56 protein-coding genes and 1 pseudogene (2 of these 57 only partly in view) are annotated in these 55,931 nt (G+C 69.9%); 24 read left to right on the top strand and 33 right to left on the bottom strand.

Annotated features, from left to right (window positions below):
• The 14 genes and pseudogenes from ASC98_RS00515 to tauA form a co-directional block, all read right to left on the bottom strand.
• A protein-coding gene (locus ASC98_RS00515; protein WP_056802932.1) for a sulfate ABC transporter substrate-binding protein crosses the window boundary here: on the bottom strand, positions 1–128 show its start. It extends 895 nt beyond the left edge of the window; 128 of the gene's 1,023 nt are visible here — the first part of the coding sequence; it begins with the start codon at positions 126–128; its stop codon lies off the left edge, out of view.
• Positions 129–236: 108 nt separating this feature from the next.
• A complete protein-coding gene (locus ASC98_RS00510) occupies positions 237–593 on the bottom strand; it encodes a thioredoxin family protein (protein ID WP_056802929.1) in 357 nt (118 codons plus the stop codon).
• A gap of 87 nt (positions 594–680) precedes the next feature.
• Positions 681–1,547 carry an ATP-binding cassette domain-containing protein gene (locus ASC98_RS00505; protein ID WP_082541772.1) on the bottom strand — a complete coding sequence of 289 codons (867 nt, stop codon included), beginning with the start codon at positions 1,545–1,547 and terminating at the stop codon, positions 681–683.
• Positions 1,548–1,571: 24 nt separating this feature from the next.
• A complete protein-coding gene (ssuC, locus tag ASC98_RS00500; protein ID WP_056802927.1) occupies positions 1,572–2,378 on the bottom strand; it encodes an aliphatic sulfonate ABC transporter permease SsuC in 807 nt (268 codons plus the stop codon).
• Positions 2,379–2,383: 5 nt separating this feature from the next.
• Complete coding sequence (gene ssuD, locus ASC98_RS00495; RefSeq protein WP_056802924.1) at positions 2,384–3,553, bottom strand: FMNH2-dependent alkanesulfonate monooxygenase; 1,170 nt, start codon at positions 3,551–3,553, stop codon at positions 2,384–2,386.
• Positions 3,550–4,515 carry a sulfonate ABC transporter substrate-binding protein gene (locus ASC98_RS00490; protein WP_056802921.1) on the bottom strand — a complete coding sequence of 322 codons (966 nt, stop codon included), beginning with the start codon at positions 4,513–4,515 and terminating at the stop codon, positions 3,550–3,552. Before ASC98_RS00490 ends, ssuD begins: the two co-directional genes overlap by 4 nt.
• Positions 4,512–5,489: pseudogene (locus ASC98_RS00485) on the bottom strand (sulfonate ABC transporter substrate-binding protein). Before ASC98_RS00485 ends, ASC98_RS00490 begins: the two are co-directional and overlap by 4 nt.
• A 73-nt stretch (positions 5,490–5,562) precedes the next feature.
• Positions 5,563–6,102 (bottom strand): NADPH-dependent FMN reductase, encoded by a 540-nt coding sequence (gene ssuE / locus ASC98_RS00480; RefSeq protein WP_056802915.1) that lies wholly within the window; start codon positions 6,100–6,102, stop codon positions 5,563–5,565.
• A gap of 281 nt (positions 6,103–6,383) precedes the next feature.
• Complete coding sequence (locus ASC98_RS00475) at positions 6,384–7,379, bottom strand: isopenicillin N synthase family oxygenase (protein WP_056802912.1); 996 nt, start codon at positions 7,377–7,379, stop codon at positions 6,384–6,386.
• A gap of 7 nt (positions 7,380–7,386) precedes the next feature.
• The gene (locus ASC98_RS00470) at positions 7,387–7,833 is read right to left on the bottom strand and encodes a TauD/TfdA family dioxygenase (RefSeq protein ID WP_369820436.1); all 447 of its coding nucleotides are present in this window, start codon (positions 7,831–7,833) and stop codon (positions 7,387–7,389) included.
• Complete coding sequence (locus tag ASC98_RS32220; RefSeq protein ID WP_369820432.1) at positions 7,779–8,051, bottom strand: TauD/TfdA family dioxygenase; 273 nt, start codon at positions 8,049–8,051, stop codon at positions 7,779–7,781. The genes ASC98_RS00470 and ASC98_RS32220 overlap by 55 nt, the downstream gene beginning before the upstream one ends.
• On the bottom strand, positions 8,051–8,923 hold the full coding sequence (gene tauC / locus ASC98_RS00465) for a taurine ABC transporter permease TauC (RefSeq protein WP_369820435.1): 873 nt from the start codon (positions 8,921–8,923) through the stop codon (positions 8,051–8,053). Before tauC ends, ASC98_RS32220 begins: the two co-directional genes overlap by 1 nt.
• Position 8,924: 1 nt before the next feature.
• The gene (locus ASC98_RS00460) at positions 8,925–9,719 is read right to left on the bottom strand and encodes a taurine ABC transporter ATP-binding protein (RefSeq protein ID WP_056802907.1); all 795 of its coding nucleotides are present in this window, start codon (positions 9,717–9,719) and stop codon (positions 8,925–8,927) included.
• 34 nt (positions 9,720–9,753) lie between these two features.
• Entirely contained in the window at positions 9,754–10,785 is a 1,032-nt protein-coding gene (gene tauA / locus ASC98_RS00455) for a taurine ABC transporter substrate-binding protein (protein WP_056802904.1), read from the bottom strand.
• A 188-nt stretch (positions 10,786–10,973) separates the two neighbouring features.
• Between tauA and ASC98_RS00450 the strand changes: the two genes are divergently transcribed.
• The 9 genes from ASC98_RS00450 to ASC98_RS00410 all read left to right on the top strand — a co-directional run bounded on the left by ASC98_RS00450 (position 10,974) and on the right by ASC98_RS00410 (position 20,176).
• Positions 10,974–11,441 carry a rhodanese-like domain-containing protein gene (locus ASC98_RS00450; protein ID WP_056802902.1) on the top strand — a complete coding sequence of 156 codons (468 nt, stop codon included), beginning with the start codon at positions 10,974–10,976 and terminating at the stop codon, positions 11,439–11,441.
• Positions 11,442–11,443: 2 nt separating this feature from the next.
• Complete coding sequence (gene epsC / locus ASC98_RS00445) at positions 11,444–12,331, top strand: serine O-acetyltransferase EpsC (protein ID WP_056802900.1); 888 nt, start codon at positions 11,444–11,446, stop codon at positions 12,329–12,331.
• Between the two features lie 164 nt (positions 12,332–12,495).
• Positions 12,496–13,425, top strand: a complete 930-nt coding sequence (locus ASC98_RS00440; protein ID WP_056802897.1) for a family 2A encapsulin nanocompartment shell protein — start codon at positions 12,496–12,498, stop codon at positions 13,423–13,425.
• A complete protein-coding gene (locus tag ASC98_RS00435) occupies positions 13,425–15,092 on the top strand; it encodes a family 2A encapsulin nanocompartment cargo protein cysteine desulfurase (RefSeq protein ID WP_056802894.1) in 1,668 nt (555 codons plus the stop codon). Before ASC98_RS00440 ends, ASC98_RS00435 begins: the two co-directional genes overlap by 1 nt.
• Positions 15,093–15,207: 115 nt before the next feature.
• Complete coding sequence (locus ASC98_RS00430) at positions 15,208–16,581, top strand: pyridoxal-phosphate dependent enzyme (protein ID WP_056802888.1); 1,374 nt, start codon at positions 15,208–15,210, stop codon at positions 16,579–16,581.
• On the top strand, positions 16,578–17,753 hold the full coding sequence (locus ASC98_RS00425) for a PLP-dependent aspartate aminotransferase family protein (RefSeq protein WP_056802885.1): 1,176 nt from the start codon (positions 16,578–16,580) through the stop codon (positions 17,751–17,753). The genes ASC98_RS00430 and ASC98_RS00425 overlap by 4 nt, the downstream gene beginning before the upstream one ends.
• Before the next feature lie 114 nt (positions 17,754–17,867).
• Positions 17,868–18,701: an ABC transporter substrate-binding protein gene (locus ASC98_RS00420; RefSeq protein WP_056802882.1), complete on the top strand. Its 834-nt coding sequence runs from the start codon at positions 17,868–17,870 to the stop codon at positions 18,699–18,701.
• A 73-nt stretch (positions 18,702–18,774) separates the two neighbouring features.
• On the top strand, positions 18,775–19,470 hold the full coding sequence (locus ASC98_RS00415) for an amino acid ABC transporter permease (RefSeq protein ID WP_056804666.1): 696 nt from the start codon (positions 18,775–18,777) through the stop codon (positions 19,468–19,470).
• Between the two features lie 7 nt (positions 19,471–19,477).
• Positions 19,478–20,176 (top strand): amino acid ABC transporter permease, encoded by a 699-nt coding sequence (locus ASC98_RS00410; protein ID WP_056802879.1) that lies wholly within the window; start codon positions 19,478–19,480, stop codon positions 20,174–20,176.
• Here the strand turns inward: ASC98_RS00410 and ASC98_RS00405 are convergent.
• Positions 20,122–21,024, bottom strand: coding sequence for an AraC family transcriptional regulator (locus ASC98_RS00405; RefSeq protein ID WP_056802876.1), 903 nt, complete (start codon positions 21,022–21,024; stop codon positions 20,122–20,124). The genes ASC98_RS00410 and ASC98_RS00405 overlap by 55 nt on opposite strands.
• 118 nt (positions 21,025–21,142) lie before the next feature.
• On the opposite strand from ASC98_RS00405, the gene ASC98_RS00400 reads away from it, so the two are divergent.
• From ASC98_RS00400 to ASC98_RS00340, 13 genes are all read left to right on the top strand, one after another.
• Positions 21,143–23,230 carry a glycoside hydrolase family 52 protein gene (locus ASC98_RS00400; RefSeq protein WP_056802873.1) on the top strand — a complete coding sequence of 696 codons (2,088 nt, stop codon included), beginning with the start codon at positions 21,143–21,145 and terminating at the stop codon, positions 23,228–23,230.
• Between the two features lie 266 nt (positions 23,231–23,496).
• Positions 23,497–25,272 (top strand): carbohydrate-binding protein, encoded by a 1,776-nt coding sequence (locus tag ASC98_RS00395; RefSeq protein WP_157597822.1) that lies wholly within the window; start codon positions 23,497–23,499, stop codon positions 25,270–25,272.
• Between the two features lie 162 nt (positions 25,273–25,434).
• Complete coding sequence (locus ASC98_RS00390) at positions 25,435–25,653, top strand: molybdopterin-binding protein (protein WP_056802866.1); 219 nt, start codon at positions 25,435–25,437, stop codon at positions 25,651–25,653.
• Positions 25,654–25,675: 22 nt separating this feature from the next.
• Positions 25,676–26,287, top strand: coding sequence for an alpha/beta hydrolase (locus tag ASC98_RS00385; RefSeq protein ID WP_056802863.1), 612 nt, complete (start codon positions 25,676–25,678; stop codon positions 26,285–26,287).
• Positions 26,288–26,311: 24 nt separating this feature from the next.
• Positions 26,312–26,953: a peroxiredoxin gene (locus tag ASC98_RS00380; RefSeq protein WP_056802860.1), complete on the top strand. Its 642-nt coding sequence runs from the start codon at positions 26,312–26,314 to the stop codon at positions 26,951–26,953.
• A gap of 161 nt (positions 26,954–27,114) precedes the next feature.
• A complete protein-coding gene (locus ASC98_RS00375) occupies positions 27,115–28,638 on the top strand; it encodes an acyl--CoA ligase (RefSeq protein ID WP_056802859.1) in 1,524 nt (507 codons plus the stop codon).
• 141 nt (positions 28,639–28,779) lie between these two features.
• Positions 28,780–29,784, top strand: coding sequence for a Bug family tripartite tricarboxylate transporter substrate binding protein (locus ASC98_RS00370; RefSeq protein ID WP_369820431.1), 1,005 nt, complete (start codon positions 28,780–28,782; stop codon positions 29,782–29,784).
• A 111-nt stretch (positions 29,785–29,895) separates the two neighbouring features.
• Positions 29,896–30,393 carry a tripartite tricarboxylate transporter TctB family protein gene (locus ASC98_RS00365; RefSeq protein ID WP_056802856.1) on the top strand — a complete coding sequence of 166 codons (498 nt, stop codon included), beginning with the start codon at positions 29,896–29,898 and terminating at the stop codon, positions 30,391–30,393.
• Positions 30,394–30,439: 46 nt separating this feature from the next.
• Positions 30,440–31,960, top strand: coding sequence for a tripartite tricarboxylate transporter permease (locus tag ASC98_RS00360; protein ID WP_056802854.1), 1,521 nt, complete (start codon positions 30,440–30,442; stop codon positions 31,958–31,960).
• A gap of 10 nt (positions 31,961–31,970) precedes the next feature.
• Positions 31,971–32,978, top strand: a complete 1,008-nt coding sequence (locus ASC98_RS00355; RefSeq protein ID WP_056802852.1) for a 2-dehydropantoate 2-reductase — start codon at positions 31,971–31,973, stop codon at positions 32,976–32,978.
• A gap of 36 nt (positions 32,979–33,014) precedes the next feature.
• Positions 33,015–33,569, top strand: coding sequence for a DUF1697 domain-containing protein (locus tag ASC98_RS00350; protein WP_056802849.1), 555 nt, complete (start codon positions 33,015–33,017; stop codon positions 33,567–33,569).
• Positions 33,570–33,584: 15 nt separating this feature from the next.
• Entirely contained in the window at positions 33,585–34,046 is a 462-nt protein-coding gene (locus ASC98_RS00345) for a GNAT family N-acetyltransferase (protein WP_056802846.1), read from the top strand.
• Between the two features lie 13 nt (positions 34,047–34,059).
• Entirely contained in the window at positions 34,060–34,500 is a 441-nt protein-coding gene (locus ASC98_RS00340; protein WP_056804662.1) for a GNAT family N-acetyltransferase, read from the top strand.
• Here the strand turns inward: ASC98_RS00340 and ASC98_RS00335 are convergent.
• The 10 genes from ASC98_RS00335 to ASC98_RS00290 form a co-directional block, all read right to left on the bottom strand.
• Positions 34,485–35,255 (bottom strand): fumarylacetoacetate hydrolase family protein, encoded by a 771-nt coding sequence (locus tag ASC98_RS00335; protein WP_056802844.1) that lies wholly within the window; start codon positions 35,253–35,255, stop codon positions 34,485–34,487. The two genes, ASC98_RS00340 and ASC98_RS00335, sit on opposite strands and share 16 nt — an antisense overlap.
• Complete coding sequence (locus ASC98_RS00330) at positions 35,252–35,773, bottom strand: GrpB family protein (RefSeq protein WP_056802841.1); 522 nt, start codon at positions 35,771–35,773, stop codon at positions 35,252–35,254. Before ASC98_RS00330 ends, ASC98_RS00335 begins: the two co-directional genes overlap by 4 nt.
• Positions 35,774–35,845: 72 nt before the next feature.
• Complete coding sequence (locus ASC98_RS00325; RefSeq protein WP_056804659.1) at positions 35,846–36,637, bottom strand: MetQ/NlpA family ABC transporter substrate-binding protein; 792 nt, start codon at positions 36,635–36,637, stop codon at positions 35,846–35,848.
• Between the two features lie 25 nt (positions 36,638–36,662).
• Entirely contained in the window at positions 36,663–37,490 is an 828-nt protein-coding gene (locus tag ASC98_RS00320; protein WP_082541769.1) for an ABC transporter permease, read from the bottom strand.
• On the bottom strand, positions 37,480–38,448 hold the full coding sequence (locus tag ASC98_RS00315; protein ID WP_056802838.1) for an aliphatic sulfonate ABC transporter substrate-binding protein: 969 nt from the start codon (positions 38,446–38,448) through the stop codon (positions 37,480–37,482). The genes ASC98_RS00320 and ASC98_RS00315 overlap by 11 nt, the downstream gene beginning before the upstream one ends.
• Before the next feature lie 36 nt (positions 38,449–38,484).
• Complete coding sequence (locus ASC98_RS00310; RefSeq protein WP_255358636.1) at positions 38,485–39,858, bottom strand: LLM class flavin-dependent oxidoreductase; 1,374 nt, start codon at positions 39,856–39,858, stop codon at positions 38,485–38,487.
• The gene (locus ASC98_RS00305) at positions 39,855–40,685 is read right to left on the bottom strand and encodes a MetQ/NlpA family ABC transporter substrate-binding protein (RefSeq protein WP_056802836.1); all 831 of its coding nucleotides are present in this window, start codon (positions 40,683–40,685) and stop codon (positions 39,855–39,857) included. The genes ASC98_RS00310 and ASC98_RS00305 overlap by 4 nt, the downstream gene beginning before the upstream one ends.
• 33 nt (positions 40,686–40,718) lie before the next feature.
• Complete coding sequence (locus ASC98_RS00300; RefSeq protein ID WP_056802833.1) at positions 40,719–41,381, bottom strand: methionine ABC transporter permease; 663 nt, start codon at positions 41,379–41,381, stop codon at positions 40,719–40,721.
• Positions 41,374–42,192, bottom strand: a complete 819-nt coding sequence (locus tag ASC98_RS00295) for a methionine ABC transporter ATP-binding protein (RefSeq protein ID WP_056802830.1) — start codon at positions 42,190–42,192, stop codon at positions 41,374–41,376. Before ASC98_RS00295 ends, ASC98_RS00300 begins: the two co-directional genes overlap by 8 nt.
• 10 nt (positions 42,193–42,202) lie before the next feature.
• Positions 42,203–43,402, bottom strand: coding sequence for an acyl-CoA dehydrogenase family protein (locus ASC98_RS00290; RefSeq protein ID WP_056802827.1), 1,200 nt, complete (start codon positions 43,400–43,402; stop codon positions 42,203–42,205).
• A 591-nt stretch (positions 43,403–43,993) separates the two neighbouring features.
• Between ASC98_RS00290 and ASC98_RS00285 the strand changes: the two genes are divergently transcribed.
• On the top strand, positions 43,994–46,129 hold the full coding sequence (locus ASC98_RS00285; RefSeq protein ID WP_056802823.1) for a TonB-dependent siderophore receptor: 2,136 nt from the start codon (positions 43,994–43,996) through the stop codon (positions 46,127–46,129).
• A gap of 26 nt (positions 46,130–46,155) precedes the next feature.
• On the opposite strand, the gene ASC98_RS00280 is transcribed toward ASC98_RS00285, so the two are convergent.
• The 6 genes from ASC98_RS00280 to ASC98_RS00255 form a co-directional block, all read right to left on the bottom strand.
• The gene (locus ASC98_RS00280; RefSeq protein ID WP_056802820.1) at positions 46,156–48,447 is read right to left on the bottom strand and encodes a bifunctional diguanylate cyclase/phosphodiesterase; all 2,292 of its coding nucleotides are present in this window, start codon (positions 48,445–48,447) and stop codon (positions 46,156–46,158) included.
• On the bottom strand, positions 48,444–50,123 hold the full coding sequence (locus ASC98_RS00275; RefSeq protein ID WP_056802817.1) for a GMC family oxidoreductase: 1,680 nt from the start codon (positions 50,121–50,123) through the stop codon (positions 48,444–48,446). Before ASC98_RS00275 ends, ASC98_RS00280 begins: the two co-directional genes overlap by 4 nt.
• A 13-nt stretch (positions 50,124–50,136) precedes the next feature.
• Positions 50,137–51,096, bottom strand: a complete 960-nt coding sequence (locus ASC98_RS00270; protein ID WP_056802814.1) for a quinone oxidoreductase — start codon at positions 51,094–51,096, stop codon at positions 50,137–50,139.
• 129 nt (positions 51,097–51,225) lie between these two features.
• Entirely contained in the window at positions 51,226–52,596 is a 1,371-nt protein-coding gene (gene creD / locus ASC98_RS00265) for a cell envelope integrity protein CreD (RefSeq protein WP_056802811.1), read from the bottom strand.
• Between the two features lie 88 nt (positions 52,597–52,684).
• Complete coding sequence (locus ASC98_RS00260) at positions 52,685–53,323, bottom strand: MarC family protein (RefSeq protein WP_056802809.1); 639 nt, start codon at positions 53,321–53,323, stop codon at positions 52,685–52,687.
• Positions 53,302–54,099, bottom strand: coding sequence for a helical backbone metal receptor (locus ASC98_RS00255; protein ID WP_235581121.1), 798 nt, complete (start codon positions 54,097–54,099; stop codon positions 53,302–53,304). The genes ASC98_RS00260 and ASC98_RS00255 overlap by 22 nt, the downstream gene beginning before the upstream one ends.
• Positions 54,100–54,297: 198 nt before the next feature.
• On the opposite strand from ASC98_RS00255, the gene ASC98_RS00250 reads away from it, so the two are divergent.
• A complete protein-coding gene (locus ASC98_RS00250) occupies positions 54,298–54,786 on the top strand; it encodes an RNA-binding protein (protein WP_056802802.1) in 489 nt (162 codons plus the stop codon).
• Between the two features lie 77 nt (positions 54,787–54,863).
• Here the strand turns inward: ASC98_RS00250 and ASC98_RS00245 are convergent, their stop codons facing one another.
• Positions 54,864–55,727, bottom strand: a complete 864-nt coding sequence (locus ASC98_RS00245; protein ID WP_235581120.1) for a DUF4349 domain-containing protein — start codon at positions 55,725–55,727, stop codon at positions 54,864–54,866.
• A gap of 104 nt (positions 55,728–55,831) precedes the next feature.
• Positions 55,832–55,931: the end of an SDR family oxidoreductase gene (locus ASC98_RS00240; protein WP_056802795.1), read on the bottom strand. It continues 677 nt past the right edge of the window; only the last 100 of its 777 coding nucleotides appear in the window; its start codon lies off the right edge, out of view; its stop codon occupies positions 55,832–55,834.

Genomic DNA, 55,931 nt, shown 5'->3' with positions numbered 1-55,931 from the left:
CGGGTCGGGTCGTAGGACACGTTGAGCAGCGTGATGTCCTTCGCGAGCGCGACGCCCGCGGTGGCGGCAAGCGCGAGGGAGAGCAGCGCGTGGCGAACCACGTGGCGAAGAGAGCGGGCCGTCGTCATGAAATCGTCCTGGTGGGCGGCACGAAGCCGCGGGGAGGATGCGAATGGTAGGCAGCCGGCCTGACACGAGAAACGAATCAAAACTTCCGTTCTTATGCGTTTTCTGATTCAAACGTCATGAGACCGGAGGGCGCGGATCCGGGCCGGCATGCCTTCGAGGCCCATTTCGCGCACGCCCGGGAGGTTGCCCTCGGCGGCACTCTGGACCAGGCGGGCCAGCGTCTGCACATGCGGCAGCACGGTGCCGAAGAACAGCGGCGTGTCGCCGCGGGCGATCAGCAGGGTCGGGAAGTTCTCGACATCGATCGGGCCGAGCACCTCGTCGTTGTCCTCGATGTCGACCCAGGCGAATTGCGCATCGGGGTGCTCGACGCGCAGGCTGTCGAACAGCGGCTCGTACTCGCGGCAGGTGCCGCACCAGGCGGCGCAGAGGCAGGCGATGAGAAGGGGCTCGGAGGCGGACATGGCCGCCAGTGTGCCAAGAGTCGGATCGGCTTGTGGCCTGGATGCCCATCCCGGACGTGCCGGCCCCTTTCCCGCCCGGCAAGCGGGCTACACGGAGAAGCGCCAGTCGGTGATGGGCGGCAGCGGCTCGGGCGCTTCGCTGCCCGGCGCCTGCAGCACCCGTTGCAGCACCCGCTCCTCGAGCGCCGCGAACGCCGCATTGCCGCGCGAGCGGGGCCGCGGCAGCGCGATGCGCTCGTCCAGCGCCACCTGGTGGTCCTCGATCAGCAGCACCCGGTCGGCCAGCGCGACCGCTTCGGACACATCGTGCGTCACCAGCAGCGCGGTGAAGCCGTGCCGCTTCCACAGCGATTCGATCAGCGACTGCATCTCGATGCGCGTCAACGCATCGAGCGCCCCGAGTGGTTCGTCGAGCAGCAGCAGCCGTGGCGCATGCACCAGCGCGCGCGCCAGCGCGACCCGCTGCCGCTGCCCGCCCGACAGCACCGCCGGCCAGTCGTTCGCGCGATCGGCCAGCCCGACTTGGGCCAGCGCCGCCAGCGCGCGCTCGCGCGCATCGGCCGCGTCGAGGCCGAGTGCGATGTTGTCGATGACGCGCTTCCACGGCAGCAGCCGCGCATCCTGGAACATGAAGCGCAGGTCGCGCTTCGACTGCGCGAGCGGTTCGCCATCGAGCGTCAGGCGGCCGCCGCTGGCCTGCTCCAGCCCGGCGATCAGGCGCAGCAGCGTGCTCTTGCCGCAGCCGCTGCGGCCGACGATCGCGACGAACTCGCCGGGCTCGATGCGCAGGTCGATCGCGCCCAGCACCTCGCGCTCGCCGAAGCGCTTCGACAGCCCGTCGGCCTGCAGCGCGATGCCCGCCGGCAGGCTGCGCCGCGGCGTCGCCACGGCCGGCGGCGGCGCCGCATCGCCCGCAAACGCGAGCCCCTGCAATTCGATCTGCGTCGGCAGCATGGAAGACATCCTCCTGAACATCGATCAGCCCGCCGCCTGGTACGACGGGTGCCACCGGAGCCACCAGCGCTCCAGTGCCTTGGCCAGCAGGTCGGCCAGCTTGCCGAGCAGCGCATACAACAGGATGCCGACCAGCACCACGTCGGTCTGCAGGAACTCGCGGGCATTCATCGTCATGTAGCCGATGCCGGCCTGCGCCGAGATGGTTTCGGCGACGATCAGGATCACCCACATGAAGCCGAGCGAGAAGCGCACGCCGACCAGGATCGACGGCAGCGCGCCCGGCAGGATCACGTGCCGGTACAGCGACCAGCCCGACAGCCCGTAGCTGCGCGCCATCTCGATCAGCCCCTTGTCGACCGAGCGGATGCCGTGGAAGGTGTTCAGGTACAGCGGGAAGAACACGCCGAGCGACACCAGAAACAGCTTGGCCGATTCCTCGATGCCGAACCACAGGATCACCAGCGGGATCAGCGCCAGCGTCGGGATGTTGCGCACCATCTGCAGCGTGGTGTCGAGCAGCGTCTCGGCCGAGCGCAACGAGCCGGTCAGCAGCCCGAGCGCGATGCCGAGGCCGCCGCCGACTGCAAAGCCGGCCAGCGCGCGCCCGGTGCTGGTGGTCACATGCCGCGCCATCTCGCCGGACAGCAGCAGCGACCAGAAGGCCTTCACGACGGCCAGCGGCTCCGGCAGCACCCGCGACGACAGCCAGCCGCTGCGCGACGACAGCTCCCACGCGAGCAGCACGCCGACCGGCAGCAGCCAGGGTGCGATGCGCCGCCATGCGGCATGGAAGGTCGGTCTGGACGGCGATCTGGATGTCGATGACATGGTGCTCAGCTCTGGGAAACCTTCGGCACGTAGGTGTTGGCCACCACCTCGCCGAACGGGCCGGTCAGCACCTGGCCCGCCAACCGCTCGCGCAGGTTGACCGGCAGCAGCGGGAACACCAGCTCGGCGAAGCGGTGCGCTTCTTCGAGGTGCGGGTAGCCGCTGAGGATGAAGTACTCCAGCCCGAGCGCCGCGTACTCCTGGATGCGGTCGGCCACCTGCTGCGGGTCGCCCACCAGCGCGGTGCCGGCCCCGCCGCGCACCAGGCCGACGCCGGCCCACAGGTTCGGCGACACCTCCAGCCCCTCGCGCACGTTCTTCGGGTTGAACTTGCCCTTGTTCAGTTCGGCCATGCGGCGCTGGCCGACCGAATCCATCTGCGCGAACTTCTGCTGCGCGCGCGCGACGGTTTCTTCATCGAGGTGGGACACCAGCTCGGCCGCGGCACGCCAGGCCTCGTCTTCGGTCTCGCGCACGATCACGTGCAGGCGGATGCCGAACTCCAGCGTGCGACCGTGCTTCGCGGCACGCTGGCGGATGTCGGCCACCTTCGCCGCGACGGCCGCCGGCGGCTCGCCCCAGGTCAGGTAGGTGTCCAGCTGCTGCGCGGCCAGCTCGTGCGCCTCTTCCGACGAGCCGCCGAAGAAGATCGGCGGGTACGGCTTGTTGATCGGCGGGTACAGCACCTTGCCGCCCTTCACGCGCAGGTGCTCGCCGTCGTGGTCGACCGCTTCGTTGTCGTGGCTCTTCGCGAGCACGTCGCGCCAGATCGTCAGGAACTCGCGCGACAGCTCGTAGCGCTGCGCATGCGGCAGGAACAGCCCGTCGCCTTCCAGCTCTTCGGCGTCGCCGCCGGTCACCAGGTTGACCAGCAGGCGGCCACCCGACAGCCGGTCGAAGGTGGCGGCCATGCGCGCCGACTGCACCGGCTGCACCAGCCCTGGCCGCAGCGCGACCAGGAACTTGAGCCGGCGCGTCGCGTCGATCAGGCTTGCGGCGAGCACCCACGAGTCTTCGCAGGAGCGGCCGGTCGGCAGCAGCACGCCTTCGTAGCCGAGGCTGTCGGCGGCGATCGCGACCTGCTTGAAATAGTCGAAGGTCGCGGCACGCGCGCCCTTGCTGGTGCCGAGGTAGCGCGAATCGCCGTGGGTGGGGATGAACCAGAGGATCTTCATAGGGACTTCGAAGTGGGAGACCAGGCGATGTCGGCGACGCGTACCGCCTGCGGGATCAGCCCGAGCCGCGCGAACGCGTCGGCCACGCGCTGCTGGTCGGCGACGATCGCCGGCGTCAGCGGCGCCGCCGGCGAGACCGGGCGGCGCGAGATGAACAGGTGCACCGTCGCGAGGCTCAGGCCGCTGTAGTCGGCGATCAGCTGCGCCGCCTCCTTGCGGTTGGCCTGCACCCAGGCATCGGCCCGCGTCAGCTCGGCGAGCAGCGCCAGCACCGCCTGCGGGTGCTGCTCGGTGAGCGCGCGCGATGCGAGGTAGAACGAGTTGTTGCTCGACAGGTCGCGGCCGTTGGCGAGCACGCGCGGTTTCAGGTCGAGCTCGACGGCGGCGTAGTACGGATCCCAGATCGCCCACGCGTCGACGCTGCCGCGCTCGAACGCGGCCCGCGCGTCGGACGGCGCGAGGTACGTCGGCTGGATGTCGGACCACTGCAGCCCGGCGCGGTCGACTGCGCGCACCAGCAGGTAGTGCGCGCTCGAGCCCTTCTGCAGCGCGACCTTGCGGCCCTTCAGGTCGGCCAGCGTCTTCAGCGGCGCGTCGGGCTTCACCAGGATGGCCGACGACAGCGGCTTCGGCGGCTCGGCGCCGACGTAGCGCAGGTCCTTGCCGGCGGCCTGCGCGAACACCGGCGGCGTGTCGCCGGTCAGGCCGAACTCCAGGCTGCCGACGGCCAGCGCCTCCAGCAGCTGCGGCCCGGCCGGGAACTCGATCCACTTGACGCTGCTGCCGGCGAAGCGCTTCTCGAGCGCGGCCTGCTGCTTCAGCACGACCAGGTTGACGGCCGCCTTCTGGAAGCCGATGCGCAGCTGCGCGGGTGCCGATTCGGCGGCACGCGCGAACCGGGGCAGCGACACCGCGGCCGCCCCGAGGCTCGCCTGCAGCAGGTCGCGTCGCGTCAAGCTCATGGCGTGCTCGCGGTCTTCAGCGACGTCGGCAGCGCGTCGGAAATGCGGATCGCCTTCGGGATCAGCTTCAGCTCGAAGAAGGCATCGGCGATCTTCTGCTGCTGCGCGGCCACCGCCGGCGTGATCGGCACGATGCCGTAGGCGAAACGGCCGGCGGCAACCTCGGCCACGCCGACGTCGAGCCCGATCTGCGGCGCCAGGAAAGCCGCCACCTCGCGGCTGTTGCCCTCGGCGCAGCGGTCGAGCCTGGCGAGTTCCTCGACGATCGCGCGGATCACCTGCGGCTGCTTGTCGGCATAGGGCCGCGACGCGAGGTAGAACTGGTGGTTCGCGACCAGCCCCTTGCCGTCGGCGAGCACGCGCGCGCCGAGCTGCTTCTCGGCCGCGGCGAGGAACGGATCCCAGATCACTCAGGCGTCGACGCTGCCGCGTTCGAACGCGGCGCGCGCATCGGCCGGCGCGAGGAACACGGTCTGGATCTCGCCGTACTTGACGCCGGCTTTCTCGAGCGCCTTCACCAGCAGGTAGTGGACGTTGGAGCCCTTGTTCAGCGCGACCTTCTTTCCCTTCAGCTCGGCGACCGAGCGGATCGGCGAATCCTTGCCGACCACGATGGCTTCGCCGGCCGGTGCCGGCGGCTGGTTCGCGACGTAGACCAGGTCGGCACCGGCCGCCTGCGCGAAGATCGGCGGCGCTTCGCCGACGGTGCCGAAATCGATCGAGCCGACGTTCAGGCCTTCGAGCAGCTGCGGGCCGGCCGGGAACTCGGTCCACTTGACGTCGACGCCCTGCGGGGCGAGGCGTTTCTCCAGGTCGCCGCGCGCCTTCAGGATCGTCAGCGTGCCGTACTTCTGGTAGCCGATGCGCAGCTCGCTGCGGGTCTGCGCGAGGGCCGGACCCGCCGCGAGGCCGAGGGCCAGGCCCAGCACGAGGCCGAGGCGCGTCGAGAACGGCGAAACGATTCGCAGCTTCATGGTGGTTACTTCCGGAGTGGACAACGAAGAAGGAAAAAGACACCCCGGCCCGATGCGGCGCCGGGGTGCCGAATCACCCGGCGTTCATGGCAAGCGGGCGAGGAGACAAGGGTTGCAGTGCGCGGTCGAGGCGTTCGACGAGCGCGTCATCGGGGACGTAGCCGCCGGATTCGTGCGGCACCAGTTGCGCATCGGTGGCGAACACGCCGTCGAGGATGTCGCGCGCGCCGAGCGCCGACAGCACCGGCTTCAGCGCGTAGTCGAGCGCCAGCAGGTGGGCGAGGCTGCCGCCGGTGGCCAGCGGCAGCACGGTCTTGCCGCGCAGGCCGTCGGTGGGCAGCAGGTCGAGGAACAGCTTCAGCAGGCCGCTGTACGCGGCCTTGTAGATGGGGGTCGCGACGAGCAGCAGGTCGGCACCGCGCACTTCGTCGAGCGCCGCGCGGATCGACGCGTTGTGCGCATCGGCGTGCAGCAGCGGCGCGGCGGGCAGTTCGCGCACCGCGATCAGGCGGCTGCTGTCGCCCGTGCCCTCCAGGCGCGTCTGTGCAAGCTGGAGCAGCCATCCCGAGCGGGATCGGAGCGAGGGACTGCCGGAAATGCTGACGATCTTCATGGCGGGTCGGGCGGGGTGAAGCCCGGTGATGACAACGAGCCGCCACGATAGGGACCGGTGCATCGAACGCCAACGAATGAAAGTGGTTTTGCTTATCGGGTCAGCGCATACCTGACGACATCCCAAACTCCCAACGATGCCGAGAGTTCTGGATTCCGATCGCCCTGAGCAGGGACTGAGCTTGCCGAAGGCCCGTCCGTCGAAGGGTTGCCGTCGGAGCGGGCAGGGGCTTCGACAGGCTCAGCCTGAACGGAGCCTGCCAGCCACGGGGTCGCGCCGCGTCACAACACCTGATCCCGCAGCTGCGGAAACACCTTCCCCACCTTGCGAAGCAGGTAGTCGCCATAGGTGCCGTCGAACGCATGCGGGTTCGCACGGTCCCAGCGTGTCGCGCTGTCGTCGCCGGCCTCCGGCAAGCCCTCGATGGGTTGGACCCGCGCATCGAAAGCCGGATCGAAGAAGAACGGGAACGACAGCCGGTCGCGTCCGGAGGTGTTGAGCCGCACGCGGTGCGGCGTCGAGCGGTACAGCCCGCCCGTCATGCGGTCGAGCATGTCGCCGATGTTGCAGACGAAGCTGTGCGGCAGCGGCGGTGCCTCGATCCAGCCCGCGCGGGTCTTGACCTGCAGCCCGCCGACATCGTCCTGGCGCAGCAGCGTCAGCAGCCCGTAGTCGGTGTGCTCGCCGACACCCCACTGCGCGTCGGTGCCGGCCGGCACCGGGCGCGTCGGGTAGTTGAACAGCCGGAACAGGATCAGCGGGTCGGCGGTGCAACGCTCGGCGAAGTAGCCGGGCGGCAGCGCGAGGCTCTGCGCGATGCCGCGCATCACGCGGTGGCCGAGGCCGGTCAGTGCGCTCATCGTTGCCAGCAAGGTCTCCTGGAAGCCGGCCAGCGTCGCGTGCGCGGGAAACAGGTTGCGCCCATGCACCGGCGTGCGCGCCTGCACGCGCGGATCGTCGTCGCCGAGTTCCTCGCCGAGGTACAGCCCCTCCTTCCAGTCCGGCCGGCCCGAGGTCAGCTCGCCGCCAAGAGGGAAGTAGCCGCGCCACGCCCTGCCGCCGAGCGCCATGCGCCATTGCAGCTTGGTCGGCTCGTCGAGCGCGAAGAAGCGCCGGCTCAGGTCCTCCAGGCGATCCATCAGCGCCTCGTCGACACCATGGCCGACGACGTAGAAGAAGCCATGCGCGCGGCACGCCTCGCCGATGCGACGCGCGACCTCCGGCTCCGGCGCCGCCAGGTCGATCACCGGCACGTGCTGTTGCAGCGACAGCGCCATCGGCACCTCAGAAAGGTCGGTCGCCCAGCACCGTTGCCCGGTGCATCACGCGGCGGTGCGGCAGGTAGTCGGCGCTCGCGTAGTGCTGCGTCAGCCGGTTGTCCCAAAAGGCCAGGTCGTGCAGCTTCCAGCGCCAGCGCACCGTGTGCTCCGGCTTCGCGACGTGCTCGAACAGCAGCCGCAGCAGCGCGTCGCTCTCCTTCGCGGCCAGCTCGACGATGCGGGTCGTGAAGCCCTCGTTGACGAACAGCCCGCGCAGCCCGCTGACCGGGTGCGTGCGGATCACCGGGTGGATCACCGGCGGGTTCTTCGCGCGCGCCTCGTCCCAGCGCACGCGCTCGTCGGGCGTGCGGGCGAAGCGGTGTGCGGGAAAGGACTTCACCATGTCGTGCTCGGCCGTCAGGCCGTCGAGCATACGCCGCAGTGGCGCCGACAGGCTCTCGAAGGCTGCGATGCCGCTCGCCCACAGCGTGTCGCCGCCCGACGGCGGCAGCAGCCGCGCTGCTGCGGCGGCGTGACCGGCTGGTTCTCGAAGAACAGCACGTGGTGGCGCAGCAGTGCGCCCAGCAGCTTGTCGTGCGCGGCGTCGCCGAGCGGCTCGCGCAGGTCGATGCCGGACACCAGCGCGCCGATCGCCGGGCCGAGCGGCGCGACCCGCAAGCCCGCCGCCATCAGCCGCGCCCCTGCCACGGCACCCACCGCCGCTGCAGCGCGCGCAGCCCGAGCTCCAGCCCGAACGCGATCAGCGCGATCGTGAAGATGCCCAGCAGCACGATGTCGGTGGCCAGGAACTGCGCGGCCGACTGCACCATGAAGCCGAGGCCGCGCGTCGCGGCGACCAGCTCGGCCGCCACCAGCGTCGACCAGCCGACGCCCAGCCCGACGCGCAGGCCGGTCAGGATCTCGGGCAGTGCGCTCGGCAGCACCACATGCCGCAGCAATTGCCAGCGGGTCGCACCGAACGACTGCGCGGCGCGCAGCCGTCCCTCGTCGACCTGGCGCACGCCGGTCGACGTCGCGATCGCCAGCGGCGCGAAGATCGCGAGCGTGATCAGCAGCACCTTCGACAACTCGCCGATGCCGAACCAGATCACGATCAACGGCAGGTAGGCCAGCGGCGGCACCGGCCGGTAGAACTCGATCAGCGGGTCGAACACGCCGCGCGCGGTGGGCGACAAGCCCATCCACAGTCCGAGCGGGATCGCCGTCAGCGCCGCGATGCCGAGCGCGAGCGCGACGCGCGCCAGGCTCGCGCCGGCGTGCTGCCACAGCGTGGCATCGAGGTAACCCTCGCCGGCAACGCGCAGGAACTTCTCCCACACCGCCGCGGGCGGTGGCAGGAACAGCGGCTCGATCCAGCGCGCCGACGTCACCACCTGCCACACCGCGAGCAGCACCAGCACGCTGAGCAGGCTGACCACGACCGGCCGCGACCACAGCGTGGCCCTGGCTTCGAGCGCGGCCGGCCGCTTCGCGGATTCGTCGAGCCCGGCGGGCTGCGTCAGCACGCGAACGGTCATCGGAGAGATCGCATCCATGGTCAGCTCAGTGCACCGCTTCGTCCTGCGCGAACACCGCGCCCAGCACCTGCTCGCGCACCGCGACGAAGCCTGGCAGCGACTTGATCGCCCGCGCCGCCTCGCCCTGCGCATGGCGCCGGCCGAAGTCCAGCGCGCGGTGCTCGACGATGCGCGCCGGCCGGCGCGACAGCACGACCAGGTCGGTCGCGAGGAACACCGCCTCCTCGACGCCGTGCGTCACCAGCACGATGGTCTTGCCGGTGGCCTGCCACACCTTCAGCAGCAGCTCCTGCATGCGCTCGCGCGTCAGCGCATCGAGCGCGCCGAACGGCTCGTCCATCAGCAGCACCTCGGGGTCGGCGGCCAGCGCACGGGCGATGCCGACGCGCTGGCGCATGCCGCCCGACAGCTCCCACACCGGCCGCGACTCGAAGCCCGCCAGCCCGACCAGCGCGAGCAGCCCGCGCGCCCTGTCCTCGCGCGCGGCGCGGCCCCCACCGCGCAGGCGCAAGGGCAGGGCGACGTTGTTCAGCACGTCGAGCCACGGCAGCAGCGCATCGTCCTGGAACACGACACCGCGGTCCGCGCCGGGCCCGGTGATCGGGCGGCCCGAGACCGACGCCCGCCCGCCGCTGGGCGTGACGAACCCGGCGATGACGTTCAACAAGCTGGACTTGCCGCAGCCCGACGGCCCCAGCAGCACCGCCAGCGCGCCTTGCGGCACCTGCCACGAGATGCCATCCAGCACCGGGGTGTTCACAGCCGTGGCCGAGCCTGCAGCACCCCGGTACCCTACAGTGACCGCCTGCAGTTCGACCACGGCGTGAACTCCTTCGTGTCTTTGATCGTGTGTTTCAGCGTGCGGTCGCGACGGCCTGGCCCGCGGCCTTTGCCGCCGCCTGCACGTGCTTCACGCTCACATAGCTGCCGTAGTCGGCCAGCACCTTGTCGACCTTGCCCTGCTCCTTCAGGAACTTCGCGGTGTCGGTCAGCGCCTTCACCGTGCCCCCGCCCAGCAAGGCCGGCGAAGCCTGTTCCGCCAGCGTCGGGAACTTCGAGCCGGCCAGCAGCTCGGGCACGTCGGCGGCATTGGCGCCGGTCAGCTTGACGATCTTGTCGACGTTCGCCGCGTTCGCGACGAAGGCCTTCGCGTCCTTGCGGTAGGCCGCATACGCCTCGCCGGTGATGCGCACGAACTGCGCGACGAACGCCGGGTTCTTCTGCGCGAAGTCGCGGCGCACGATCCAGGCGTCGAAGGTCGGTGCGCCCCAGGTCGCCACCTCAGCCGAGCTGGTCAGCAGCTTGCCGTTCTCCTTGATCTTGCCGAGCGCCGGATCCCACACATAGGCGGCGTCGATGTCGCCGCGCTGCCAGGCCGCGGTGATCTCGGTCGGGCGCAGGTTGACGATGTTCACCTTCTTCGCATCGAGGCCCCAGTGCTTCAGCGCAGCCAGCAGGCTGTAGTGCGTGGTCGACACGAAGGGCACCGCGATCTTCTTGCCGACCAGGTCGGCCGGCTTTGCGATCCCCGAGCCGTTGCGCACCACCAGCGCCTCGGCGCTGCCGATCTCGGCGGCGACCAGGATGGTCTCGATCGGCAGCTCGCGGCTGGCCGCGGCGGCCAGCGGGCTGGAGCCGACGTAGCCGATCTGGATGTCGCCCGATGCCACCGCGGTGATCACCTCGGCACCGCTCTCGAACTTGCGCCATTCGATGGCCTGGCCGGTGGCCTTCTCGTACAGGCCGTCGGCCTGCGCGACCTTGGCGGGCTCAACGACCGTCTGGTAGGCGATGCGGACCTGGGCGACCGCCGAGCCCGCGGTGGCGAACAGGCCGAGTGCGATGGCCAGGGCCTGGGCGATGGATGCGCGACGGGTACTTGTCATGGTTCTCCTCCTCGGTGACTGCAAGACCTGCACGGTACGGCGCAGCACCGCCGAACCGAACGAAGCTTTTCGGATGTGCTCATGCCGGCTGCATTGCCAGCGAATAACCAAGCGCACTTTTCTTCGTTCGCCGCCGCGATTGGTGGCGATAGCCTTCATCCGACATTGATCGACGAAGGAGACCGCCGATGTCCGCAGTCCTCGCAGAATTCCCCCGCCCCACCGTGCTCGAAGAAGCCCGCCAGCGCGCCCGCGACGACAAGCTGCCGTTCGCCGGCAGCCTGTCGCCGGTCGACGCCTGGGCGCTGACGCGCAACGGCCAGGCCGTGCTGGTCGACGTGCGCACCGCCGAAGAGCGCAAGTTCGTCGGCCACGTCGCCGAGAGCGTGCACGTGCCGTGGGCCACCGGCACCAGCCTGACGCGCAACCCGCGCTTCGTGCGCGAGCTCGAAGCCAAGGTCGCCAAGCCGGCCGTCGTGCTGCTGCTGTGCCGCAGCGGCAAGCGCTCGGCCGCAGCGGCCGACGCGGCCACCAAGGCCGGCTTCCTGCAGGCCTTCAACGTCAGCGAAGGTTTCGAGGGCGAGCTGAACGCGCAGGGCCAGCGCGGCCATGCCGACGGTTGGCGCTTCCACGGCCTGCCGTGGCTCCAGGATTGACGATGTCGGCATCCGCCTTCGACGTGGCCGAGGTTGTCGCCGGCCTGCGCGCCGCGCGCACCCGCTGGCGCGAATCGCAACAGCGCCAGCGCGAACCGGGCGGGCGCGAGCTGCCGTCGCGCGAGGCGCTGCAAGGCATCGTCGAATCGCTGCGCGGCGTGCTGTTCCCGATGCGGCTCGGCCCGCCGGACCTGCGGCAGGACAGCGAGGACTGGTACATCGGCCACACGCTCGACACGCTGCTGCATGCACTGTGCGCGCAGGTGAAGCTCGAGCTGCGCCATGCCGGCCGGCACGAGGTCGACGCCGACGACCTGGTGCGCCGCTTCGCCGCGTCGCTGCCTGCGATCCGCGGCCTGCTCGACAGCGACGTGCTGGCCGCCTTCCACGGCGACCCGGCGGCGCGCAGCGTCGACGAGGTGCTGCTGTGCTACCCCGGCATCGACGCGATGATCCACCACCGCGTCGCGCACCGGCTGTACGGGCTGGGCGTGCCGCTGCTGGCGCGCATCGTCGCCGAGCTGGCGCACGGCCGCACCGGCATCGACATCCACCCCGGCGCGACCATCGGCGCCGGCTTCTTCATCGACCACGGCACCGGCGTCGTGATCGGCGAGACCGCGGTGATCGGCGAGCGGGTGCGCGTCTACCAGGCCGTGACGCTGGGCGCGAAGCGCTTTCCCACCGACGACGACGGCAAGATCCGCAAGGGCCTCGCACGCCACCCGCAGGTGGAAGACGACGTGGTGATCTACGCCGGCGCGACGCTGCTCGGCCGCATCGTGATCGGTCGCGGCTCGACCATCGGCGGCAATGTCTGGGTCACCGACGACGTGCCGCCGGGCAGCCAGGTGACGCAGGCCACCACGCGACAGGACCGCAGGCCATGAGCGCGTCATGACCCCACCCCCCGTAGGCGCTTCGCGCCTTCCCCTCAAGGGGGCAACACCGGTGGCCCGGCAAAGCCGGCTCCACGGTGTTCGCTGGATCTCGCACGCACCAGGTCCCTTCCAGACCCTCCCATTCCACGTTCCGTTCTTCAGGAGTTCTTTCCATGGCTGACACCCAGCAACAGCTGGCCCTTGGCGACCACGCCGCCCGGCAACTTGCCAACGCGACCAAGACCGCCCCGACGCTCGCGACGCTGACGCCGCGCTGGCTGACGCACCTGCTGCAGTGGGTGCCGGTCGAGGCCGGCATCTACCGCCTGAACACGGTGAAGAACCCGCAGGACGTGCTGGTGGCCTGCTCGTCGCAGCGCGACGAAGGCGAACTGCCGAGCACCTTCGTCGACTACGACGAGCAGCCGCGCGAGTACTTCCTGAACGCCGTCAGCACCGTGCTGGACGTGCACACCCGCATCTCCGACCTGTACAGCAGCCCGCACGACCAGATCAAGGAGCAGCTGCGCCTGACGATCGAGACCATCAAGGAGCGGCAGGAGAGCGAGCTGATCAACAACCCGGACTACGGGCTGCTCGCGAGCGTCGCCGACGAACAGCGCGTGTTCCCGCTGACCGGCGCGCCGACCCCCGACGACCTGGACGAGTTGCTGGGCAAGGTCTGGAAGGAGCCGGCCTTCTTCCTGACGCACCCGCTGGCGATCGCCGCGTTCGGCCGCGAGTGCACCCGCCGCGGCGTGCCGCCGCCGACCGTCAGCCTGTTCGGCTCGCAGTTCATCACCTGGCGCGGCATCCCGCTGATCCCGTCCGACAAGGTGCCGGTGGCCGACGGCAAGAGCAAGATCCTGCTGCTGCGCGTCGGCGAGAAGCGCCAGGGCGTCGTCGGCCTGTACCAGCCGGGCCTCGCCGGCGAACAGAGCCCGGGGCTGTCGGTGCGCTTCATGGGCATCAACCGCAATGCGATCTCGTCGTACCTGATCTCGCTGTACTGCTCGCTCGCGGTGCAGGTGCCGGACGCGCTGGCCGTGCTCGAGGACGTCGAGATCGGCAAGTTCCACGAGTATCCCGACACCTACAAGTGATGAGCACGATCGACGCGTTCGACCCGTCCGCCATCGCGAAGCTGGCCGGGGAACTCTTCGCGAACTGGCCCGGTGCGGCGCCTTCGCCGGTGCCCTCGGCGCCGGCCAACGCGCACCCGGCTGGCTTCACGCCGCCGCCGGGCAGCACCGGCCCGGCCACGCCGAGCGTGCAGCCGCTCGCGGCGGCGGTGCCTGGCAGCAACCTGCTGCCGAGCTCGCCGCAGCACCCGGCGGCGCTGGCCGCGCAGGGGCCGTCGTCGCTGCCGCATGCGCCGGCCGGCAACGGCGTGCCCGACCTGGGCTACACCGCGGCCCCCGCGTGGGACGGCCGCTTCGGCAGCTCGGCGGCCGGCGCGGCGCCCGCCTCGCCGTCGTTCTACTTCCTGGAGACGCCACGTCACCCGGGCCAGCGTGCGCTCGGCGAGCCGTCGCATGCCGCGCCGGTGAAACCGGCCTTCGACGTCCACGCGGTGCGGCGCGATTTCCCGATCCTGCAGGAGCGCGTCAACGGCCGGCCGCTGGTCTGGTTCGACAACGCCGCGACCACGCAGAAGCCGCAGGCGGTGATCGACCGCATCGGCCATTTCTACGCGCACGAGAACTCGAACATCCACCGCGCGGCGCACGAGCTGGCCGCGCGCGCGACCGATGCCTACGAAGGCGCGCGCAAGACGGTGCAGCGCTTCCTCGGTGCGGCCTCGGTCGACGAGATCGTGTTCGTGCGCGGCACCACCGAGGCGATCAACCTGGTGGCCAAGAGCTGGGGCGCGAAGCACATCGGCGCCGGCGACGAGATCATCGTCTCGCACCTGGAGCACCACGCGAACATCGTGCCGTGGCAGCAGCTCGCCACCGACAAGGGCGCGGTGCTGCGCGTGATCCCGGTCGACGACCGCGGCCAGTTGCGGCTGGACGAATACCGCAAGCTGCTCGGACCGAAGACGAAGCTGGTGGCGGTGACGCAGGTGTCGAACGCGCTCGGCACGGTGGTGCCGGTGCAGGAGATCGTCGCACTCGCGCACCAGGCCGGCGCGAAGGCGCTGGTCGACGGCGCGCAGTCGGTGTCGCACATGCGGGTCGATGTGCGCGCGATCGATGCAGACTTCTTCGTGTTCTCCGGCCACAAGCTGTTCGGCCCGACCGGCATCGGCGTGCTGTACGGCAAGCAGGCCATCCTGGAGGACATGCCGCCGTGGCAGGGCGGCGGCAACATGATTGCCGACGTGAGCTTCGAGAAGACCGTGTACCACGGCGCGCCGACCCGCTTCGAGGCCGGCACCGGCAACATCGCCGATGCGGTCGGGCTCGGCGCGGCGATCGACTACGTTCAGCGGCTCGGGCTCGACGCGATCGCGCAGTACGAGCACGCGCTGCTCGGCTACGCGACGCACGCCTTGCAGCCGATCCCCGGCGTGCGGTTGATCGGCACGGCGGACGACAAGGCGAGCGTGCTGTCATTCGTGCTCGACGGCTACAGCACCGAGCAGGTCGGGCAGGCGCTGAACCGCGAGGGCATCGCGGTGCGCACCGGGCACCACTGCGCGCAGCCGATCCTGCGGCGCTTCGGGCTGGAGGCCACCGTGCGGCCGTCGCTCGCGTTCTACAACACCTGCGACGAGGTGGACCGCTTCATCGCGGTGGTGCGGCAACTCGCGAACCGGCGATAACCCCTGTCGCAGCCCGGATGCCGATCCGGGTTCGTGCGCACACCCCGGATTAGCATCCAGGCTGCCAAGGCGCGTGCTCACGAGGCGCGCGTCCTTCCATTCCAGGAGACCACCGATGAACGCCACCCACCACCCCGCCGTGCTCGACCTGATCGGCAACACGCCGCTGGTGCGCGTCACGCGCCTCGACACCGGCCCGTGCACGCTGCTGCTGAAGCTCGAATCGCAGAACCCCGGCGGCTCGATCAAGGACCGCATCGGCGTCTCGATGATCGAGGCCGCCGAGCGCGAGGGAAAGCTGGAGCCGGGCGGCACCGTCGTCGAGGCGACCGCCGGCAACACCGGCCTCGGCCTCGCGCTGGTCGCGCGTGCCAAGGGCTACCGCGTGGTGCTGGTCGTGCCCGACAAGATGTCGACCGAGAAGGTGCTGCACCTGAAGGCGCTCGGCGCCGAGGTGCACACGACGCGCTCCGACGTCGGCAAGGGCCACCCGGCCTACTACCAGGACTACGCCGCGCGGCTCGCGAAGGAAATCCCCGGCTCGTTCTTCGCCGACCAGTTCAACAACCCGAACAACCCGCTGGCGCACGAGCGCGGCACCGGCCCCGAGCTGTGGGAGCAGAGCGGCCAGGACCTCGATGCGATCGCCGTCGGCGTCGGTTCGTCGGGCACGCTGACCGGCCTGACGAACTACTTCCGCGGCGTGCAGCCGAAGCTCGAATTCGTGCTCGCCGACCCGGTCGGCTCCATCCTCGCCGACCAGGTGCTGACCGGCACGCACGGCCCGGCCGGTTCGTGGGCGGTGGAGGGCATCGGCGAAGACTTCATCCCGCCGATCGCCGACCTGTCGGGCATCAAGCATGCGTACTCGATCCCCGACGAGGAAAGCTTCGCGACCTCGCGCGAACTGCTGCGCGCCGAAGGCCTGATGGGCGGTTCGTCGACCGGCACGCTGCTGGCCGCGGCGCTGCGCTTCTGCCGCGCGCAGACGAAGCCGCTGCGCGTCGCCACCTTCGTCTGCGACACCGGCACGCGCTACCTGTCGAAGGTCTACAACGACAGCTGGATGATCGACGAGGGCCTGCTCGCCCGCACGCAGTACGGCGACCTGCGCGACATCGTCGCGCGCCGGCCCGACGAGGGCGGCGTCGTCAGCGTGACGCCCGACGACACGCTGCTGACCGCGTTCCAGCGCATGCGGCTGGCCGACGTGTCGCAGCTGCCGGTGCTCGACGGCCCGCGGCTGGCCGGCGTGATCGACGAGTCCGACGTGCTGATGCAGCTGCACGGCGACCCGGCGCACTACGCCAACACCGTCAGCTCGGCGATGAGCACCGCGCTGGAGACGCTGCGGCCCGGCGCGAGCATCGCCGCGCTGCGCCAGGTGCTGGACCGCGGCCTGGTCGCGATCGTCGCCGACGGCGATACATTCCACGGCCTGATCACCCGCTTCGACCTCTTGAATCACCTTCGCAAGGCACGCCGATGAGCTCCAAGGACACCCACCAGTTCGCGACCCGCGTGATCCACGCCGGCCAGTCGCCCGACCCGACGACTGGCGCGATCATGCCGCCGATCTACGCCACCTCCACGTACGTGCAGCAGAGCCCCGGCGTGCACAAGGGCCTGGACTACGGCCGCTCGCACAACCCGACGCGCTGGGCGCTGGAGCGCTGCGTCGCCGACCTCGAAGGCGGCACGCGGGCGTTCGCGTTCGCTTCCGGCCTGGCCGCGATCTCGACCACGCTGGAGCTGCTGGACGCCGGTGCCCACATCATCGCGAGCGACGACCTGTACGGCGGCACCTTCCGGCTGTTCGACAAGGTGCGCACGCGCAGCGCGGGCCACCAGTTCAGCTTCGTCGACCTGTCCGACCCGCAGGCACTGCGCGCCGCGATCCGGCCCGAGACGAAGATGGTCTGGGTCGAGACGCCGAGCAACCCGATGCTGAAGCTGACCGACCTGGAGGCCATCGCCCGCATCGCGCGCGAGCACGGCCTGCTGGCGGTGGCCGACAACACCTTCGCGAGCCCGTACGTGCAGCGCCCGCTGGAGCTGGGCTTCGACGTGGTGGTGCATTCGAGCACCAAGTACCTGAACGGCCACTCCGACGTGATCGGCGGGGTCGCGGTGGTCGGCCAGCGTGCCGAAGCCGCCGGCCATGCCGAGCGCCTGGGCTTCCTGCAGAACGCGGTCGGCGCGATCGCCGGGCCGTTCGACAGCTTCCTGACGCTGCGCGGCGTCAAGACGCTGGCGCTGCGCATGCAGCGGCATGGCGAGAACGCCTCGGCCCTCGCCCAGTGGCTGGAGCGCCACCCGAAGGTCGCGCGCGTGCACTACCCCGGCCTCGAATCGCACCCGCAGCATGCGCTCGCGAAGCGCCAGATGCAGGGCTTCGGCGGCATGCTGTCGGTGACGCTGGACACCGACCTGGCCGGCGCGCGCCGCTTCCTCGAAGCCTGCGAGGTGTTCTCGCTGGCGGAGAGCCTGGGTGGCGTCGAGAGCCTGATCGAGCATCCGGCGCTGATGACGCACGCGACGATCCCGGCCGAGCAGCGCGCGCAGCTCGGCATCGGCGATGCGCTGGTGCGGCTGAGCGTCGGCATCGAGGACCTGGCGGACCAGCGGGCCGACCTCGAAGGGGCGCTGGCCCGCATCTGATCGGCAGCATCTAACCGACACGCCTTTGCTTATCCGGATTCAGTCGTTCGCGGATCGAGCGCTGTTCGGTAGGCTGCGAACCCTGATTCCAACCACATGCTGAAAAGAATCCCCATGCAAAAACGCCTGTTCCTGTCCACGCTGGTCGCGGCCGCCGCCGCGGTGTTCTCGGTCGGCGCCCATGCCGACCAGCTCGCCGACATCCAGAAGAAGGGCGAGATCGTCATCGGCGTGCTCGGCACCGACGAGCCGAACAGCTTCGTCGACCCGAAGACCCGCGACGTGGTCGGCTACGAGGTCGACATCGGCCGCGCGATCGCCGCGAAGCTCGGCGTGAAGCCGGTGTTCAAGCAGCTGGCGGTCGCCGCCCGCATCCCCGAGCTGCAGCAAGGCCGCGTCGACCTGCTGGCCGCCTCGCTCACCCACAACAAGGAGCGCGAGGCGCTGATCGACTTCTCGCTGACCACCTTCGTGACCGGCCAGAAGGTGCTGGTGAAGAAGGACAGCGGCATCTCGCAGCTGTCGCAGCTCGCCGGCAAGAAGGTGCTGACCGTCAAGGGCGGCACGCAGGAGCCGAACATCCGCAAGGCGGTGCCCACCGTCGACGTCGTCACCTTCGAGACCACGCAGCAGGCCTTCCTGGCGCTGCAGCAGGGCAAGGGCATCGGCTACGTCAACGACGAGGCTTCGCTGATCGACGACTTCGGCAAGCTCGGCCCGGCCGCGAAGAACTACCTGATCATTCCGCAGAGCATCAGCACCGAGGCGCTGGCGCTGGGCATCCGCAAGGGCGAGGCCGGCGTGAAGGGCGTCGTCGACGGCGTGCTGCGCGACCTCGAGAAATCGGGCGAGGCCGACAAGCTGTTCCAGAAGTGGTACGGGCCGAACACGCGCCTGAAGTTCCAGTCGCGCGATTTCAAGTTTGTCTCCGACAAGATCGACGGTTAAGCTCGACTGAAACCTGAAACGGTGCCTCGCCCCTTCACGGGGGCGGGGCACTTTGCTGTTGGTCTGCTGCCCCGTGCCTTCTTTCGATTTCTCCCTGCTGCTGTCCGGCCAGTACCACGATGCGCTGGTGGCCGGCTTCGTGCTGTCGCTGCAGCTGACGGCCGTCACGCTGGTGCTGGCGGTGCCGCTGGCCACCGCGGTCGCGATGCTGCGGCTGTCGCCGTCGCGGCTGCTGCGCGCATTCGGCGTCTCCTACGTCGAGGCGATCCGCAACGTGCCGCTGCTGGCGCACATGCTGTTCTGGTACTTCGGCGCGCCCGAGATGCTGCCCGAGGCGCTGAAGCAGCGGCTGTACGCCACCAACATCGAGGCCATCAGCGCGGTGATGGCGCTCACGCTCTACACCGCCGCCTACATGGCCGAAGACATCCGCAGCGGCATCCGCGCGGTGCCGCCGGGGCAGATGGAGGCGAGCCGCGCGCTCGGGCTGGGCTTCCTGCAGGCCATGCAGCTGGTGATCCTGCCGCAGGCGGTGCGGGTCACGATCCCGCCGCTGATCTCGCAGACGCTGAACCTCTGGAAGAACACCAGCATCGCCACCGTGATTGGCGTGGCCGAGATGATGTACCGCGCGGCGCAGGTCGAGTCGGCCACGTTCCGCAGCGTCGAGGCCTTCGCATTCGCGACCGCGGCCTACCTGACGATCTCGCTCACCATCACCGGCCTCGCGAGCTGGTACCAGCACCGCTACCCGGTGCGCTCGCGGTGACCTTGCAATGATCGAGCTGATCCAGACCTACTGGCTCTACTTCCTGATCGGCCAGTACCCGAACGGTCCGCTGGGCGGGCTCGCGCTGACGCTGCTGCTGGCGTCGCTCGGGCTGCTGCTGGCGTTTCCGCTCGGGCTGCTGCTGGGCCTGGCGCGCATCAGCGAACACCGCGCGCTGCGCTGGCCGGTGACGGCGCTGGTGTTCGTCGTGCGCGGCATCCCGCTGCTGATGGTGGTGTTCTGGGCCTACTTCTTCCTGCCCGCCGTCACCGGCCACAAGACCGACCAGTTCACGACGATGCTGGTCGCGCTGGTGGTGTTCGACGGCGTCTACATCGCCGAGATCGTGCGCGCCGGCGTGCGCGGCATTCCGACCGGTCAGATGGAGGCGGCGCGCTCGCTCGGCTTCGGCCGCTTCGGCGCGCTGCGCTACGTGATCCTGCCGCAGGCGCTGCGCCACATGCTGCCGTCGCTGGTGAACCAGTTCGTCTCGACGATCAAGGAAACCTCGCTCGGCTACATCATCGGGCTGACCGAGGTGGCGTTCATCACGACGCAGATCAACACGCAGGTGTTCACGAAGCCGGTGCAGGTGTATGCCACGCTCGCCATCACCTACTTCGTGCTGTGCTTCGGGCTGTCCCGCGTGGCCTACACGATGGAGCGACGGCTCGGCGCGACGGCCGCGCCGGTGTCGCGCCGGTAGTCGGCCGGCGCCACGCCGCACCAGCGCTTGAACTGCCGGCTGAAGTGCGCACCGCTCGCGTAGCCGAGCCGCTCCCCGACCGCCGCGATGCTGAGCTGCGCGTCCATCAGCAGCAGCTTTGCGCGGCGCAGCTTCAGCGTCGAGCGGTACTGGCGCGCCGACATGCCGTAGACCTGCCGGAACAGCGCGTTGCCGTGGTCCGGCGTGTAGCCCAGCCGGCGGATCGCCGCCTCGAGCGAGGTCTCGGCGCCGCCGCGCTGCACCTCGCGCTCGATCAGCTCGGCCAGCCGGCCCGCGGTCTGCAGCGCCAGCTGCGGCACCGGGGCGGCGGCGATCTCTTCCTGCTCGAGCCCGCGGGTCAGCGCGGCGAACAGCGTCATCAGCGAGGCACCCAGTTCCAGCCGGTGCGCCAGCGGCGAAAGCGCCGCATGGTCGGCGGCCAGCGCCAGCATGCGCTGCAGCGCCGGCTGCAGCCGCTGCGTCAGCGCGCTGTCGGCGGCGAAGATGCGCGTGCCGGCACGGCACAGCAGGCGCCGCAGCTCCAGGTCGTCGAGGTCGAAGTGCACGCAGTACAGGCGCGCCGCGACGGGCGTGCTCGACGCATGGGCCTCGAACGGCGTGATCAGCAGCAGGTCGCCGGCCTGCTGGGCCAGCGTGCGGCCGGTCAGCCGCACCTGCTGCTCGCCCGACAGCAGCAGGCACAGCTCGAAGTACGGATGGTCGTGGCGGGGATACTGCCAGCGCGGGCCGACGCGGCGCGTGTGGGCGTCGGTCATCGTGACGGTCGTGCGCACGTCCGGCTGCTTGGTGTAGTCCGGCAACGCGGTCTCGGGGCGGACGGGGTACATGGCTCGTGGGGTTGCGGTGGCCGCGGGCTTCGCGGTTCAGGGCAAGCGCATCCCGCTTCGGGACATGGCCGGGCCGGCGCCGCGCTCGCAGAATCGGCACCTTACACCGGGATTGCGCATGAATCGCTTCTTCAACACCCAGCATGCGCCGGTCGGCGCCCACGCCAGCCTGACGCTCGGCTTCCCCGGCGCCCGCGGCGGCATGGACCTGGAGCTGTGCGGCGCGCCCGGCCAGTCGGTGCTGGTGGCGCTCGAATCGGCGCAGCAGCCCGGCGTGTTCGAGACGCTGCCGTTCTGCGAGCCGCCGGACGACGCGGAGCGCCAGCGCTTCGTCAGCGACCAGGGCGACTCGCACCTCGGCGCGTCGGGCCTCGGCGCGCGGCTGTTCGCGCTGGACGAAGTGCAGCGCGAGTTCTCGCTGGGCACCGACCGCTGGCAGGCCGGCGACCTGCGCTTCACGCTGTACACGCCGGTGCGCGACCTGCCCGACCCGGACGCCTGCGCGCCGCTGGACGCGATGCGCGCCTTCGTGCCGGCGGTGCGCGCCGAGATCGAGGTCGACAACCGGGCCGGCACGCGCGCACGGCGGGTCGCGGTGGGCCTGTCGGGCATCGATCCGCTGCGCGGGCTGCGCCACCTGGTGCTCGGGGATCGTGCCGACGGGATCGGCATCGGCGACGGGCTCGAACAGGGCTTCGCGACCGACGCGCCCGGCGCCTGGTCGGGCATCGGCTTCGACCCGCTGGCGGTGCTGGGCGACCGCCACCAGAGCAACCGCGGGTCGATGCTGGGCGGCTGGGGGCTGGTCTGCGCGGAGGTACCGGCCGGCGAGCGCCGCACGCTGCGCTTCGCGTTCTGCTTCCACCGGGCCGGCGTCATCACCGGCGGCATCGCGACCCGCCAGCTCTACAACCGCTGGTTCGATTCGGTGGAGTCGGTCGCGCGCTTCGCGCTGTCGGACTTCGACGAGGCGGTGCAGGCCAGCCGGGCCGCCGATGCGCGGCTCGCGGCCAGTGCACTGTCGGCGGCGCAGCGCTTCACGGTCGCCCATGCGACGCGCTCGTACCTGTACTCGACCCAGCTGCTCGAACGCGACGGCCGCGCGCTGTGGGTCGTCAACGAGGGCGAGTACAACATGCTGAACACGCTCGACCTGGTGGCCGACCATTCGCTGTACGAAGGCCTGCACCACCCGTGGACGGTCCGCAACGTGCTCGACCAGTACGCCGCCGGCTACTCGTACGAAGACGAGGACGGCGTCAGCTTCACGCACGACATGGGCGTCGACGGCATCTTCGCGCCACCGGGCCGCTCGGCCTACGAGCGCGCCGGGCTGACCGGCTGCTTCTCGCAGATGACGACCGAAGAGCTGCTGAACTGGACGCTGTGCGCCGGGCTGTATGCGCACCAGGGCCGCGACCTCGCCTGGGCGCGGCGCCATGCCGCGCTGCTGGAGCGCTGCCTGCAGAGCCTGGAACGACGCGACAACCCCGAGCCGGCGCAACGCAACGGCGTGCCGCGCGCCGACAGCAGCCGCTGCGAGGGTGGGCGCGAGATCACGACCTACGACTGCCTCGACCCGTCGCTCGGCCAGGCCGCCGGCAACACCTACATCGCCGGCAAGGCGTGGGCGGCGTACGTGATCCTGCAACAGTTGTTCGTGCAACTCGACCGGCCGGCACTGGCCGAGCGGGCCCACCAGCAGGCCCGGCGCGCCGCCGCAACGGTGGTGGCCGCCACCCGGGCCGACGGGCTGATCCCGGCGCTGCTGGAGGCGCCCGACGACGATGCGGTGATCCTGCCGGTGATCGAGGCACTGGCCTACCCGTGGTTCGCCGGCTGCCGCGACGCGCTGGCGCCGGACGGCGAGTACGCGCCGTACCTGGCCGCGCTGAAGCGCCACATGAGCGAGCACGTGCTGCGCGAAGACACCTGCCTGTTCGCCGACGGCGGCTGGCGCATCACCTCGCGCAGCGACAACACCTTCCCCGCCAAGGCCTACGTCTGCCAGTTCGTCGCCCGTGAGATCCTGCAGATGCCGCTCGGCACGGTCGGCACGCGCGCCGACGAAGCCCATGCCGCCTGGCAGCTGCATCCGGACCTCAGCGTGCACTGCTGGAGCGAGCAGGTGAAGAACGGGCTGGTGTTCGCCGCCAAGTACTACCCGCGCGGCGTCAGCAGCCAGATCTGGCTGACCGAGGGGTGACCAAGGGTCACACCCGCCGCCTTGTTTGAAACCAGACGTAAGCAGTGCGACAGAATAAGTACCAAAGCAGACCGGTACATAACCAATCTAATACCTGTTAATCGCCTGCATTGGCGTCCGATGGGCACGGCTTGGCGGCTGGAGCCATCACCGTTACGTTTCTGAAAGCGCTCGCATCTTGTTGCAAGACACAGGTCGCTGCCGGTGAAGGTGCCTTCGAAAATTCCCTCAGTGCTTCGTCGTCACAACACTGAAAGGGACAGATCATGAAGAGCGTGGGAATGACCGTGGTGGCCGTGGCCATCGGCGGCTTGTGGTCGCAGGTGCAGGCGGCCAGCCTGCAGCCGGCGACGGCGGCAGTGGCCGCGCAGGCGTCGTTCGACGGCCTGCTGCTGGCCCAGGCCACGACGGCCCCGGCCTGGCAGGAAGGCGTGACCTACACCGCCGGCACCATCGTCAGCTACAACGGCGCGCTGTATGTCGCGCTGGTGACCCACACCGCCTGGGCCGGCACCAACTGGAACCCGGCCGCGACGCCGACGCTGTGGTCGCCGACCGGCGGCAGCGCGCCCGCCCCGGCGCCGACGCCCGCTCCGGCTCCGGCACCGGCCCCCGCGCCCGCGCCGGCCCCTGCGCCGAGCCCGTCGCCCGCCCCGGCCCCCGGCACCTGCGCGATGCCGTGGTCGGCCAGCACCGCCTACAACGGCGGCGCGGTCGTCAGCGTCAATGGCGTGAACTACAAGGCCAACTGGTGGACGCAGGGCAACAACCCGTCGACCAACAGCGGCCCGGTCGGCAGTGGCCAGCCGTGGACGCCGACCGGCAATTGCAGCACCGCCCCGGCGCCCGCACCGTCGCCGGCCCCTGCGCCCGCACCGGCTCCCGCGCCTGCTCCGGCACCGGCCCCCGCTCCCGCGCCCGCCGGCGACCTGCCGGCAGGCGCGCTGTCGGCGAACCAGAGCAAGCGTGTCTACGTCGGCTACTACCCGAGCTGGAGCGACAACTGGTTCGACGCCACCGGCAAGAGCGCGGCCGAGGTCTACACCGCCAGCAAGCTGGCGCGCGTGCCGGCCACCTACACGCACGTGATGGCCTCGTTCGCCGACCCGAACTTCTCGTGGGCCGGCATCGCGACCAACAGCTTCTCGGGCACCGGCATCAACTTCAACGCGACCCCGCGCGACATCAAGGCCGCGATCGACGTGCTGCACAAGCGCAACCAGAAGATCATCCTGGCCGTGGGTGGCGCGACCTACAACAACTGGGGTCCGCTCGCGGCGGAAGGCGCGGCCGGCGGCGGCCCGATCATCAACGCCCTCGCGAAGATCCAGACCGAGATGGGCTTCGACGGCCTCGATGTCGACTACGAAGTCGACGGCGACGTCGACCGCTATGCCAACGCGATCAAGGCGCTGCGCAAGGCCGTCGACCTCGCGGGCGGCGGCCGCGTGCTGACGCTGGCCGGCTGGTCGAGCGGCGCCGACTGCACCGCGGGCACGACGGCCGACTCGCGCTGCGCCGGCAAGATGTCGTACTGGGGCGGCAACGCCGGCCGCGAGCGCGGCGTGGTGCTGAAGTACCCGGCGACGGCGGCGATGCTCGACCTGGTCAACGTGATGAGCTATGACGCCCGCTACGAGCACTACGACGGCGTGGTCGCGTACAACCAGTACCGCAGCCTCTACCCGTCGAAGACCATCGTGTCGATCGGCTTCGAGCCGGCACCGGAAGGCTGGAGCGGCGGCCAGCTGGTCATCAACGACGGCGACGCGCAGTGCGAAGGCTCGCGCATCCTGCAGGACCAGTACGGCGCGACGCTGAACCTGCCGTACTCGGTGCAGCGCTTCACGACGGCGGTGCTGAACAGCACGGCGTCGAACCGCAACCCGCGTGACGGCGCGATGCTGTGGGCCATCATCAAGCCGGCGTCCGGCTCGTGCGGCAGCGCCGCACTGGCAGCGCCCGGCACGGTCGGCCAGAAGGTCGGCAACAGCTTCGGCCTGCCGGTCGACCCGCTGCTGCAATCCGCTGACTGGAAGTAACCAGAGTCTCTCGCCAGACCGAGCGCCTTCTCCCTGCGGGGAGAAGGCGCTTTTTTTTCGTCCGCCAAATTCGCTATCCGCATGACCTGATCCGGTTTCATTCGTTGCGACGGCCGGGCCGCGTGCCCATCATCGATGTTCACTCTCACCCCGAGGTCATTCATGAGCATCACCGCCATCAACGTGCGCAACCAGTTCCGCGGCAAGGTCAAGGAGATCATCGAAGGACCGGTCGTGTCCGAGATCGACGTCGAGACGCCGTCCGGCCTGGTCGTCACGTCGGTCATCACGACGCGGTCGGTGAAGGAACTGAAGCTCGCGGTCGGCAAGGACGTGATCGCGCTGGTCAAGTCGACCGAGGTGTCGATCGCGACCCTCTGACGCGCCGCTGAAGGAGACCGCGATGGCATTCCACGGCAGCCCGGTGCGCGTGCTGGTGATTCCCGGGCTGCGCGGCAGCGGCCCGGCCCATTGGCAGAGTTGGCTGCACAACCACTTCCGCCATTCGCGGCAAGCGGTCCGCGTCGAGCAGGACGACTGGGACACCGCCGACCTCGGGGCCTGGGCCACCCGCATCGGCGAGACGCTCGCCGCCGAGCCGCTCGGCCCGTGGATCGCGGTGGCCCACAGCTTCGGCTGCCTCGCGCTGGCGCAGCACCTGCTGTCGACCTGCGGGCGCAGCGCCCACGGCGTGCGCGGCGCGCTGCTGGTGGCGCCGGCCGAACCGGGGCGCTTCGGGCTCGACGAGCAGCCGCTGCGCCAGCGGTTGCGGCTGCCGGCCACGCTGCTCGCGAGCGACACCGACCCGTGGATGAGCGCACAGCGCGCAGAATCGTTCGCCCAGGCCTGGGGCAGCGGCTTCGTGAACCTGGGCGATGCCGGCCACATCAACACCGACGCGGGCTTCGGCCCGTTGCCGGCGGCGAAGAAGCTGACCGAGTTCCTGATCCACCGCATCGAGCAATCGCGGCGGCCCGAGCGCGCCGAGCTGCACGAGTTCTCGTTCGCCGTCTGACCCATCCATCACCAGGAGAGCACCATGAGCTTGCGACTGGGCGACATCGCCCCCGACTTCGAACAGCAATCGTCCGACGGCCCGATCAGCTTCCACAAGTGGCTGGGCGACAGCTGGGGCGTGCTGTTCTCGCACCCGGCCGATTTCACGCCGGTGTGCACCACCGAACTCGGCCTGACCGCCAAGCTGAAGGACGAGTTCACGAAGCGCAACGTGAAGGCCATCGCGCTGAGCGTCGACCCGGTCGACTCGCACACGAAGTGGATCCACGACATCAACACGACGCAGAAGACGCGGGTCAACTTCCCGATCCTGGCCGATGCCGACCGCAAGGTGGCCGAGCTGTACGACCTGATCCACCCGAACGCCAGCACCACGGCCACGGTGCGCTCGCTGTTCGTGATCGACCCGGCGAAGAAGATCCGCCTGACGATCACCTACCCGGCCAGCACCGGCCGCAACTTCGACGAGATCCTGCGGGTGATCGATTCGCTGCAGCTGACCGATTCGCACAGCGTCGCGACGCCGGGCAACTGGAAGGACGGCGACGACGTCGTGATCGTGCCGTCGCTGCAGGACCCGGAGCTGATCAAGAAGAAGTTCCCGAAGGGCTACACGGCGGTGACGCCATACCTGCGGCTGACGCCGCAGCCGAACAAGCCTTGATTTCCTGACACGCCCGGGCCTGGCACCGATCGGGGATCCCCCGTTCTTGCCAGTCGCCGGGTTCGTGCGGCACACTCGCCCCCGACAACAAGTAGAAACACACCACGTTGGGGGGCGTGCGTCGTCGACGCGCGGCCTCGTTCCCATCTAGCGAGGCACCGATGTCCGACAGCTTGAAGGATCTGCTTGCCACCGGCGTCGATGACGACGTCGCCGTCTCCGCCCCCGACCGGCCGCCGCTGCGCCACCGCGAACTGCGCCGGCTGGTCGCCGAAACCCTCGCGCGGCTGAACGGCCTGGGCATCGGCCGCAACGACCGCGTGGCCGTGGTGCTGAACAACGGCCCCGAGATGGCGACCTGCTTCGTCGCCTGCGCCTGCGGCGTGACCAGCGCGCCGCTGAACCCGGCCTACCGCGCCGACGAGTTCGAGTTCTACCTGTCCGACCTGAACGCGAAGGCGCTGATCGTCGAGCGCGGCAGCGCCTCGCCGGCGATCGACGTGGCCGCGAAGCTTGGCGTGCGCGTGATCGACCTGGTCGTGCCCGAAGGCGCCGGCGCCGGCAGCTTCGTGCTGGAACCGCGCGACGGTGCGATTGGCGCATCGGCCGCGCAACCCGCCTGGGCCGAGCCCGACGACGTCTCGATGGTGCTGCACACCTCCGGCACCACCTCGCGCCCGAAGATCGTGCCGCTGTCGCAGCGCAACCTGTGCGCGTCGGCCGGCAACATCCGCCGCACGCTCGCGTTCACCGCGGCCGACCGCGGGCTGAACATCATGCCGCTGTTCCACATCCACGGCCTGATCGCCGGCGTGCTCGCGCCGCTGTCGGCCGGCTCGCAGGTGTTCTGCACGCCGGGTTTCAATGCGCTGAAGTTCTTCGGCTGGATGGACGAAGCGAAGCCCACCTGGTACACCGCGGTCCCGACCATGCACCAGGCCATCCTGTCGCGCGCCGGCAAGAACGCCGATGTGATCAAGCGCCACCCGCTGCGCTTCCTGCGCTCGTCGTCGTCGTCGATGCCGCCGCAGGTGATCCGCGAACTCGAAGAGGTGTTCGGCGCCCCGCTGATCGAGGCCTACGGCATGACCGAGGCCACGCACCAGATGGCGTCGAACCCGCTGCCGCCGGCCGCCCGCAAGCCCGGCGCGGTCGGCCTCGCGGCCGGGCCCGAGGTGGCCATCATGGGCGAGGACGGCAGCCTGCTGCCGGCCGGTGGCATCGGCGAGATCGTGATCCGCGGCGCCAACGTGACGCGCGGATACGAGAACAACCCGAAGGCGAATGCCGAGGGCTTCACGAACGGCTGGTTCCGCACCGGCGACCAGGGCACGATGGACGCCGACGGCTACATCAGCCTGACCGGCCGGCTGAAGGAAATCATCAACCGCGGCGGCGAGAAGGTCAGCCCGCGCGAGGTCGACGAGATCCTGATGGACCACCCGGCCGTCGCGCAGGTGGTGTGCTTCGGCATGCCGCACCCGAAGCTCGGCGAAGAGGTCGCCGCGGTCGTCGTGCTGCGCGAAGGCCAGCCCGCGACCGAACGCGAGCTGCAGGCCTTCGTCGGCACGCGGGTGGCGGACTACAAGGTGCCGAAGAAGATCCTCTTCATGGACGAGATCCCGAAGGGCGCCACCGGCAAGCTGCAGCGCATCGGCCTGGCGCAGAAGCTCGGGCTCGGCTGACACCGTTTTCTTCCCGGGCGAACCCTGCCGGTCGCCCGCGGTCGGCGTCCGTGAGGACGTTGGCGGCCGCACCCACAAGAACGACACCGACGGACCCCGGGGGGTGATCACCTCCCAGCGTGACAACCACAAGGAGCGATCTTGAAGTACCAGCAGTTCAAGCAGTGGGTGGCGGCCGCGACGGCGCTGTGTGCGGCGAGCGTGGGCGGTGCGGCGCAGGCCTGGGAGCCGGCCAAGCCGGTGGAGTTCGTGGTGCCGGCCGGCACCGGCGGCGGGGCCGACCAGATGGCCCGCTTCATCCAGGGCGTGGTCGCGAAGAACAACCTGATGAAGCAGCCGATCATCGTCGTCAACAAGGCGGGCGGTGCCGGCGCCGAGGGTTTTCTCGACGTGAAGGGCGCGAAGGGCGATGCGCACAAGATCGTCATCACGCTGTCGAACCTGTTCACGACGCCGCTCGCGACCGGCGTGCCGTTCAACTGGCGCGACCTGACGCCGGTGGCGATGCTCGCGCAGGACGAGTTCGTGCTGTGGGTCAATGCCGAGTCGCCGTACAAGACCGCGAAGGAGTACATCGACGCGATCAAGGCGCAGCCGGCCAACAGCTTCAAGATGGGCGGCACCGGCTCGAAGCAGGAAGACCAGATCATCACCGCGATGCTGGAAAAGGCCGTCGGCAGGAAGCTCACCTACATCCCGTACAAGGGCGGCGGCGATGTCGCGGTGCAGCTGGTGGGCAAGCACGTCGACTCGACGGTCAACAACCCGATCGAGGCCGAATCGCACTGGCGCGCCGGCAAGCTGCGCGCGCTGTGCGTGATGGACAAGGACAAGCTGCCGTACAGCACGAAGCTGACGCCGACGCAGAGCTGGAACGACATCCCGACCTGCGCCTCGGCCGGCGTGCCGGTCGACTACCTGATGCTGCGCGGCATCTTCATGCCGCCGGGCGTGACGCCGGACCAGGTGGCGTTCTACGTCGAGCTGTTCAAGAAGCTGCGCGCGCTGCCGGAGTGGAAGGACTTCATGGACAAGGGTGCGTTCAAGCAGACCTTCATGAGCGGTGCGGAGTACGTCGACTGGCTCGGCAAGAACGAGCAGATGCACCGCGAGCTGATGAAGCAGTCCGGCTTCCTGGCGCAGTAGATTGACCCACCCCCGAAGCGCCTTCGGCGCCTCCCCCTCAAGGGGGCGACGCCAGAGGCCCGGCAAAGCCGGTTCCTCGGCGGCCGCTGGATCCAACCAAAGAGGTGATGCATGAGCGAAGGTGAATCCACGACCGTCGGCAAACGGTGGCCGGAAATTGGCATGGCCGGCGTGCTGGCCGCGATCGCGCTGATCGTCATCGTCGACAGCCTGCGCGTGGGCATCGGCTGGGCCGACGACGGCCCGCGCGCCGGCTACTTTCCGTTCTACATCGGGGGGCTGCTGCTGGCGGCGAGCCTCGCGATCGTGGTCGGCGAGCTGCGGCGCTGGCGCCAGCCCGACCCGCCGTTCGCCGAGCGCGCGCAGCTGCGCAGCGTGGTCGCGGTGCTGCTGCCGATGGTGGTGTACGTCGCGCTGATCTGGGGGCTCGGCATCTACCTCGCGTCGGCCTTGCTGATCGGCTACTTCATGCGCCGGCACGGGCAGTACCGCTGGCCGGCGACCGCGGCGGTGTCGGTCGGCGTGCCGCTGCTGCTGTTCGCGGTGTTCGAGAAGTGGTTCCTCGTGCCGCTGCCGAAGGGGCCGATCGAGCATCTCCTCGGCTTGTAGCCCCTCCTCCTTTCGCGCACACAAGAACCCACAGGGAGAGAAGCGCATGGAAGAAATCACCAACCTGATGCACGGCTTCGGCGTGGCCCTCACGCTGCCCAACCTCGGCTTCATGCTGATCGGGCTGACGCTGGGCGTGCTGATCGGCGTGCTGCCGGGACTCGGCGGCGCCAACGGCGTCGCGATCCTGCTGCCGCTGACCTTCTCGATGAACCCGACGTCGGCCATCATCATGCTGTCGTGCATCTACTGGGGTGCGCTGTTCGGCGGGGCGATCACGTCGATCCTGTTCAACATCCCCGGCGAACCGTGGTCGGTGGCCACCACCTTCGACGGCTACCCGATGGCGCAGCAGGGCAAGGCGGCGCAGGCCCTCACCGCGGCGTTCACCTCGTCGTTCGTCGGCGCGCTGTTCGCGGTGCTGCTGATCACCTTCCTCGCGCCGCTGCTCGCGAAATTCGCGCTGAAGTTCGGACCGCCGGAGTTCTTCGCGGTGCAGCTGCTGACCTTCTGCAGCTTCGTCGGCACCAGCAAGGAGCCGCCGGCCAAGACCATCGCGTCGATGATGCTCGGCTTCGCGCTCGCCGCGGTCGGCATGGACAGCGTGACCGGCAACCTGCGCATGACCTTCGGCGTGCCCGAGCTGCTGAAGGGCTTCGACTTCCTGATCGCGGTGATCGGGCTGTTCGGCATCGGCGAGATCCTGCTGACGATGGAAGAGGGCCTGGCCTTCAAGGGCAAGAGCGCGAAGATCAACTTCAAGGTGGTGTGGCAGACCTGGGGCGAGCTCGCGCGGCACTGGAAGACCTTCCTGCGCTCCACCGCGATCGGCTGCTGGATGGGCATCACGCCGGGCGGCGCGACGCCGGCCTCGTTCATGAGCTACGGCATGGCGCGGCGCATGTCCGACGACCCGCAGGGCTTCGGCAAGGGCCAGATCCAGGGCGTGATCGCGCCCGAGACCGCAGCGCACGCGGCCGGCACCTCGGCGCTGCTGCCGATGCTGACGCTCGGCATCCCCGGCTCGCCGACCGCCGCAGTGCTGCTCGGCGGCCTGCTGATCTGGGGGCTGCAGCCGGGGCCGATGCTGTTCGTCGAGCAGAAGGATTTCGTCTGGGGGCTGATCGCGTCGATGTACCTCGGCAACCTGGTCGGGCTGATCGTGGTGCTCACGACGGTGCCGTGGTGGGCGGCGATCCTGCGCATCCCGTTCTCGGTGATCGCGCCGGTGATCATCGTGATCTGCGCGATCGGTGCGTACACCGTGCACAGCGCGATGTTCGACGTGGTGATGATGCTGGTGTTCGGCGTCGTCGGTTACGTCTTCAAGAAGCTGCGCTACCCGCTCGCGCCGATGGTGCTGGCGCTGGTGCTGGGCGACATGGCCGAGGCGAGCTTCCGGCAGTCGATGCTCGCGTCTCAGGGCAAACTCTCGATCTTCTGGTCGAACCCGCTGGTCGGCGGCATCACCGCGCTGGCGCTGGTGATCCTGCTGTGGCCGGCAGTGCAGCGGGCCCTCGGCTGGGCGCGCACGCGCGGATCCGCGCCGGTCGGAGACCATCCTTGAAAGGACTGCCTTGAAATTCGCGATCGTCGGCGCCGGTGCCATCGGCGGCTACCTGGGGGCCCGGCTGGCACTGGCCGGCGAAGAGGTCACCTTCATCGCCCGCAACCGCAACCTGGCGGCCATCAACGCGAACGGCTTCAGGCTGATCGAGGAAGACGGCCGCGAGCAGGTCGCGCGCAACCTGCGCGCCGTGCAGCGCATGGCCGAGGCCGGCCCGCAGGACGTGGTGCTGCTGACGCTGAAGGCGCACCAGGTGAAGGACGTGCTGCCCGAACTGCGCGAGCTGTTCGGCCCGCACACGCTGGTGGTCACGATGATCAACGGGCTGCCGTGGTGGTACTTCCACAAGCTGGCCGGCCCGTACGAAGGCCGCTCGCTTGACAGCGTCGACCCCGGCGGTGTGATCGGCGCGCACATCGAGCCCGAACGGGTGATCGGCGGCATCGTCTACCCGGCCTCGGAGCTGGTCGAGCCGGGCGTGGTGCGCGTGGTCGAAGGCAACCGCTTCACGCTGGGCGAGCTCGACGGCTCGCGCAGCGAGCGCATCGAGGCGCTGGCGCAGGCGATGATGCGGGCCGGCTTCAAGTCGCCGGTGTCGAAGGACATCCGCGGCGAGATCTGGGTCAAGCTGTGGGGCAACCTGAGCTTCAACCCGATCAGCGCGCTGACCCATGCGACGCTGCAGGACATCTGCCGCTTCCCGGCGACCCGGCAGCTGGCGGCGCGGATGATGACCGAGGCGCAGGCGATCGGCGAGAAGCTCGGCGTGGAGTTCAAGATCTCGCTGGACAAGCGCATCGCCGGTGCCGAAGCGGTGGGCGCGCACAAGACCTCGATGCTGCAGGACGTCGAACACGGCCGCGCGCTGGAGCTGCAGGCGCTGGTGGGCTCGGTGGTCGAGCTCGCGCAGATCACGCAGACGCCGGCGCCGAACATCGAGGCGGTGCATGCCGTGGCGAGCCTGCTGGCGCAGACGCTGGCGCAGCATGCCGGCAAGCTCGCGATCTCGCCCGCCTGAGACCCGAAGCCAGGATCCGACCGGCGTCACGATGGCATGGACCTCGCTGTCTTCTTCCGCAACCTGAACCTCGGACGGACGAACTGCCCGACGAAGCTGCAGTTCGAAGCCGCGTTCCTCGATGCCGGTGCCGACGCCGCCGCGTCGCTGCTGACCAACGGCACGCTGGTCTATGCCGCGCCGTCGGTGGAGGCGGCGCAGCAGGTGTTCGAACGGGCGCGGGTGCTGCTGGACACCCGCTGCGGCCTGAAGGAGCCGGCGTTCGTGCGCACCGTCGACTACCTCGCCGCGCTGGTCGACACCGACCCGTTCGCCGGCATCGACCGCGCGAGCGTCTACGAGTTCTGCGTGTCCTTCCTGCATTCGCCGGACGTGACGCCGCCGACGCTGCCGCTCGCGTCGGCGAACGGCAACGTCGAGCTGATCGCGCTGACGCCGGGCGAGGTGCTGAGCGTCAGCCGCAAGCTCGGCGCCTCGCCGGGCAGCCCGAACGCCTTCCTCGAAAAACGCCTCGGCTCGCCGCTGACGACGCGGGCGTGGAACACCGTTGTGCGGCTGGTGCGCAAGCACCGCGCCGCGTCCGCCGACTGACCTGGGCCCACTGCGATGAAACCCGACTTCACGATCCGCCCCGTCGCGCGCAACGACTTCGCCGCCTGGAAGCCGCTGTGGGACGGCTACAACGCGTTCTACGGCCCCGAGGGGCCGACCGCGCTGCCCGACGAGATCACGCAGGCCACCTGGTCGCGCTTCTTCGACGCCTACGAACCGGTGCATGCGCTGGTGGCCGCGCGCGGCAGCGAACTGCTGGGCCTGACGCACTACCTGTTCCACCGCAGCACGACGCTGCTCGGGCCGACCTGCTACCTGCAGGACCTGTTCACGACGGTGGCTGCACGCGGCCGTGGCGTCGGCCGGGCGCTGATCGACGGCGTCTACGAGCGCGCGCGGGCCGGTGGCGCCGGCCGCGTCTACTGGATGACGCACGAGACCAACGCAACCGCGATGAAACTGTACGACCAGGTGGCCGAGAAGCCCGGCTTCGTGATCTATCGCAAGATGCTCTGAACACCCGATGCCGATGCCTTACACGCTGACCCTCACCGATTCCGACGACGAAGCCTTGCGCCAGGCCGTGCTCGCGCCGCTGCGCGAATACAACCTGTCGCAGGCCGGTGCCAGCGGACAACGCCAGCTCGCGGTGCTGGTACATGACGCGCAAGGCCAGGTCGTCGGCGGCGCCTGGGGCTACACCGGCTTCCAGTGGCTGTTCATCCAGCTGCTGGTGGTGCCGGCCGAGGCGCGCGGCCAGGGCCTGGGCACGCAGATCATGCAGCGCGCCGAAGCCGAGGCGGTTGAGCGCGGTTGCGTCGGCGCCTGGCTCGACACCTTCGAGTTCCAGGCGCGCGGCTTCTACGAGAAGCTCGGCTACGCCTGCTTCGGCCAGATCGACGGCTACCCGCCGGGCTACGCGCGCTACTTCATGAAGAAGGCGCTTGCGCCGGTTCAGCCGGCGCCGTAGACGTTGGCCAGCGTGCCGATGCCGTCGATCGCCACCTCGACGAGGGTGCCGGGCTTCATCGGCAGCACGCCGAGCGAGGTGCCGCACAGGATCACGTCGCCCGGCTCCAGCGTCATGTCGTGCGACAACCGCGACACCAGCTCGGCCGGCGTGAAGAACATGTCGGCCAGAGGGTAGTTCTGCCGCTCGCGGCCGCCCACCGTCGTGCGCAGCGTCGCGACGGTGGGGTCGAAGTCGGTCTCGATGATCGGGCCAAAGAGGCCGAAGCCGTCGAAGCTCTTCGCGCGCGCCCATTGCGCGAAGCTCGGGTCGCGCGCGATCAGCTCCATCGCGGTCACGTCGTTGGCGCAGCTGTAGCCGAAGATGTGCGCGGCCGCCTGGTCGACCGTCACCGCCTTCGCGCGGCGGCCGATCACGATCGCCAGCTCGCCTTCATAGGCGATGCGGCCGACATCGGGATTCGGCACCGGGATCGCCTGGCCATGCGCCGCGAAGCTGTTCGGTGCCTTCAGGAAGTACAGCGGCTCGGCCGGCCGAGACCAGCCGTTCTTCTCGGCCGCCGCGGCGAAGTTGTTCCACAGCGCGATCATCTTCGACGGCCGGCACGGCGTCAGCCAGTCGAGGCCGGCGAGCGGCAGCCGCTCGCCGGTGGGGGAAGGGGAGTCGAACAGGTCGCCGGCGTGGACGACGACCTCGCCCCCATCCAGCAGACCGAAGACCTCACGTCCTGCGTGCACCCCCCGCAGCCATTTCATGCGCCGTCGACGCAGGCGGCGGCCAGCAGTTCGCGGATGAAGCGGGACTTGCCTTCGGTGTAGGCCTCGCGGTCGTCGCGGTAGCGTGCGGCGAGCGCGCGCTTCACGTCGACGTACTGCGCGGCCAGCTCGGGGTGAGCGCGCAGCTGATCGCGAAACCGGAGCTCGGCCTGCGCATCGGCCGGCACGCGCACGTGCACATGGTGGGTGCGGCCGCTGCCGTAGGGCGGCATGCCCTTCACGAAGAACATGCGGTCGCGCCGCGGGTTGTCGGGCCAGAACGCGTAGCCGAGGCCTTCGAGCGGCTCGATGAACGACGGCCACTGCGCCGTCACCGGCGCGATCAGCAGGATGTCGATGATCGGCTTGGCCGGCAGGCCCGGCACCGCGGTGCTGCCGATGTGCACGATGCACGCCTCGATTTCCGGCCCGAGCGCGGCGCGGATCGCCTGCTGCTCGGCCTTGAACAAGGCGGGCCAGCGGGCATCGTAGTCAACGAGGTCGACGGTATCGGGCATGGTGGGGCCTCCAACGGACGCGCCCGCACGGTATCACTGTGCGGCCCGGAAGTCAGCCCCCCGGCCCCACCGTCAGAAGGCCGGCACCATCGAACCCGCGAAGCTCGACTCGACCAGCTGCTTCACCTCGGGCGACTGGAAGGCCTTCACCAGCTTCGCGACCCAGGGCTTGTCCTTGTCTTCGGTGCGCACCGCCAGCAGGTTGGCGTACGGGTTCTTCGGATCCTCGATCGCGATCGCGTCGCGCGTGGGCACCAGCCTGGCCTGCACCGCGTAGTTGGTGTTGATCGCGCTCGCGTCCAGGTCGTCGAGCGAGCGCGGCAGTTGCGCCGCCTCGATCTGCACGATCTGGAGCTTCTTCGGGTTCTCGACCACGTCCTGCACCGTCGCGCTGATGCCGGCGGTCGGCTTCAGCTTGATCACGCCGTACTTCTGCAGCAGCGCAAGCGCGCGGCCGCTGTTCGACGGGTCGTTCTGGATGCCGACCTTCGCGCCTTGCGGCAGCTCGGCCAGCGACTTGTATTTCTTCGAATAGAAGCCCATCGGGAAGGTCACGGTGTTGCCGACGGCGCTGATCCTGTAGCCGCGCGCCTGGATCTGCGACTGCAGGAACGGCAGGTGCTGGTAGCTGTTGGCCTGCACGTCGCCCGCGTCGAGCGCGGCGTTCGGCTGGATGTAGTCGTTGAACTCGACGATCTGCAGCTTCAGCCCATCGCGCTCGGCGACCTTCTTCGCCACCTCGGCGATCTGCGCATGCGGGCCGGCGGTGACGGCGATCCTGATCGTCTCCTGCGCGATGGCCGGCGCGACCGCGGCAATGAGGAGCAGGAAGGACAACAGCAAGGGTCGGCGATGGAAGCTCATGGTCATTCAGGTTGGAGGAAGGAAATCAGGCGGCAGGCTCGAATCCGTCGCGCCACACCAGCAGCCGGCGCTCCAGCGCGCGCATCGCGCCATCGCTCAGCTTGCCGAGCAGCGCCAGCAACGCGATCGCGGCCAGCACGATGTCGGCGCGGCCGGTCTCGCGGCCATCGGTCAGCAGGTAGCCCAGGCCGCTGCTCGCGGCGATCAGTTCGGCGGCCACCATGAACATCCACGCGAGGCCGAGGCCGTTGCGCAGCCCGGTCAACACCGACGGCAGCGCGGCCGGCAGCAGCACGCGCCGCACCAACACCCAGGGCGAGAAGCCGAACAGAAGGCCGACCTCGACCAGCTTGCGGTCGACGCCGCGGAAGCCCGAGGCCACGCCGAGGTAGACCGGAAAGAACGCGCCGATCGCGATCAGCACGATCTTCGGCGTCTCGTCGATGCCCAGCCACAGCAGCAGCAGCGGCACCCACGCGAGCGACGGGATCGCGCGCAGGCCCTGCACCGAAGGGTCGAGCCAGGCCGACATCCGCTGCGACAGGCCGACCGCCGAGCCGGCCGCCAGCGCCAGCCCGCTGCCGAGCGCGAAGCCCGCCGCGACGCGGCCGGTGCTGGCGAGCACGTGCAGCCCGAGCGCGGGGCCGCCCAGGTTGATCAGCGTGCGCAGCACCTCGCTGGGAGGCGGCAACGCGCGGCTGCCGGACCAGCCCAGCGCGGCCGCCAGCTCGATCGCGCCGAGCACCACCACCGGCAGCACGAGGCCGACCGGCAGGCGCCAGCGGCGTCTTCTTCGCGGGTTCTGCGTCGGGGACGGTGCCGGCGCAGCCGCCAGCGACAGCTCAGGCGGCACGCTGGATCACGCCGACCGCGAAGCGGGTGTCGACCAGCTCGGTGACCGTGCGGTTCAGGTCGGTCCCCGGCTTCACCAGCTGCTCGTCGAGCAGGATCGGCGCCGCCGCCTGCAGCGCCTTCACATGCTCGGCCGACGGCTGCGGGTTGCTCAGGTCGGTGCGCAGCTTGATCTGCAGCAACGCGACCTGCAGGCTGACCTTGGCCTCTTCGGACAGGATCTTCGCGGCCTCGCTCTGGTTCGCAAGGATCCACAACCGCGCGCGCTCATAGGCGGCGATCACGCGCTTCACGTCGTTCGGGCGCTGGGCGAGGACGTCCTCGCGCACGTTCAGGAAGCCGTAGGTGTTGAACGCGACGTTGCGGTACAGCAGCGTCGAGCCGGCATCCAGTTCGCTGGCCGCCATCAGCGGATCGAGCCCGGCCCAGGCGTCGACGCGGCCCTGCTCCAGCGCGGTGCGCCCATCGGCATGCTGCAGCGCGACATGCTCGACGTCGCTGCGCTTCAGCCCCACGCTGTGCAGTGCGCGCAGCAGGAACAGGTAGGGGTCGGTGCCCTTGGTCGCCGCGACCTTCCTGCCCTTCAGGTCGGCCAGCGACTTGATCGGCGAACCCTTCGGGACGACCAGCGCGGTCCATTCCGGGCGCGAGAAGATGTAGGGCGTCCGGATCGGGTTGCCGTTGGCCTTGGCCAGCAGCGCAGCCAGCCCGGCGCTCGATCCGATGTCGATGCTGTTGCTGTTCAGGTACTCGAGCGCGCGGTTGCTGCCGGCGCTCAGCACCCACTTGACGGCGACGCCGTCGCGCTTGAAATCCTCCTCCAGCCATCCGAAGCGCCGCAGCACCAGGCTGGACGGCGAGTAGTAGGCGTAGTCCAGGCGCAGCTCCTTCGCATCGGCGCGTGCGACGGTGGGAACGGCCAGGGCGGTGGCGGCTTGCAGGACGGTACGGCGTTTCATCGGCAACTTTCGGGGACGACTTTCGAACAAGAAGGATCAGGCGGCGGCGTGCACGGCATCCAGCCGCAGCCGCTTCGCGACGTGGTCGGCACCGAGCCGCGGGCCGCGGCCGAACAGCTGCTCGCGCAGCGTGCCGCCGGTGTACTCGCGGCGGTAGCGGCCGCGCTTCTGCAGCTCGGGCACCACGTGCTCGACGACATCGCGCATCGATTCATGTGCCACCGCATACGCCAGGTTGAAGCCGTCGACACCGGTCGCCTCGACCCAGCGCTCCAGCTCGTCGGCCACCTGCACGGCATCGCCGACGATCACCGGCCCGCGGCCGCCGAGGCCGATGAACTGCGCGGCCTCCTGCACCGTCCACACCCGCGTCGGGTCGGCCTGGTTGAACGACGCGAGCGCGCTGCGGCCGGCCTCGGTGTCGATGTACTCGACCGTCGCGTCGGGTGCGAAGCGGCTGAAGTCGACGCCGGTCCAGCCCGACAGCAGCGCGAGCGAGGCCTCGAGGTCGATGTGCTCGCGGTACTCGGCATGCTTCGCGCGCGCGGCGGCCTCGTTCTCGCCGGTGACGATCAGCGCCTGCGCATAGATCAGCACGTCGTTCGCCGGCCGGCCCTGGGCCACCAGTGCCGCGCGGAGGCCGTCAACGTACTTGCGCACCACCGCGATGCTCGGCCCGCTGACGAACACGCACTCGGCGTGGCGCGCCGCGAAGGCCTTGCCGCGCGGCGAGGTGCCGGCCTGGTACAGCACCGGCGTGCGCTGCGGCGACGGCTCGCACAGGTGGATGCCGGGCACCTGGTAGTGCTCGCCGCGGTGGCGGATCGGGTGCACGCGGCCCGGGTCGGTGAAGATGCCGCGCGCCTTGTCGCGCACCACCGCATCGTCCTGCCAGCTGTGCTCCCACAGCTTGTAGACGACCTCCAGGTACTCGTCGGCCACGTCGTAGCGGTCGTCGTGCGCCGCCTGCTGCGGCAGGCCCAGGTTGCGCGCGGCGCTGTCGAGGTAGCCGGTGACGATGTTCCAGCCGATGCGCCCGCGCGTCAGGTGGTCGAGCGTGCTGATGCGGCGCGCGAACGGGTAGGGGTGCTCGCAGGTCAGCGCGCAGGTCACGCCGAAGCCGAGGTGCTGCGTCGCTTGCGCCATCAGCGGCACCAGCGCGAGCGGGTCGTTCAGCGGCACCTGCACGCCGTGGCGCAGCGCGGCGTCGGCGGCGCCCTGGTACACGTCGTAGACCCCCAGCACGTCGGCCAGGAACACGCCGTCGAAGCGGCCGCGCTCCAGCAACTGCGCCAGCTCGACCCAGTGGTCCGGGTCGGTGTAGCGGTGCGAGCGGTCGCGCGGATGCGTCCACAGCCCGGGCGACTGGTGCCCGACCGTGTTCATCTGGAAGGCGTTGAAGCGGATCACTTGCTGGCTGCGGCCTGGAGCGCCTGCTGGTAGTCGGTCTTCACGAAGCCGGCGAAGCGCTGCTCGGTGACGGCCAGGAATTCCTTCGAGCGGTAGGCCTCGGCGATGTCCTTGACCCACGGCGTGTCCTTGTCCGCGGTGCGCACCGCGACCACGTTCTGGTAGGTCGGGCCGGTCTTCTCCAGCGCCAGTGCCTCGCTCAGCTTCAGCCCCGACGCGAGCGCGAAGTTGCCGTTGACGAACGAGTAGTCGGTGTCGTCCAGCGAGCGCGGCAACTGCGCGGCTTCGATCGGCACCAGCTTGATCTTCTTGAGGTTGACGGCCACGTCCTTCTCCGACGCGCGGATCGGGTCGGTGCCGTCGCGCAGCCTGACCCAGCCGATCTCCTGCAGCACGACCAGCGCGCGCGCCGCATTGGTCGGGTCGTTCGGCAGCGCGACGACGGCGCCTTCCTTCACGTCCAGCGTCTTGTGCTTCCTGCTGTAGATCGCGATCGGCGCGGTCGGCACCTTCAGCAGCTCGCTGATCGCGAGCTTGTTCTCGGTCGCGAACTTCGTCAGGTAGACGATGTGCTGGAACGCGTTCGCATCGAGCGCGCCCTGGGCCAGCGCATGGTTCGGCTGGATGTAGTCGTTGAACTCGACGACCTTCACGACGTAGCCCTTCTTCTCGAGCAGCGGCTTGATGCCGAGCTTGATCTGGTCGGCGTACGGGCCGGCGGTGGCGCCGAACACGATCTCCTTCTTCTGCTGGGCGGCTGCGCCGAGCGCGACGGCGGACAGGGCGACGGCCAGCAGCGAGCGGCGTGCGAACAGGATGGGGAACATCGGGGTACTCCAGGGAGAGAAGAAGGGAAGGGGTCAGCGCTTGTCGAGCCGCCGCGCGATCGTGGTGCCCACCAGCTGGATCGCCTGCACCAGCACGATCAGGATCGCGACGGTGAACACCATCACGTCGGTCTGGAAGCGGTAGTAGCCGTAGCGGATCGCGAGGTCGCCGATGCCGCCGCCGCCGACCACGCCGGCCACCGCGGAATACGACAGGAAGCTGATCGCGAGCACGGTGAGCGCGAGCACCAGGCCCGAGCGCGCCTCGACGATCAGCACGCGGGCGATGATCTGCAGCTCGGACGCGCCCATCGCATGCGCCGCCTCGATCACGCCGCGCGGCACGTCGCGCAGGTTCTGCTCGACCAGGCGGGCGAAGTACGGGACCGCGGCGAACGACAGCGGCACCGCGGCCGCCACCGGCCCGATCGAGCTGCCGGCGATCACGCGGGTGAAGGGCACCAGCGCGACCAGCAGGATGATGAACGGGAACGAGCGCACGGTGTTCACCAGCCAGTTGACGACCGCGAACACCGGCCGGTTGGCGAGCGACTGGCCCGGGCCGAGCAGGAACAGCCAGATGCCCAGCGGCCCGCCGAGCAGCACCGCGGCCGACAGGCCGATGGCCAGCATCAGCAGCGTCTGGCCGAGCGCGGTCGACAGCTCGGGGAGGATGGCGACGATGTTCTCAGGCATAGGCCACGGCCTCCTCGTGCGGCGGCGCGGCCACCAGCCGGGCGAGTGCACGGCCGAGCACGGTCTTGCGCGCGGCGCCGACCTCGGCCAGCGCGAACTGCTCGGCCACCGCGCCGTCTTCGATCACCGCGACGTGGCGGCACAGCGCCTGCACCACCGCCAGCTCGTGCGTGACGATCACGATGGTGACGCCGAGCCGGGCGTTGATGTCGCGCAGCGTGGCCAGCAGCGACTGCGTGGTCTCGGCATCGAGGGCCGACGTCGGTTCGTCGCACAGCAGCACCGACGGCCGCGACGCCAGCGCGCGGGCGATCGCGACGCGCTGCTTCTGGCCGCCCGACAACTGCGCCGGGTGCGCGTCGACCTTCTCGGCCAGCCCGACCAGCGCCAGGCACTCGTGCACGCGCTGTTCGATCTCGTGCGCGCGCCAGCGGCCGTGGATGCGCAGCGGGAACGCAACGTTGTCGAACACGCTGGCGTTCTGCAGCAGGTTGAACTGCTGGAAGATCATGCCGATGCTTTGGCGCGCCTCGCGCAGCTCGCGCTTGCCGAGGGCCGTCAGCTCGCGGCCGTCGACCGTGACGCTGCCGTGGTCGGGTCGCTCGAGCAGGTTGATCAGCCGCAGCAGCGTCGACTTGCCGGCGCCGCTCTTGCCGACCAGCCCGAAGATGTCGCCCTGGCGCACCTGCAGCGAGACGTTCTTCACCGCGTCGAAGCGGCTGCCGTTGGGCAGCGCGAAGCCCTTGCTCAAGCCGTCGAGGCGGATCAGCGGCGGCGGCAGGCCGGGGTCGAGGTTCTGGATGTTGCTCATCGGCGCATGCTCATGAATAGGCGGTCGGCTCGGGGATCTGGCCGTTCAGCACGTAGCGACCGATGTCGCGCAGCTTGTAGTCCACCGGGTCGTGCAGCGTGTGCACGCGGGCGTTGCGCCAGAAGCGGTCGAGGCCGAAGCGCTGCGAGGTGGAGCGCGCGCCGGTCAGCTCGAAGAGCTGCGAGCTGACCTCGAGGCCGGCACGGTGCGACAGCACCTTGGCCTCGGCCACCGCGATCGCGACCTCGCCGCGCTCGGCGGCCGTCAGCGCCGGTCCCTGGCGCAGCGCCTGGTCGAGCCGCAACGCTGCGGCGTCGGCCAATGCGATGGCAGGGCGCAGCAGCAGCCACAGCTCGCCGTAGCGGTGCTGGATGAACGGATCGTCGACCGCCTGCGCGACACCGGCGGCGAACCACGGCTTGCTCGATTGGCGGGTGTAGTGCCGGGCCTCGTCGAATGCGCCCAGGCCGATGCCGAGGTAGAGGTTGGCCATGATCAGCTGCGCCACCTGCGAGCGCAGCGTCGCGCGCACCGTCGGCACGACGCCCGGCGCCTGCAGCACCTCGTCGTGCGTGATGCGCACGGCGTTGAACGCGACGTTGCCGCTGTCGGTCTGGCGCTGGCCGAAGGCATCCCAGTCGGCCTGCACGTTGACGCCGTCGCGTCGTGTCGGCAGCGCGGCGATCAGCGCTGTCTGTGTCGGCTCGTGCCAGGCGGAGATCGTCAGCTGGTCGGAACCGACCGAGCCGGACGCGAAGCTCTTCAGGCCGTCGATCACGAAGCCGCCGTCGACCTCGCGGGCGACCGCGCGCTTGTCGAGCGGGTTCAGCGCATTGCCCCAGAAGAGCTGCTCATCGACGGTGCGGCGCAGCAGCGTGCGCTGCTGCTCGGCATTGCCGTACAGCAGCACGCCGGCGAGCTGCAGGTGGTGGAAGCCGAACAGGTGGGCGAGCGCGCTGTCGGCGTGCGCGAGCTGGCGCAGCACGCCATAGAACGTGGGCCAGTCGGCACCGAGGCCACCGAACTCGCGCGGGATCGTCAGCGTCAGCAGGCCGCTCGCGCGGATGTGTTCGCGCTCGGTCGCGGCATGGCCGCCCGCCCGGTCGCGTTCGACCGCGGTGGCGGCGAGCTGCTGGACGAGCGTGGCGGTGGCGGCGGAGATTCGCTCATGCGCATCGGCATGGCGGGACAACGGGAGAACCTGGGACATCGTGGCCGGCAGTGTGGTCGGCGCGCGGCGCGCGGCGAACGAAGGAAATCGCCGGTCGATCTGCGGTTTGCGTTGAGGGCATGAGCTCAGGCGGGGCGCGGCTTGCGCATGCATCTCTCAAGATCACAGAGCAGCGCGCATCCGTTCGCCCTGAGCAGGGCCTGAGCCTGTCGAAGGCCCGTCCGTCGAAGGGTCGTGTCCGCAGCGTGCAAGGCCTTCGACAAGCTCAGTCCGACCCTTCGACAGGCTCAGGGCGAGCGGTTTTTTTGCAACCGGCCCATCTCGACTCCTTGTGCTCCGTCAATGTTCTCCGGCCCGCGTCGCGCGAACCCGACACCCCTCGGTTTATCAAACCGACTTGTTGAGAACGATTCCTATTTGCCCGTAAACTCGGCGCATGGGAGCCACGGCCCCGCGCCTCTAGCCGCACGCCGGCGATCGTCCCGCCTCGAGCCTGGGACGGATCTCGCCGGCCGACCCCACCCGCCATCCAACGCAGAACGCGTCCGGCATCGGACCGCGTGGTCCACCCCTGCCTGGAACGAGCCGGCGGCGAAACGCAATTTCACCCTCTATGTTGGAGAAGCAGTAGTGAAGCAACCATTCCTGATGACGGCCTGCGCATTCGCGGCCTGCGTGGCGCTGGGCGGTGCCCGGGCGCAAGACGCACAGACGCAAGACGCCCAGGCCCCACAAGCCAAGGCGCCGGACACCACGCTCGACAAGGTGTCCGTGACCGGCAAGCGCGCCCACCGCGTCTCGAAGGGCGCCACCGGCCTGCCGATGGACGTGAAGGAAACGCCGCAGACCATCAGCACCATCGACCAGGCCGAGATGGCCGATTTCGGCCTGACCGGCAGCAACGAGGCGCTCGGCCTGGCCACCGGCATCAACGTCGAGCAGTACGAAACCAACCGCGCGACCTTCAACGCGCGCGGCTTCGAGATCCAGCTGACGCAGGTCGACGGCCTGGGCATGACCAACTCCTGGGGCACCGTCGTCGGCCGCGAGGACACCTTCCTGTTCGAGCGCATCGAGCTGATCCGCGGTGCCAACGGGCTGCTGACCGGCGTCGGCAACGCATCGGGCACGATCAACTACATCCGCAAGCGCCCGAAGAACGAGGACGGCGGCCTGGCCAGCGTGGCGCTCGGCTCCTACGGCCTGAAGCGCGTGGCGCTCGACTACAACAAGGTGCTGGCCGAAGACGGTTCGTGGGCCGGCCGCTTCGTCGTGGCCCACGAGGACAAGGACTCCTGGATCCGCGACCTGCACAACGAACGCACGTCGCTCTACGGCGTGGTCGACGGCCAGGTCGGCACCGACGGCGTGCTGACGCTGGGCGTCACCGCGGTCGACGCGAAGCAGGATTCGCCGATGTGGGGCTCGCTGACGCTGTTGCGCTCCGACGGCACGCAGGCCGACTTCGACGTCGGCTCGTCGACCTCGCAGAACTGGACCTATTGGAACAACAAGTCGTACAACGCCTTCGTCGAGTACACCCACCACCTGTCCGCCGACTGGGAAGCCAAGGCGACCTACAACTACCGCCACGGCAACGAGTCGACGCGACTGCTGTATGCGTACTCGCTGACCGGCGTGCTGAACCCCGACAACACCGGCCTGGTGGGCTGGCCCTACCGCAGCGAGGGCAGTTCGGACAACCACGTGCTGGACGTCAACCTCCATGGCGAGTTCCCGGCCTTCGGCCGCAAGCACCGCCTGCTGGTCGGCCTGAGCCAGTCGCGCGAGAAGACGGCCGTCGACACCCACGAGGCGCTGACCCACGCCGCCGACCCGCTGCCGGCCTTCCCGTATGGCGGCGATGTGTATGCCGAGCCGGAGTGGGGTCCGCGCCTGCCCAGCACCCGCGGCGAGCAGAAGCTGACCCGGCTGTACGCGGCCTCGCACCTCACGCTGACCGATTCGCTGAAGGGCGTCATCGGCGTGAACGCCGTGCGCCTCGCACGCGAAGGGGCCTCGATCTACGGCACGGTGGCCACCAACACCGACTACCCCGTCACGAAGGAGACCAGTCCCTACGTCGGCCTCACTTACGACTTCACGCCCGGCGTGCTCGGCTACGTGTCGTACTCGGACATCTTCCAGAACCAGGACCAGACCGACCGACAGGGCAAGTACCTGGACCCGATGAAGGGCGTCAACACCGAAGTCGGCGTGAAGGCCGAATGGCTGGACAAGGCGCTGCTGACCACCTTCGCGCTGTTCACCGCGAAGCAGAACGGCCTCGCGACCTATGTCGGCACCATCACCGACCAGAACGACCCGCTCAACGGCCAGAGCTGGTACGAAGGCAAGGACGTGAAGTCCAAGGGCTACGAGATCGAGGCCACCGGCCGCATCGCCCGCGACACGAAGCTGACGCTCGGCTACACGCGCCTGATCCTGACCGGGCCGGACGGCAACGACATCTACGAATGGGTGCCGCGCAACACCGTCAACTTCCGCATCGACACCCGCGTGCTGCCGGCCTTGCGCATCGGAGCCGGCGGACGCTGGCAGTCCGAGGTCCACAAGATCGGCAGCGCGAAGCAGGAGGCCTTCGGGGTCGCCAATGCCTTCGCCGCCTATGAGCTGACCCCGGCCGCGACGCTGCGCTTGAACGTCAACAACCTGTTCGACAAGAAGTACGTCACCGGGCTGGGCTACGGCGCGATCTACGGCGCGCCGCGCAACGTCGCGGTGTCGCTCGACTACAAGCTCTGAACGGCGCCGGATGCGAATCCGGGCTGTCAGTGGGCCGTGACGGACACCCCCGGATTCGCATCCGGGCTGCGCATTTCGCCAAGCCACCTGGCGGCCTCGTCCGGCGACAGCGGCCGCGCGTACAGGTACCCCTGCAGCACGTCGCAGCCGGCGGCGGTCGCGGCGCGCGCATGCTCGCGCGTCTCGACGCCTTCGGCCACCACGTCCAGCCGCAAGGCCGACGCCAGGTCGCAGATCGCCTTGACGACCGCGGTCGCGTCGGGCGCCGGCATCGGGTCGATCAGGCTGCGGTCGATCTTCACGGTGCGCAGCGGCAGGCTGCGCAGCATGTTCAGCGACGAGAAGCCGGTGCCGAAGTCGTCCAGCGCGACCTCGATGCCGTGCGCCCGCATCTGCCGGATCTGCTCGCGCGCCTGCTCCATGTAGGTCACCGCCGCGCTCTCGGTGATCTCCAGCGTCAGCAGCGCCGGCGGCACGTCGAAGTGCCGCAGCGTGCGCAGCACCAGCTCCGGGAAGCCCGGGTCCAGCAGCTGCAGCGGCGACACGTTCACCGCCACCGGCACCGTCTTGCCGAACGCGCCGCGCCATTCCGAGATCTGCTGGCAGGCCTGCGTCAGGATCAGGTTGCCCAGCGGGCCGATCAGCCCGGTGCGCTCGGCCGCCGGGATGAATTCCATCGGGCTGATGCGCCCGAGCCCCGGCCGGTCCCAGCGCACCAGCGCCTCGAAGCCGACCAGCGTCTTGTTCTGCGCATCGACCTTGGGCTGGTAGACCAGGCAGAACTCGTCGTTCTTCATGCCGGCGCGCAGCGCCTGCTCGGCGTCGAGCGACGCACCCGAGCCGCGTTCGAAGCGCTCCTCGGCGAACTGCACCGAGGTGCCGGGCGTGCGCTTGGCCTCGTGCATCGCGGCATTGGCCGCGCGCAGCAGCGCCTCCGGCTCGCGCGCGGTGGCAGGGTAGGTCGCGATGCCCATCGAGACGTCGAGGAAGAACTCGTGCTGCGGCAACGCCAGCGGCTGCATCAGCAGCTGGCGCACCGCCTGCGCGACGCTGTGCGCGGTGCGGTCGTTTTCGCTGCCCGGCGCGAGCAGTGCGAACTCGTCCTCGCCGAGGCGCATCACCTCGGCGCGCCCGGCCAGCGCCAGCTGCAGCGCGGCCGACAGCGAGCGCAGCACCGCATCGCCGATCGACGGGCCGTGCGCCTCGTTGAAGAGCTTGAAGCGGTCGACGTCCATCAGCACCAGCGCGAACGGCGTCGGCAATTCGGCCGCGCACAGGTCGCGCAGCCGCTGCAGCAGCGCGACGCGGTTCGGCAGGCCGGTCAGCTCGTCATGCGTCGCCTGGTACAGCATCGCCTGCGCGGCGTCGTGCTGCGCGGTCTCGTCGGTGACCACCACCTGCTCGGCCGGGCGGCCGTCCCAGTCGATGCGCCAGGCGCTGAAGCGCAGCTGGATCGGCGTGCCGTCGAAGCGGTAGCGCAGCCCCTGCCAGCTGGCCTGCGTCAGCTCGCCGGCGATGATCTTGCGGTGGCGGTCGCGCGCCTGCTCGCGCTCCTCGGGCGGCATCGTCGCCTCGCGCCACAGCGTCAGCACCTCGGTCAGCGAGCCCAGGCCGTAGATCTTCAGCAGCGCCGGGTTGGCGTACAGCAGGTCTTCGCCGCGCACCACCGCAACGCCCTGGTGCGAATGCTCGGTGAGCTGCAGGAAGCGGTCGCGCAGCCGGCCCGACTCCTCGTGCGAGCGGCGCACCGCGGCATGCAGCAGCGCCAGGCCGAGCGTCAGCCGCAGCATCGCGGCCACCGTCGCCTGCACCGTGAGGCCGGCCGCGCCCCAGAACACGAAGATGAACTGGTTGATGCCGAGCAGCATCAGCAGCAGCCCGGCCAACCGCTCCGAGCCGCCCTGGCGCCACAGCCAGACGGTGGCGACCACGCCCGCCGCGACGTGCAGGCTCGCGCTGACCGCCTGCGCCGCCTGCACGTTCAGCGGCACCAGCAGCGCGGCGACCAGCAGCAGCACCGCGCCGAGCGCAAAGCCCTGCACGCGCGTCGGCGCGCGGCCGGCCAGGCGCGCGCTGCCGAGCAGCAGCAGCGACAGGTACAGCGCCGACACCGCGACGATCACGACCGTGCCGAGCGCCGACACGATGCCCTGGTTCTGCGCCTGCATCAGATAGGCGGCGGGGATCATCGCCTGGCTCGCGAAGGCCCAGCCGAGGTCGCGCGAGAACAGCTGCGCCCGGTCGCTGCGCCAGGCGAGCAGCAGCGCCCAGCCGACGATCAGGTTGACGCAGGCGTTGATGGCGAGGGCGAGCGTCACGGGCCGGTCGCTTCCGCGCGGATCCAGTGGGCGGCGCGCTCGGCGATCATCAGCGTCGGCGCATTGGTGTTGCCGCTGGTGATGGCGGGCATCACGCTCGCATCGGCCACGCGCAGCCGCTTGACGCCGTGCACGCGCAGCTGCGCATCGACGACCGCGTCCGGGTCGCTGGCCGGGCCCATCTTCGCGGTGCCGACCGGATGGAAGATGGTGGTGCCGATGTCGCCGGCCAGCCGCGCGAGCTCGTCGTCGCTTTCGAACTGGACGCCGGGCTTGATCTCCTTCGGGTGGTACGGTGCGAGTGCCGGCTGCGCGACGATGCGGCGCGTGACGCGCAGCGATGCCGCCGCGACCCGGCGGTCTTCGTCGGTGCCGAGGTAGTTGGCCCGGATCGACGGCGCGGCGGCGGCATCGGCGCTGCGGATGTCGATGCGCCCGCGGCTGGTCGGGTTCAGGTTGCAGACACTCGCGGTGAACGCGTTGAAGCGGTGCAGCGGCTGGCCGAACGCATCGAGCGACAGCGGCTGCACGTGGTACTGCAGGTTCGCGTGCGGCTGCGACGGGTCGCTGCGGGTGAATGCACCGAGCTGCGACGGCGCCATGCTCATCGGGCCGCTGCGGCGCAGCAGGTATTCGGCGCCGATCATCGCCTTGCCCCACAGCGAGTTCGCCATCGCGTTCAGCGTGCGCACGCCGTCGACCTCGTAGACGGCGCGGATCTGCAGGTGGTCCTGCAGGTTGCCGCCGACGCCGGGCGCGTCGCGCATCACCATCACGCCGTGCTGCTGCAGCAGCGCGCGCGGGCCGATGCCCGACAGCTGCAGCAGCTGCGGCGTGCCGACCGCGCCGGTGCACAGGATCACCTCGCGTGCCGCGCGGGCGCGCACGCGCTCGCCGCCGCCCTGCGGGATCACCTCGACGCCGCTCGCCTGCGGCATGCCGTCCCACGAGCCGTCGCTCGGCCCCGGTTCGATCAGCAGGCGCGCGATCTGCGCGCCGGTCCAGACCTGCAGGTTCGGCCGCCGCAGCACCGGCCGCAGGAAGGCCTTGGCGGCGTTCCAGCGGATGCCGTGGCGCTGGTTGACGTCGAAGTAGCCGACGCCTTCGTTGTCGCCGCGGTTGAAGTCGTTGCTGTGCGGGATGCCGGCCTGCTGCGCGGCCTGCGCGAACGCGTCGAGGATGTCCCAGCGCAGCCGCTGCTTCTCGACGCGCCATTCGCCGCCGGCGCGCTGGCCGCTGCGGTCGAAGCCGGGCGCGGCATGGAATTCGTCGGCCCCCTTGTGGAAGTCTTCGTGCTGCTTGAAGAACGGCAGGCACTCGCGCCAGCTCCAGCCGGGGTTGCCGAGCGCGCCCCAGTGGTCGTAGTCGCGCGCCTGGCCGCGCATGTAGATCATGCCGTTGATGCTGGAGCTGCCGCCCAGCACCTTGCCGCGCGGGTAGCGCAGCGAGCGGCCGTTCAGGCCCGGGTCTTCGTCGGTGTGGTACAGCCAGTCGGTGCGCGGGTTGCCGATGCAGTACAGGTAGCCGACCGGGATGTGGATCCACAGGTAGTCGTCGTTGCCGCCGGCCTCGATCAGCAGCACGCTCTTCGTCGGGTCGGCGCTCAGGCGGTTGGCCAGCAGGCAGCCGGCGGTGCCGGCGCCGCAGACGATGTAGTCGTAGGTGATCTCGCTCATCGCGACGGCCCGTTCAGGGAACCAGCAGGACCTTGCCGGTCGAGGCACGGCTCTCGAGACGGGCATGCGCCTGGGCGCCGTCGGCCAGCGCGAAGCGCGAGTCGACCGGCACGCGCAGCCGGCCGCTGCGCACCCAGCCGAACAGCTCGCCGGCGCGGCTGCGGCGCTCGTCGGCGCTGGTCAGCACGTTCCACAGGTCGCCACCGGTCAGCGATTTCGAGGTGTCCATCAGCATGCGCGGATCGACCGCCGGCGGGTCGCCCCCGGCCATGCCGTAGAACACGACGTGGCCGCCGGTGCGGGCCGCGGCGAAGCTCTGCGCGAGCGTGGACCCGACCGAGTCGTAGACCACGTCCACACCGCCCGGCGCGAAGACCTGCGCGGCGGCGACCCAGTCCTGCGAATAGAGCTCGACCGCATCGGCACCGGCCTCGCGCGCCTGCGCGGCCTTCACCTCGCTGGACGTGAGCCCGAGCACGCGCGCGCCGAGCGCCTTGCACAGCTGCACCAGCAGCCCGCCGACGCCGCCGGCCGCGGCATGCACCAGCACGCGCTCGCCGGGCTTCAGCGCATGGCTGTCGCGCACCAGGTACTGCGCGGTGAGCCCTTGCAGCAGCACGGCCGCCGCGGTGTCGAAGCCGATGTCGTCGGGCAGCGGGATCAGCTTCGCGAGGTCGACCGCCACCAGCTCGGCATTGGCGAACGGCATGTCGGCGAAGCCGACACGGTCGCCGGCCGCGAAGCCGCTGCCGGCCGGTGCGTCGACGATTTCGCCCGCGCCTTCATAGCCGGCGATGTACGGCGGCGATCCGGCGAGGTGATAGGTGCCCTTGCGCCGGTAGACGTCGGCGAAGTTCAGGCCGATCGCGCGCGTGCGCACCAGCGCCTGGGCCGGCCCCGGCATCGGGTCGGGATGCGGGCGATAGCGCAATACATCCGGCGCACCGAAGCTGTCGAAGCTGAGCACATTCATGGTGCGGCATGGTACGACTGCCTGGGTGGCGCGGACGCCGCGCCGCACACCGCGCGGTGCCAAGTTTTCCGGTTTGCGGGCGGCGAGTTGTTGCAAGCCTGTTGCAACTCGCCCGCCGCCCGGCCGGCATCAACGCGGCGCGGTGATGCCGTACCAGTCGAAGCGGCGTGTCGCGACCATCACCGCGGCCAGCACCGCGAACAGCAGCACCGAGCCGATCACGAGCGCCGTCTGCTCCATCTGCAGCAGCGTGTACAGCGCCGCGTACAGACCGGCGATGCCGGCGCCGAACAGCAGCCCTTCGCGCCAGCCACCCAGCACGTGCCGTCCGTAGAAGGCGAGCAGCGCGACGCAGGCGCCGGCGGCGGCAGCGTACGACGCGGCGAACGGGAAGTGCTCCGACAAGCTCAGCAGCAGCAGGAAGAACACGCTGATCGCGCAACCCACCAGCAGGTACTGCACCGGGTGCACGCGGCGGCGCAGCAGCAGCTCGACCATCGCGACCGCGACGAAGGTGAGGCCGATGAAGAGCAGGCCGTACTTGATCGCGCGGTCGCTCAGTGAATAGGGGTTCACCGGGTCGATGAAGGACACGCTGAACGCTTCGGACGGCCGCTTCTCGCGGCTGTCATCGACGACCGCCGCCGCCGATGCGGTCAGCGGCACCTGCGCCGCCGCGGTGTCCTCGCTCGACAGGCCGGTCGCCATGCCGGTCGCGAGCGCCGAGACGTCCCAGGTGGCATCGAAGCCGTTCTTGCGCACGTCGCGCCGCGTCGGCAGGAAGCGCCCGCCGAACGACGGATGCGGCCAGTTCGACGCGAGCTGCACATGGTTCTCGCGGGCCAGCGGCACCCAGCCGAGCTCGCTGGTGCCGGCCAGGTCGAGCGACAGCTTCACGACCGGCGGCACGTCGGCGCGCAGCCAGCCTTCGGGCAGGCGTGCGCGGAAGCCTTGCGGATTCTTCTCGTCCCCGGTGCCCGGCTGCACGGCCAGCAGGTCGCTGCCGACGCGCAGGTCGGCACGCCGGATGCCGCGCGGATCGGCCACTTCGACCTGCAGCGTCGGCGTCTCGCACTGCAGCCGCGCATTCGCATGCCGCAGCGGCGGGCGCACCGGCGCCCAGGTGGCCTCCATCTCGGCATGCAGGCCGTAGGTGTTGACCTTGAAGAGGCCACGGTAGCGCGGCTCCATCGTCGCGGTGGCGATCACGTCGAGCTTCGCCGGCACGCTGGTGACGATGAACTCTCGCTTCTCGGTGACGCTGCGGGCGGCAGGGCCGCTGCCGTACTGCACGTCCCAGGATTCGGTGCAGCGCACGCGCAGCAACGGGCCGGCGAGTGCCTGGCGGCCGGCCTGGCTCTGCTCGACGTTCAGCTCGGCCTCGGCGAGGCGCCGCTGGCGTTCATCGACCAGGTCGCCGATGCGGGCCAGGGCCAGGGACAACAGGACGGCGATCGCGCCGATGGCGGCGGCCTTGACGAGCAGCGGAGGGGGCTTCATGCGGGCTCCAGGAGTTGAAGCCGCGGACTGTGGCCAGCCCGGGTGAAGCCGCCATGAAGCGCAGGTGAAGCCGGTCGATGGGGCCGATTCAGTGGATGCTGCTCGCGAGGATCGGGAACAGCTTCACCAGCCCGTCGGACATGACCTCGACCGCGAGCGCCGCGAGGATCAGCCCCATCAGCCGCGTCATCACGTTGATGCCGGTCTTGCCCAGCACCCGCGCGATGCGGCCGGACGCGCTGAAGGCCAGCCACACGGCGATGCCGATCACCACGCCGTAGCCGACCAGCACCGCGATTTCCCACCAGTGCCGCGTCTTGTCGGCGTAGATCACCATCGTCGAGATGGTGGCCGGGCCGGTCAGCAGCGGAATGGTCAGCGGCACCACCGCGATGCTGTCGCCGGCATCGACCTTGGTGTTGCCCTCGGTGACGTCTTCCTGGCGCGTCTCGGCGGGCTGCGCGTTCAGCATCTGTAGCGCCGAGATCAGCAGCAGCGTGCCGCCGCCGACCTGGAACGATGCCAGCGAGATGCCGAAGAACTCGATGATCTTCAGCCCGGCGATCGCGCTGACGGCGATCACGATGAAGGCGCTGAACGCGGCGACGCGGATCGTGCGCTGGCGCTGTTCGCGGGTGAACCCCCCGGTGAAATGGATGAAGAACGGGATCACGCCGATCGGGTTCACGATGGCGAGCAGGGCGATCAGCGGCTTGTAGATGTCCATGCGGCATTCTGCCGGTCCCTCAGCTGCCGCAGGTAGCGCAGGCCGGGCACGGCCCGCGCGCCGTACCAGCTCAGCAACTCACCGTCGACCCGCTCCACACGCGCCTGCGGGCACAGCGCCTGCGCCTGCGCGGCGTGCCGTTCGTCGAACGCGAACGGCTCCGAGCTCAGCAGCACGCGATCCACCTGCGCGAGCCAGGGCTCGTCGCCGTGCAGCACCGGGTAGCGCGGCGCGCCCAGCGGGCCGCCGTCGCGCGCCGGCTCGGTGTGCCAGCCGATGCGCGCCAGCATGCGCGACAGGTAGGTGTCGCGCGCGACCGTCATCCACGGGTCATGCCAGATCAGGTAGAGCACGCGCTGCGACTGACGTTCGTCATCGCGGGTTTCCCCTAGCTCGTGCTGCAGCGCCTCGCGCAGCGCGCGGGCGCGGTCGCGCACGCCGGGCTCGCCGTCGAACAACGCCGCGACCTGGTCGACCAGCGCGAGGTTGTCCTCGGGACCGCACGGGTGCGTGACGACGACCTGCGCACCCATCTCGTGCAGCGCCGGCACGATGTCGTGCCGGTTCTCATCCACATTGACGAGAACATGGGTGGGCGCGAGGCGCCGCAGCTTGTCGAGGTTCACCGCCTTGGTGCCTCCGACCTTGGGCACGCTGCGCACCACGGCTGCCGGATGGATGCAGAAGCCGGTGCGCGCGACGAGGCGCGGACCGAGGCCGAGTTCGACGACGAGCTCGGTCAGGCTGGGCACGAGACTGGCAATGCGTGGGGTCACGGGACCTTTCTTGCGGCGTACAGACAACACTTTTTGTTTCCCTCGCCTTGCAAGGGGTTTCCACAATTTGCACCGCTTCGCGCAATTACTCGATAATCAAAATTCTGTGTCTGGAAGCAGCGCCTTCACTTGAATGGTTCAGGATGGGTACAAGCTCCACATGGGTTCTCGTGACTTCAGGAAAGAAAGGCGCTCTCCATGGGCAATAAACTCTACGTCGGCAACCTCGCCTACAGCGTTCGCGACGACGATCTCCAACAAGCATTCGCACAATTCGGCACCGTCTCGTCCGCCAAGGTCATGATGGACCGCGACACCGGCCGCTCCAAGGGCTTCGGCTTCGTGGAGATGGGCTCGGATGCCGAAGCTCAATCCGCCATCAACGGCATGAACGGCCAGGCCCTCGACGGCCGTGCGCTGGTCGTCAATGAGGCCCGTCCGCGCGAAGAGCGTCCGGGCGGCTTCGGTGGCGGCGGTGGCCGTTCCGGTGGCGGCGGCTTCGGCGGCGGTGGTGGCGGCTACGGCGGCGGCGGTGGTGGCGGCAGCCGCTCCGGCGGTGGCGGCGGCTACGGCGGTGGTGGCGGTGGCCGCTCCGGCGGTGGCGGCGGCTACGGCGGTGGTGGCGGCGGCCGTTCCGGCGGTGGTGGCGGCTACGGCGGCGGCGGCGGTGGCCGTGGCGGCTACTGATCAGTCCTCCCGACCGATCAAGCTCTGACGAAAAGCGGTGAGTGCCAAAGCGCTCACCGCTTTTTTCATGGCCGCGCTCAGCCGCGCCGGCGGGCCCGGCGGCGCCACAGCGCGCGCACGCCCCAGCCGGCGAACCCCAGCGCGACGACCCACGGCAACAGCCCGACCACCGCGGTGATCAGCACCCCGATGCTCGTCGCCACGACATGGCCGGCACTGCGCAGCGCATCGGTGACCGGCTCCCACATGCCGGCCTCGAGGACCGACGGCTGCGCCCGGAAGCTGATCGACACCTGCACCTTGTCGGTCTCGTTGGCCAGCACCTTGCGCTGCGCGGCCAGGCTGTCGAGCTCGCTCTGCACCTGGACCAGCTCGCGCTCGACCTCGATCAGGTCCTTCAACTTCGCACCCGGCGTCGACATCAGCACCCGCAGGTGGTCGCGAAACGCGGTCTGGTTCTTCAGGCGTGCCTCGGTGTCGAGCACGGTGTCGGTCTTGTCCTCGGCGGTACGGGCGTTCAGGCCGGTGCGGCCGAGGCCGCCGAGGCGCTTCAGGAAGGCGTCGAGCTGCTGCGGCGGCACGCGGGCTTCCAGCGTCGCGGTGGCGGGGCGGCGTTCGTCGTTGCGCTCGAGTTCGGCATTCAGCACCTCGCAGCCGGCGGCGGCGCAGGCTTCGGTCGCCTCGCGCCAGGCGGCCTCGACACCCTCGGCCGAGGTGAAGATCTGCAACGTGTGTCGCACCGCGACATAGCGCCGGGCTTCCGACGCGCCGTCGGCGGCGGCCCGCTCGGCCTGCACCTGCTCGGGGGCGGCACGCCGCTTCGCGAACTCGGCCACGGGTGCCGCGGCGGGTGCTTGCGCCAGCACGGCCGTCTCGGCGGACATCGGCCCGCCACGCCCGCAGGCGGCCAGGGTGCTCACGACGAGGGACAAGGTCAACACGGGTACGAAGCGGCGCATCGGGCGTCTCACATGAAGTTCAGGTGGAGTCTGATACGCGCGACGCCGCCCGACGGGGTGAACCCGCCGCCACGAAACTGCCGCGTTCACTCGCCCTGGCGTTTCTTGCGCGGCCGCCCGGCCAGCGCCAGGTCGTAGAGCCAGTTCGGCAGCGCGCGCAGCAGCTTTGCGACGACACCCATCTGC

This window comes from Rhizobacter sp. Root1238, from assembly GCF_001425825.1.
Classification (GTDB): Bacteria; Pseudomonadota; Gammaproteobacteria; order Burkholderiales; family Burkholderiaceae_C; genus Rhizobacter.
The sequence above is the reverse complement of the archived record's forward strand: the minus strand, read 5'-3'. Positions and strand labels throughout refer to the sequence as shown.

Bases quoted from the DNA above. Each gene is read 5' to 3' on its own strand.
- ASC98_RS00510 (WP_056802929.1), bottom strand. From the start codon at position 593: ATGTCCGCCTCCGAGCCCCTTCTCATCGCCTGCCTCTGCGCCGCCTGG.
- ASC98_RS00505 (WP_082541772.1), bottom strand. From the start codon at position 1,547: ATGCTGCCGACGCAGATCGAATTGCAGGGGCTCGCGTTTGCGGGCGAT.
- ssuC (WP_056802927.1), bottom strand. From the start codon at position 2,378: ATGTCATCGACATCCAGATCGCCGTCCAGACCGACCTTCCATGCCGCA.
- ssuD (WP_056802924.1), bottom strand. From the start codon at position 3,553: ATGAAGATCCTCTGGTTCATCCCCACCCACGGCGATTCGCGCTACCTC.
- ASC98_RS00490 (WP_056802921.1), bottom strand. From the start codon at position 4,515: ATGAGCTTGACGCGACGCGACCTGCTGCAGGCGAGCCTCGGGGCGGCC.
- ssuE (WP_056802915.1), bottom strand. From the start codon at position 6,102: ATGAAGATCGTCAGCATTTCCGGCAGTCCCTCGCTCCGATCCCGCTCG.
- ASC98_RS00475 (WP_056802912.1), bottom strand. From the start codon at position 7,379: ATGGCGCTGTCGCTGCAACAGCACGTGCCGGTGATCGACCTGGCGGCG.
- ASC98_RS32220 (WP_369820432.1), bottom strand. From the start codon at position 8,051: ATGGCGGCGGGCTTGCGGGTCGCGCCGCTCGGCCCGGCGATCGGCGCG.
- tauA (WP_056802904.1), bottom strand. From the start codon at position 10,785: ATGACAAGTACCCGTCGCGCATCCATCGCCCAGGCCCTGGCCATCGCA.
- ASC98_RS00450 (WP_056802902.1), top strand. From the start codon at position 10,974: ATGTCCGCAGTCCTCGCAGAATTCCCCCGCCCCACCGTGCTCGAAGAA.
- epsC (WP_056802900.1), top strand. From the start codon at position 11,444: ATGTCGGCATCCGCCTTCGACGTGGCCGAGGTTGTCGCCGGCCTGCGC.
- ASC98_RS00440 (WP_056802897.1), top strand. From the start codon at position 12,496: ATGGCTGACACCCAGCAACAGCTGGCCCTTGGCGACCACGCCGCCCGG.
- ASC98_RS00435 (WP_056802894.1), top strand. From the start codon at position 13,425: ATGAGCACGATCGACGCGTTCGACCCGTCCGCCATCGCGAAGCTGGCC.
- ASC98_RS00430 (WP_056802888.1), top strand. From the start codon at position 15,208: ATGAACGCCACCCACCACCCCGCCGTGCTCGACCTGATCGGCAACACG.
- ASC98_RS00425 (WP_056802885.1), top strand. From the start codon at position 16,578: ATGAGCTCCAAGGACACCCACCAGTTCGCGACCCGCGTGATCCACGCC.
- ASC98_RS00420 (WP_056802882.1), top strand. From the start codon at position 17,868: ATGCAAAAACGCCTGTTCCTGTCCACGCTGGTCGCGGCCGCCGCCGCG.
- ASC98_RS00410 (WP_056802879.1), top strand. From the start codon at position 19,478: ATGATCGAGCTGATCCAGACCTACTGGCTCTACTTCCTGATCGGCCAG.
- ASC98_RS00405 (WP_056802876.1), bottom strand. From the start codon at position 21,024: ATGTACCCCGTCCGCCCCGAGACCGCGTTGCCGGACTACACCAAGCAG.
- ASC98_RS00400 (WP_056802873.1), top strand. From the start codon at position 21,143: ATGAATCGCTTCTTCAACACCCAGCATGCGCCGGTCGGCGCCCACGCC.
- ASC98_RS00395 (WP_157597822.1), top strand. From the start codon at position 23,497: ATGAAGAGCGTGGGAATGACCGTGGTGGCCGTGGCCATCGGCGGCTTG.
- ASC98_RS00390 (WP_056802866.1), top strand. From the start codon at position 25,435: ATGAGCATCACCGCCATCAACGTGCGCAACCAGTTCCGCGGCAAGGTC.
- ASC98_RS00385 (WP_056802863.1), top strand. From the start codon at position 25,676: ATGGCATTCCACGGCAGCCCGGTGCGCGTGCTGGTGATTCCCGGGCTG.
- ASC98_RS00380 (WP_056802860.1), top strand. From the start codon at position 26,312: ATGAGCTTGCGACTGGGCGACATCGCCCCCGACTTCGAACAGCAATCG.
- ASC98_RS00375 (WP_056802859.1), top strand. From the start codon at position 27,115: ATGTCCGACAGCTTGAAGGATCTGCTTGCCACCGGCGTCGATGACGAC.
- ASC98_RS00365 (WP_056802856.1), top strand. From the start codon at position 29,896: ATGAGCGAAGGTGAATCCACGACCGTCGGCAAACGGTGGCCGGAAATT.
- ASC98_RS00360 (WP_056802854.1), top strand. From the start codon at position 30,440: ATGGAAGAAATCACCAACCTGATGCACGGCTTCGGCGTGGCCCTCACG.
- ASC98_RS00350 (WP_056802849.1), top strand. From the start codon at position 33,015: ATGGACCTCGCTGTCTTCTTCCGCAACCTGAACCTCGGACGGACGAAC.
- ASC98_RS00345 (WP_056802846.1), top strand. From the start codon at position 33,585: ATGAAACCCGACTTCACGATCCGCCCCGTCGCGCGCAACGACTTCGCC.
- ASC98_RS00340 (WP_056804662.1), top strand. From the start codon at position 34,060: ATGCCTTACACGCTGACCCTCACCGATTCCGACGACGAAGCCTTGCGC.
- ASC98_RS00335 (WP_056802844.1), bottom strand. From the start codon at position 35,255: ATGAAATGGCTGCGGGGGGTGCACGCAGGACGTGAGGTCTTCGGTCTG.
- ASC98_RS00330 (WP_056802841.1), bottom strand. From the start codon at position 35,773: ATGCCCGATACCGTCGACCTCGTTGACTACGATGCCCGCTGGCCCGCC.
- ASC98_RS00325 (WP_056804659.1), bottom strand. From the start codon at position 36,637: ATGAGCTTCCATCGCCGACCCTTGCTGTTGTCCTTCCTGCTCCTCATT.
- ASC98_RS00315 (WP_056802838.1), bottom strand. From the start codon at position 38,448: ATGAAACGCCGTACCGTCCTGCAAGCCGCCACCGCCCTGGCCGTTCCC.
- ASC98_RS00305 (WP_056802836.1), bottom strand. From the start codon at position 40,685: ATGTTCCCCATCCTGTTCGCACGCCGCTCGCTGCTGGCCGTCGCCCTG.
- ASC98_RS00300 (WP_056802833.1), bottom strand. From the start codon at position 41,381: ATGCCTGAGAACATCGTCGCCATCCTCCCCGAGCTGTCGACCGCGCTC.
- ASC98_RS00295 (WP_056802830.1), bottom strand. From the start codon at position 42,192: ATGAGCAACATCCAGAACCTCGACCCCGGCCTGCCGCCGCCGCTGATC.
- ASC98_RS00290 (WP_056802827.1), bottom strand. From the start codon at position 43,402: ATGTCCCAGGTTCTCCCGTTGTCCCGCCATGCCGATGCGCATGAGCGA.
- ASC98_RS00275 (WP_056802817.1), bottom strand. From the start codon at position 50,123: ATGAGCGAGATCACCTACGACTACATCGTCTGCGGCGCCGGCACCGCC.
- ASC98_RS00270 (WP_056802814.1), bottom strand. From the start codon at position 51,096: ATGAATGTGCTCAGCTTCGACAGCTTCGGTGCGCCGGATGTATTGCGC.
- creD (WP_056802811.1), bottom strand. From the start codon at position 52,596: ATGAAGCCCCCTCCGCTGCTCGTCAAGGCCGCCGCCATCGGCGCGATC.
- ASC98_RS00260 (WP_056802809.1), bottom strand. From the start codon at position 53,323: ATGGACATCTACAAGCCGCTGATCGCCCTGCTCGCCATCGTGAACCCG.
- ASC98_RS00250 (WP_056802802.1), top strand. From the start codon at position 54,298: ATGGGCAATAAACTCTACGTCGGCAACCTCGCCTACAGCGTTCGCGAC.